The following is a 57,671-nucleotide window of genomic DNA, read 5'->3' on the forward strand; positions in this document are numbered from 1 at the left end:
GTTCAACAAACGGTCGTTTTTGACACCCCTTGCACGCAAAAAAACCCGCCCCCGTGCTACACAGCACAGGGGCGGGTTATCGCTGTTTAGTGTCCGGCAGGTGGTAACCTGCCGGTGGACCTTACCTTACCACTGAATGCGGAGGCCTGCAGAGGCCGAGAAAGTATCGCTGTCAGAACTGTCGAAAGACTGAGCGTAGGAGACTTCACCGTAAAGGGTCTTGCTCTCATCCCAAGCCATGGAGCCACCAACCCCGATCTCACCCCAAGTTTGGCTAGCGTCGGACGTGAGGGTTGCTCCAGCAACATCAACCGAATTGGAGGCGTCGAAGTCATGTATGATGTTGGCGATAGCATACAGCTTCTGGCTGTTGCCACCTGCCGTCAGGCTATCAGCCTCATAGGCCAAACCAAGACGACCAACGAAGCGGTCATTGGATCCGAGATCCACTGCGTTGCCTGCACTGTCGGTGAAGTTTCCAGCATCAACCTGACCCCAAACGAGCTGAGCTTGCGGGATCCATGTTCCAGTCTCGCTCACCTTAAACCTATGGCCGACTTCAGCACTTAGCGCATAAGCTGTGGAGTCTTCATCTGTGGCCAGCGATCCACCGGTCGAGGAGGACAGATCACTGCTGATCCAGTTGACCTGGCCTTGAGCATCAAAATAGGTGCCGTTGTTGCCATACCAAGTCGCGGTTAGGCCTAAGCCGTAGCCTTCGGAGTCGATATCACCAAAGCCAAGTGCGTTCGCCACAGAGGCGTTAGAGCTGCCATATTGACCTGTAACACCCAGAACCCAATGGCCTGCCTCGCCTTCTTCAACATTGAAGTCGATACCGGCTTGCAGACCCCAGGTATCGATAGAGCTGGTTGTGCCTGTATCAGCCTCAAGGTTTGTGCTGTTGCCTTGCAGTCTGACCCATGATCCTGATGGTTGGGCATCTCCAGTGGTTGCATCACCTAAAGCCCACTGACGTTGGCCGACACGCTGTTCCAGTGTCGACATATGGTTAAAGCCACCGAGAATAGCCGGAAGCGCCTCATAGACCGCCCCCGTGCCATTCACACCTTGTGATCGCAAAACAAAGGCACCGGGTTCATATTCAAGGTCATAGTCAAGCGCGCCAACTGCCAGAGGACCGCCCGCCAAGACAAAGTCGCTGGCAGCAGATGTGCCGGCGACAGTGATGATCGGGATGTCGTTCCCTGTCGCCACGCCAGTCGTAACGTCTGAGACACCGAGCTGCGTCGTGCCAGTGGCATTGCCTTCGATAACAAGCTTGTCAAACGTATCGGATGCAAAGTCGGCATCCACCAAAAGTGTACCTGTGCCGGTGTAGTCGCCGGAAACCGTGATCACATCGCCAACCGCGTCGTCTTGCGTTGTGATGATGCCATTGTTCACAACTGATCCACTCACAGAGTAGATACCAGCACCAGCACCAGTGCCATCAAAGGTCCCACCAGCAGATGTTGCGAGATTGCCCGTCAGCGCCAGAGCTGTACCAGCATTAAAAACACCCGCGTTGGTCAGGACAAGACCAGTGCCCGCATCATCGCCAACAGTCAGATCACCATCGGTGATATCCAAGGAGCCGCCGTCAACGGTTATGTTCTCCCAGTTGGTTAAAAATGTACCGGTCTGGCTCAAAGTCTGGCCCTGCAGGGTCAGAGCATCAATGTAGGTATCCGCTACCGCGGTGTCATCACCGCCATCTAGGAGTGTAACACCCGTGATGTCAGCTCCGGTCGCGATAACCAATGTATCAGAGCCGTCGCCAAGAGAAACCGTGCCTGCAACCGATGCGCCTGCATTTACAACCGTGGTGCTGTCCCCAACATTGTTGAGAATACCCAAGCCCGCGGCTGAGCCTACGGCCGCGCCTGCATTGAGCGTAAGGACCGTATTGGCCCCCGCAATCGTGCTGGTGTTGATGCCGTAACCAGTGCCGCCGTTAACCGCTTTGTTGACAGTGATGCTGATATCGCCGCTGCCTGCATTGGTTGCCAGGATACCGTTGTCTCCGCCTGTAATGATGCCATCACGCGCAATGGTGATATCAGCAGTCGCCGCGCCGCCAGTAATATTGGTTTCGATACCATTGCCAATAAGACCGGTCACATTGCCGATCCCGCCAATGCCAATCGAGCCAAGAGCGCTGTTAGCTACAATGCCGGGATCTCCAGTGATTGTTCCGTTGACGTCAATGTTAACCGCGCCTTGCGCCTCTACATCAATGCCGTCGTCACCCACATCGTCGCCGCCGGCGATGTTGCCATTCCCAGTAATAGTTACCAGGCCGCTTGAGGCCGAACGTACATTGATACCGTCGCCGCCTGCCGTGATGTCGTTGCCAATGGTAATCGTGGTCGTGCCGATGTTGTCTACATCTGCATTAAGATTCTCAGTCGTAATGCCGTGTGCTTCCGCACCTGTAGTCAAAATTGTGCCCATCCCAACAGTAGAGACCTCGATGTTACCCAAGCCCGAATGCTTTACAAGGATGGCATGGCTGCCATCCCCTGTGGTCTTGACTTCCCCCGCTGTCAGTACTGCTGTCGCAGTTGCCATCGAGGTCACGTTCTTAATCTCGGAAAACAACCCGTGAGAGCCGGTTCTTGTTGTGATCACGGTGCCGCCGTCCATTTGCACTAAGGCTGCGCCGAGGCCATTGTTAAGCGCATAGAGACCATAGGAACCCTCTCCAGCGGTCACTATCTCGCCAGTCATCAAGGTTGCCCTTGCCACCGCCGTGCTGTCTGCGTTGGATATCAGGGAAAGTAGCCCATGGGAATCTTTGCCACTTGTGGAGATAGAGCCAGCATCCATCCGTGTCGTCACATTACCAAAGCCTATTGTTTCGGCACCCACACCCGAAGAAGTCTGACCTGCCGTAGCAATATCACCGTCGATAAGTGTGGCGGTCGCATCGGCCAAATTTCCTGAATTGGTTATATTAGAATAGAGACCGTCAGAATATAATCCGGTTGTACTAATAATGCCATTAGACATCTCCGAAGTTGCCGAACCAAGGCCCTCGTTGTATGCGTAAATGGCCCCGCTGGCGTAGCCAGTCGTTTCAATTGAACCGCCATTCATTATGGCGGATACATTTCCGTAGTTTGATAAATTTTCGATTTGGGCAAGAATGCCGTAAGCAAAATCTCCAGTAGATTGAAAGCTCCCTGCGGCTTCAGACATACTTGCATACGCATCGCCAGCAGGGCCAAAATTTGAGGCCCAAATCCCCCTGCCACTTTTCCCAGTTGTGGAAATTGAGGAAAATCGTTCCCCTACAACGACAATATCACCGGTATTCTGTCCCGTGGAATAAACTCGGATACCATTCCCAGAAAGCGTGGCATCAGCATCATTTAGAGTTAATGTTAAACTATCTTGATTCTGATAAATAATACCCGTTGGGTAATTTGGATAGGTACCGCTAGCTGCATAGTGTCCGTCGTCAGGGTTTTTGGCACCAAAGGCGGCCTAGACTAAGAGAGAGTTCGGCTCATCTGGTTGGTTGCATTATGCGGCGTGTTGTCTGTGATGCAAGCGTCGCGTTTCGAGCGTCTTACGTTTGATCCTTTCCCGTTGCTGTAGAATGGCTTTGTCGCGTCCGAAGTATACGTCGGCGGGTGTAACGTTGTTCAGGCTCTCGTGGTAACGCTGGTGATTGTAGTGGTCTACGAAGGCTTCGATCTGAGCCTCAAGATCGCCGGGTAGGAAGTAGTTTTCCAGCAGGATGCGGTTCTTCAAGGTCTGATGCCACCGCTCGATCTTGCCCTGCGTTTGAGGATGATAGGGCGCGCCACGGCTGTGCTTCATATCCTTGTCTTTCAACCATTCCGCCAGCTCCCCCGAGACGTAGCTGGAGCCGTTATCACTCAGCAGGCGAGGTTTGTGGACGACATGAACTTGGTCACATCCCGACGCTGCCAAAGCCAAGTCCAATGTGTCCGTCACGTCTTGGGTTCTCATGTTGGTGCAAAGTTTCCACGAGATTATATATCGGCTGTAGTCATCGAGGATCGTGCTGAGATAAAACCAGCCCCATCCGATGATCTTCAGATATGTGAAGTCCGTCTGCCACAACTGATTGATGCCCGTGGTTTTGTCTTTGAACTCGCTCGCCGCCTTTATAACGATAAACGCTGGGCTGGTGATCAGATCGTGCGCCTTCAAAATCCGATACGTCGAAGCCTCTGATACGAAATAGCTTTCTCGATCCGTGAACGTCACGGCCAGTTCACGTGGCGACAACTCGGTTTCTTTCAGCGCCAACTTCACGACCTTGCGCCGCACCTCGTCAGGAATGCGGTTCCAGACGTGTTTGGGCTTCGGCGATTGATCCTGCAGTCCAACTTCGCCACGCCGCAAATATCGATCATACCAACGGTAGAATGTGGTGCGGGGAATGCCCAGCTTTGCCAACGTGAGCCGTGCTGACAGGTGGCTTTCCTCGACCAGCCGGATGATCTCCAGTTTCTCAGATGCAGGATATCTCATTCGTGGTTGCCCCCATCGCCCAGCATGCTTTTTTTAAGCAAACGGAGTTCCAGTGTTTGTTCCGCCACAACTTCCTTGAGATCACGGGCCTCACGGCGCAGATCCTTCACCTCGTCAGTGTTCGCCGCACGTGCCGTATCGCCCGCAAGGCGCCGCTTTCCGGCTTCCATGAAGTCCTTGGACCATTTGTAGTAAATGCCCTGAGAGATACCCTCACGGCGGCACAGCTCTGCAATGCTGTCTTCACCACGCAGACCATCCAGAACGATCCTGATCTTCTCTTCGGATGAGTAATGCTTGCGCGTGGCGCGTTTGATGTCTTTGACGATCTTCTCGCCAGGGCTCGTCGTTGTTTGTCTCATCTTCCACTCCTCAGTGGTGACGATGAGCCAGAAACACTCTCTTATCAAATAACGCTATTTGGTCCCATAGGCGCTGACGTCAGACAGCTGCATAGTTCGCAGGCCCGCAAATAATAGCTGTAGGCCCAGCACCGTTTGGGCCACATTCATTTTCGGCAATAGCGGTACCTACAGATAGGCCGGTGAATACAGTTGCTATGCCCACAACGTTAGCAATTGAAGCAACATTCCCCTTCCATTTTGTTAAACGGCCCCCACGTAACGTACGGATTTTAGTAAACGGACTTACTTTATCGAGAGATTGTTGGTTCATAGCGGGATATTTAACTTTCTATTTCTGATCTAAAACTCATTAATTAATTACTTATCAATATCGACTCGCGCTGACCAGATTCATTCTAAAATTCAGTGTTTTAGGATTGTCGGTCATGCGGCGATCTGACTTGGTTCGGGTGATTCATCACGATATTTCTGAGTAAATACGGTCAGATCTTATGCTGAGGATGTTTCTCGCTGGTGTTGGGGTGTCATGGGATTACACGTGGAAGGATCACAACGACCAAGAGCACCCCGTGCAGGTCAGCCCCTGTTGTGAGAAAAAGGAATGGGAGGAAGAAGCCAGGCGCTTTGTTCAACAAACGCTCGTTTTTGCCTCTTTCGTGACAGCATACATCCATGCATCACGCAATCTGGGCTTACTGTCGACATTAGATCGTTTGCGGCATTTGTGGCTTTGACCTCACATTGAACGGCTGCTTTCTCCAAATCGCCCAAAGGCCCGCGCACTTGCAGCGAAAGACCGCTTCCCGCCCCTTCCACCTTACCGTTCCCAATCCATACCCTTAATTCTCGGATCAAGATCAAAACCATCGCGGCCAAATTCCACCCCTAGACGAGGATAGTCTCTAATAGCTTGCGCCCCGGAAGAATTAATGCGGATACGCCAATTTTGCCGGCTCACAGGGGCGGAATCCCGAAATGCGCCACAGGTCAGCACGGCCAGATTAGCACCTCCTGCAGGATCCCGAACGGATTGAAAACGAATGATTTCAACTCCAACTTCACGTGCAGTGTCAGCCAGATCCTGGCAGGCTACGTAATCTAATGGGTCTGTCCATATCTCGCGACTATCGTCAAGCGCGCCAGCCGTTAAATCCAGCGCGGATGCTGTTCCCACACCGACTGAAAACGCCGTGTAATCAGCTGGGTGGTCCGGGAAAGGCGTGTCCGGACTTTCTGCGTAAAACAGAAAACGATAGAACACCATTTCGGCCACCGCCGTTTCCGGCTGCTCGGCACCGTACCAAACCCCAGGCGTCAGGCCAGGCTTGCGAAAACGAGATCCATAGGGGTACGGGCGATACCGAAAGGGCGTGCTAAGAAGGTAATCAAGGTGCTGGCAGTCCACAGGAACAGGCGGCTTGGTCTCCTCCAGAATATCCTCAAGCAAGGTTTGCTCTTCAAGGTTATCGACGAGACTTAGGGTTGAAACCACGTGCTGTGCTTCAACCAAACGCCATGCAGGTACTTGTAAGTGGCTTAGCTCAGATCGGAGCGCGTCTTGCGTCCAAGTATGTAACGACATCTGCAAGTCCCTGTACTGAAATCATTCTATCTATTGGACGCCCATTCAAGGCGGTATTCTGTGACGTCATCCACAGCTTAATGGCACGCTCGTCTCCACCCACGATCGCATCAAGGGATCGGAACACACGCACTAGCAAAGCGGACAGCTCAAAGGGCTTACTGGCCTCTGATAAAGCGGCCTCACCATTCTTCATGCGTGAAATTTGTGCTGCAGACAGGCCGATCACGTCAGACAACTGCTTTCCCGACATCCCAAGTCGGTCAGCGGCGCGCATCATTGCTTTGGTCAGCACAACGCCTCGGGTCAGCGCAACCTCATTTGATTGTAGGTTTTTCATCTTTCTCTCCATTTCCTGAAGGAATAATACAGGAAAATTATTCCATATGAAAGAAATTTCTGTAAACGAGTCGCGCGATGCGAATACAGGATGCTTTGACGTTGCATGGCTCCCAAGGGCGGCAACCTTACAAAGGTAGATATCTGCGTCGTAAAAGGCTGCTTTTGCCTTTGTGAGAAGATGCCTTCGCGTCTGCAGCGAAGGTCCGCAATCGCCTTTGCTGCTTTTCGCTGCGTTAGCATCCGTGTTCAAGCGGCCGTTGGCTTCGAAGGGGCCTCGGCCCCTTTTTTTATTTTTGTCTTAAACGAGCTACGCGCTCAGAGGCCCGATTGATCTGCGCCGCTCGATGTTCAACACCAGCACGAAGATTTCCATTTAAGTTGGCAGCGGAGACAGCCGACGCGGCGTTTCTTATCCCACCACCAAGAGCGTTCCCTGCGCGACTGGATCGACTTGCACCATCAACGACCTCACGGCCTCTCGCGCCACCCACAAGCCCACTTGTCGCAGCGCCAACTGACCTACCGCTAGATCGTGTAGTCCCACCAAGTTTGCTACTTAGAACGGCTGTAACAGCACCTAAGGCAAAGTCGCCTGTTACCAATGTGACGATGAGTGGACTGAGAACAACAAGGAAACTTGCCAACACAAGAACCGTCAAAATCGGCGCCACTTGACCAATTGTGGTGATGTTGTCCGGGTCAATACTTGAGATTGTTGCATTACCCATACCGAGTATTGTTGCGAATATCCCAATGAGAATGAGTGGAAACATCAACACTTTTATGACTCCAGTTAGCCATGTGTCAAAATACCCCTTCGTTTGGTTAGTCAGTGTCGCCAAGATTGCAAACGGCGCAATGCCGATAAGCACCGCAAGAACGACTCGTGAAGCAACCATCGCCAAGGTGGCAAGCGCGCCAAAAATAGAGATAGCAAGAAACATCAAGGCATTGATCATGCCCCCCAAAATGTTCAATCGACCTGCCGTCACATTTGCGTAGGTGCCGATAGTTTCGGAAAGATTGTCCAGCTCTTGCGGAAAACTTGCTGTCGTTTGGCCATTGCCGATCCCGCCCGCCAGTAAGGCGTGACCAATCGCTTCGAAGCCGGTTTCAACAGCGTTGAAAACAGCGTTGAAATCCGTCCAACTTTTCATAAAGAGAGCGACGAGGGCGAGCTTGAAGATCAACCATATCGAAGTGCCTGCTTCCATAGGGCGAAACTGCAGAGACATGTTGATAAGGACTAAAACGACCATCAGCGCTGACAGGATTTGAGCGGTGCCGCCAAGTTGGGAGGCGACTGCTTCGAACTGGCTTTGGCCCAATGAATCGAGCAATAACATTGTTCTGGTGTAGGTGGCCTCGATGAAACCCATTATCTTACTCCACGTTTTTGCAAAGCCTGGAAACCTCAGTAACCAATGGACTGCTATATTCCGCCAAGTTATTTCGTGCCGTCTCGAATTGGGATCGGGTGCCTGCGTTCCAAACGTACTGAGAGTCACGGCTGACACCGTTCCAGATTTCTTCTAAATCAGCGCGAAACGCGTCCCAATCGGGATACAACATATCGCAGTTGCAGGTCTGCGCGCCCGTGACCATCATCGCCCGTTGTGAGCTGCGAAACTTATTCGCAAGATCTAAACGCCACTCGAAACCGAGTGGCTGTACCATCATCCATGCAGGACGGCCGGGATGATTTAAGCACCGATTGCGGTTGCTAATTTCCGGATCGACATACCCGCTATCGGAAACGGCGGCGACGTTCGCATCCGGTAAGGCGCTCACTGAACTTTGATTGTCCGCAGTTGCTTTTTGAGCGCCAACACTCAATCCGACAACCAAGAATATCTTCGCGGCATGATTAAGCTTCATCGACAATCTCCTGAGGTGCATCATAGCGACTGGGCAAAAACACTTCTAAGACACCACGCTTTCCGTTGCGTTTTTCCACATGAACTATGACGTCGATTGAGCGGATCACATAAGCTATCATGTCTTCGTAGGTCATTTTTCCATCAGCTTCTAATGCGGTTTGAGCCATCCTCTCCACGGCTAATTCTGCCGTCTCTGCATGGATAGTTGTGATCGACCCACCATGACCTGTGTTGATTGCTTTTAGGAATGTGTACGCATCTGATCCTGTGACTTCCGAAAGAATAATCCTGTCTGGACGCATCCGCAGTGAAGATTGAAGCAACGCGTCCGGGCTGCGAATTGGATCAAGGCGATTTGATACCATCATAACCTTGTTTGGCTGGCGTGGCATCAAATCGGGAATGTCCTCGATGGTCAGGATGCGTTCTTTTTGATCGACTTGAGCGACTAACCATCGCGCGATCGACGTCTTGCCTGAACTGGTGCCGCCGCTAACGACGAGATTTAGTTTTTCGGTAACACACATTTTGAGCGCATCTGTCAGGTTGCCTTCTGCCAAACCCCAGACTTTATTGGTCAGCTCGCGCCGCGCGACACTCGCGCTTTCTGGACCATCGCCAAGGTATGCCGGCTCAAACATTTCGGTATCCGCTTGGAAAAACCTCATCGCCAAGGCATCGCCCCCGCGCACGACAGGGTGTTGAACCATCTGAGCGCGAATGAGCCAGTCGCGATAGTTGATCGACACACTGCCAACAGGGTTTTTCTCGGAAAGCCGAATATTGCCTTCCGCAGCGATTTGCATGCCTGCGTCCCGGACGTCTTCAGGGCTAAGTCTTATCTGCGAAAGCTGCATTGATGGATCGCCACGGTTTTCAAACCAAACCTGCCCATCCGGATTTACGCAAATTTCGACAAGATCGTTTTTCAACAGGGCGCGTAGCTGACCAAAAGCTTTATCAACGTAGGTTTCATCCATTAGAAGATTTCCAAATCTCGATCAACGATGATTGTGACCGACGTCCCTTGACGGACATAAATGGTGGGAGGGAGGGTTAGGTACTGACCAATGGCGCTATCAGTAGCTTCGCTGAAATCGTCACCTATGTCCTCGACTGCACGAGCAACCGCCACATTGTCTTGCTGGTTTGCAATAATGGCGGGGGTCGCACCAATAATGGAAATGGCCGCCGCGCCTGCGAACCGCGTTCCAAACCGGGTATCCACAGCTCCACCAGTACCGCTACGACCGAGCCTGTCAGCGCCATAGGAGGCGATGCTGATAGAGCGGTTGCTAGGTGTTAAGATGCGTGTCCAAACGATCAGGATACGTTTCTGCCCAAGCGCGATACCGCTACTATATTCTCCAAACACTTTTGATCCGGCTGGAATCAAGATGGCAGAACCGTCCATACTGTGAACGTCTTCTGACACAACACCGCGGATCGGACCGGGCAGGGTGCTATCCACCGCTGTTTCGAGAGACGCCTGTATGATCGTTCCTTGCGGTACGGTCGCATGGGGTGCACTTATTTGTAATGCGCGCGAAACCGCGACAGGGCCTACACTGCGCTGCACAAAGGATTGGTTGCCGCTGAGGTCCCGACCTTCTGCCGCTCCTGCTTCTGATGCACCAGAGTTGTTGACCGCAATCATGCTCGACTCTGCCCGTGTTCTTTCGTCAGCAGCACGTTCAGCACGTAATTCTTCAAGCCGTTGTCGATCCTCGGCCTCCCGGGCCAACCTTTCTTGTTCTAAACGCATTCGATCTTGCTCCAAAGGATCAACTGCGCGCGCTTCACGAAGTTGAAGCTGGAAATTTTCTGCTTGCGCGAGCAACGCTTGCTGCGACCGGGTTTGCTCTGCCGCAATATCCCTTTGGCTGTCCGACAAATCTATCCGCAGAGCAGATACCGCACCTTGCAACTGTTCCATTGTGTCGCGAGCGCGATCCTGATCATTTTCTGCTGTGCTGCGCAGGGCGGCAATATCGGCTGCAAACTTGTCACGTTCACGTTCGAGTTCTTCTCTTAGCGCACGTTGCTGTTCCGTTTCGTCTTCACGCGCCGCCGCCAGCGACCTCGCCGCTGCAAGGTCCGCTTCCAGATCAGCCAAGCGCGCCAGAGTGGCGCTATCTGTCTGTGTCGTAAAAACGGGTCGATCAACGAACACAGGATCGGGAGGGGAGGGCATCGCAAGACTATCGCTTGCACCTCTGTCTTCCGGATACTCTTGCGTATCACTCGAGGGGATAGCCACGGTCTGCTCCGAAGGCTGCGAAACCGCATCGACAATCGCATACCCGCCAAACCCAATAACGAGGGCCGCAACAGCTGCTCCCGCAACTTTTGCAACAGCACCGCGATTGCCTGACTGAGTGACACGGTTTTCGATTTCTGCCATCCGGGTGGCAAGGTCACTTTCAACATCCGGCTTTTTACCGTTTTCATTCGTCATTCGAACACCTCCGCAATACAAATTTCCTGTTCACCAAGGCGCAACGCCCACTGCTGGGACGTACCACTCACGCGCACAACCCGACCCTGCGTGACTTGCGAGTTGACGCTCCGTTCAAGACCATTTGTGACCTTGAAAACCGCAGGGATCGGGGCGTTTTCACGGAACTGAAAATAGGTGAACGCGCCGTCGTCCCAAATTGAAATAGGCGTGATTTCACTCTGCGCACTTACGCCGTAGTTTGCATTTTGCGCTGTTCGAACTGGCTGCGTTCCCGCGCTCTGAGTGGCGCGCGCAGGATAGCTAAAGCGAACGACATAAAACGGGTTCGAGCTTTCCTGCAATGTGAAGTAGTAGCTTCGCCTGTCCGTGTAGACCGTTACGTTGGTCTGGACACCCCGTGCTGTCGGTTTGATTGCGAAGACACGATCACCTGGAATCGACTGAAACTGAAAAGACGCAGTATCGCCAGCGACGATTGAAACAATCCTTTCGCCTTGCTCAAACTCGATCGTCGTTGCGCGCGTCATTGTGGTATTGATCGCATAAACTTGACCATCAACATGACGTGTCACACGTACGCGGCTATCATGTGATCCACGCGGCGGCGTCGCCTCAGCAAAAGCCGATGTGCCGATACAAAAGAGCAATACAACACTCAAAATTCGCTTACGCATCACTCTCTCCGATCCTGATAAAGCTGATACTCTGTGACAGTAAAACCAAGTGGATTTCTCCAAACCGCTTCCAGCGTTGGTTGCTCTGACGTTTCGAATTGAAACCCGATCACAGCGGTAAAATTACCGAACGTCGCACCATCTGGGTTCGTCAGGCGTTTACGCATCCTGACCTGCACACGGTCTTCATCGAGCAATGTGATACCCGTCACGGCCACATCGACTTGTGTTCTGTCGCCATACCGGGTGGGTAGGTAGTCATCACTGCCCGAGTCCCAAAGAGAGATTAGCCCGCGACGGGCGTTGCCTTCGGTACGGGCCAATGATCGATTGATCCGAATGTCGTTGTCGATCTGATTGTAGTTTTCACGGTCGATAACATATTGGTAGATAAGCGACTGAACGACCGCGGTTCGCTCGCTCAAGGTGACTGATTGGACACTTGCGTTTGGCACGGCCATACCGGTTTCGGGATCAAAAGGGACTACGATTGGCGCGAGGGGCTTATGCCATACCATCACCGCCGCTGAGGCGCACACTGCAACAACCGTTGCAAATGTCATGCCTGCGAAAGCTATCTTCCATAGCTTTTCACGCTGCATGGCACCGTAAATAACTTCCGTTTCGAGAATGGTTTGTGGAATTTGTGACATTATTCAAAATCCGGCTGTGAGAAGTCTGTGAATTTTTCAATGTCCGCCAATGTCGCAGCGTCGAGAACGCCGTTCATCCCTACGTTCATTGTCTGGACGGATTCCAGCTGCCACATCGCAGCCATAGCAATGGCCAGTTCCGCAGTGACACGGGTGTTGTGATCAACGGACGCCTTCAAGGAGTCCAAATTTTGTATTTCACCAACCATAACACCGACACGCTCAACCGATTGTGCCGCTTCGACATAGGCGACTTCGGCAGCAGCCGATGTAGCAGCACCAGTTGCAGTAGCCGTTGCGTTGCGTTCAGCTTCGGGCACGCCGGAATTGGCCATTGCCGTGATCTGGGTTTGCGACGTGCCACCACCTTCAAGAGCCGTCGCAATACGGTCCTTGAACGCACCTGCGCCTTCACCTTGTAAACCACTCCAATCACCCCGCGCGCCCGACATAAGAGTGCCGACCATATCAAGGTCAAACTCACCTTCGAGGATTCCGTCAAGGTCACCACCAAGTGCAAGTTCGAGAACAGCAGTAGGATCGCTAAGAAGGTCTTCTATTTCTTGCAACTGACTCAGTTGCTGTTCCAGCAACCCAATCTGCTCGATCAATTTTGCGATTTGGTCTTCTTGCAAGCCCATATCAACCAAAAGCTGTTGGAAGGTTTGAAGCTGTTGAAGAAGGTTGCGGCTGTCAATAACCGGCACGCCTTGCGCGTAAGTTGACGTAGGCGCTAGAGCGACCACTGCACTCACCGAGACGCTGGTAACTGGCGCCAACGCAAAGATCGAAGCGGTCGCGAGGGATTTTAAGAAATGCGGATTTTTCAAGTCGGTCTCCAATCAAAGGTCCGGTTGTGTGAAATCAAGAAAGGCCAACGGCCCCCTTTGCCGCGCCAGTTGAGCCGCGTTTTGTGCATATTCAGCTTGAGTGCGAGCCGCTTCGGTTTCGATCCGAGCACTGAGGATTAAAATGAGTTCTGCCCTCATCATCGTGTTGAGGTCATAGGCCTCTTTTGGATCGGTCGTATTTCTGATTTGCACGACGAGATTGCGAACGCGGATCAGCGCCATTTGCGCGTTGTTCATCGCGTATTCGGCAAAATGCAGTGATCCGGACGACAAGAGACTCGCGCCAGAAGCAGCATAAAGGGCGGGATCAATCGTACCCTGCGCCTCGACACCCCCGATGGTCAGTAAATAGCTGTTATATTTTGCGGGGATCACCTGCACGTAGTGCTGCGTTTCTGCAAATGGAGGTACGCCGCCATATTCGTGGATGCGACCTGGCCCCGCATTGTAAGCACCCAACGCGAAGATGATATTGCCATCAAACGTGTGGAGCTGGGTTGCCAAATACCGCGCACCACCAACAATTTGTAGATAGGGGTCGTTATAGTATTCTGGGTAGATCCCCAAATCCTGAGCTGTGCCCGGAATGATTTGCGTCAGGCCATAGGCCGCCGCTGGGGAACGTGCGCCGACTTTGAAGCGGCTTTCTTGCCAAATCAAAGCTTGCATTAGACAACGCCATTGAAGCGGTGAGAGGCCAGCCGCCGCTACGCCGGGAAGGCCATAGGTATCTTGCGCCCCACGAATGATCAGGTCTTCGATGTTTTCACGCGCATCACCAAAGACAAAGCGGCCCGCAGGGTTCGCTAACGGTCCATAGACCTCTTGAACGCCGCCCATGTCAGCGTCTCCACCCATGAAAGTAGTCTGGTAGGTGGACACTGAACTAAAGGCCGTGATCATCCGATCCAGACTGGCAATCTGTTGGTTTTCAAACGCGCGGATTTCTGCACGGTTTGTTGCTTTTTCGACCTGTGTATCTTCGTCCGTTTCCAGATGCAGATACCCGTGCAGCCGCTCTGCAAGGGTCTGCCCGTCGATAACCGGCACACCCTGCGCAAAGGCAGTTGATTCCAAAAGACCAACGACCAGCGCCGCGCCAGCTATGCGCTTTGAGACCCTTAATTGATCAGCCACCACACAACTCCTTACGGATTGCGTTCTCTTCCGGCGTGGCGTGGCGAGGGGAAGGGGCCTCAACAGCCATGAAGCTAAACACCGCAGGCTGACCGGGCAAACGTGCAAAATCGCACGAACCACTCGCAGAACCGTCGCTGTTGAAGCACGCGCATTTAGCCTCGCGCTGGTCCATCGTTGTGCAACCCGCGATGCTCAAAAGGCCAACTGTGATAATTGCATATTTGATCATGTCGCTCTTCTCCAAAAATCTGGCGTTTCTCTAAAATCTTGGCCGGCGATTGACAGTCCTGCCGATCCGCCGCCCAAAAGATGAAGATGATCACCAAGGGCGGACATATCGCCGTTCAGCACCACCGAGTTTTCATCGTCACGAAGCAGAAAGTTTCTGCCTGACGCACGAGACGTAACGATATCCAGCTCCGCCGGATTTAGACGCAGAGCGTCGTAGTCTTCGTAAGAAGACTTGCCATCGGGAAAGAGGATTTGAGTTGGAAAAAAGGAGAACACTCTCTCTCCGACCTTAGAGCGCGAGAGCTGAGACGCATTTTGCGTCAGCATCACCACAACTGCATTTTGCTTTCGTAGCGTCGCTAACCAGCCCTCGATAACCTTAGCAAAGTAAGGATTGTCGATGGCCTTCCATGCTTCATCGATTAAGACGATGGTGCGCTTTCGATCACGCATTTTCCGTTCGATCCGGCGGAAAATATAACTCAGAACCGCTGTGCGTTCACGATCGGATTGAGCGTCAAGGATTTGGGTCAGATCAAACCCGACGACATCTCCATCGAGAGAAAATGTGTCCTCTACTGTTTCACCAAAGACCCATCCAAAACGGCCTCCTTTCGCCCATTCGGAGACGCGGGTTTGAACAAGCCCTTCATCATCGGTAGACGCAAATTGCTTCGCAAAGGTGTCCCACCTGCGTAGCGATGGCGCAGCGGAGGCGTTGCGCCGCACATTTTCCAAAATTGAGCGCGTCTGCAATGGCGACAGTTCGTCGTTGGGAGACAAGATATTTGCCAACCAATCTGTCAACCAGGCGGTACCTTCGTCGTCAGTTTCAACCCACAATGGGTTGAGACCCGTCGGCATGCCGCTTTCGATAGTGGAGTATGAGCCGCCCATCGCGCGCGTAGCAATTTCAAGTCCGCGTCGATAATCGAAAACAAAAATGCGAGTGTCCGCACGCCGCGCTTGCGCCAATAGGAACGCAGCCAAAACGCTTTTTCCGGACCCTGTTTCGCCAAGTACAAGCGTGTGACCCGCTGGCGGTTCCCCGTCACCAGTACCGCGCCTATGGAAATTGAAACGGTATGATGATCCATGCGCTGTTGGAAATACCGCGATGGGTGTTTTCCAGGGCACCTCGTCACCCGTTTTACCAAGCGGCGTTCTATGCAAGGACGCATAATCAGCAAAATGGACGTTCGTAATGACGTTCCGCCGTGCCCTATGCGCAATATTGCCGGGAAATTGTGCAAAGTAATGGGCGCGCTTCACAAAGTTATCTTTGATCAGAATTGCGCCAACATTAGTCGCGACGCCTGCGAGTTCAGACATGACATCGCGTACCCGTGTTTCACTGGGGTCAATAATTGAAATCGTCAGTTGGTGTTTGCCAAGCGAAAGCTCTTGAACGAGCACACCCTCTTGCAAAGCGCCCATAGCTTCCCTTGCATTTGCCCGACGGTCCGCAGTGGAAGACATGATCCGTTGTTTTCGCTCGATCAGGTCTGCCGCCTCGTTATTCCCCATTGGAGAAAAACTTTGCGAAATCACATAGTCACAAGGCAGGGCAAAATCATCGAAGATCGTCACCCAAGATTGCGACGGATAGGATTTTAAAGCGAGGATTTGACCATACCGATCACCAAACGGGCCGTCCGACAACTCAAACCCGTCTGTGGTGAACGTAACGCGATCCGATAGCACATCATCGGCCACGACCGTCAAGGCACCGCTGGGATAAATGGGGCGTTCGTTTGCGGTCTGCACTGACCCCAAGAAGCCCAAAAGGTCGCCAGTCGATGCCTTGAGAAGACGTGTTGCGTCGCCGCCAATCGCAGTCCGCATGAAGCGGCAAACTTCTTCGAGAAGGTCCAAATCCCTCGCATCGCCAGACCCTTCGATAAGGTTGCTCGCACGCCGGAATAAGCCAGCGGTTTTTTTGAGACGACCCGTTCGCACAATCGAAATCGTCAATCTCGTATCGCGTAGCTCACCTTCGGCCAAACCTTCCCGCCACCGCTGGTCCACAGCAGCCGCGAAATCGTTATTTTTGAGAGGTTCAAGATTTTCCGTAAGATCGACTTTGCGGCTGATCTTGTGTGTATAGACCGTGAAGTTTTGCCCCATCTGAGCGATGACACCCGCAAAGGCGTTCTTCATGCCGTCCAGATCGCTATCGGACGTCGTGGCGGCGTTCAGGCCATCAACACGGATACACGACATAAACGAGTTGTCACGAAGACGAACTGTGTGATCGTTCACCAGCGTCACATAGGGAACGTGCATAAAACCGTTTTTCAACACGTTCCGCTGAGCAACGATGCTCGCTGCGACGGCTGTAAGATCAAGCGCCATAGCTATCACCCCCAAACATTTTTCGCGTCCGCGTTCCCGGGACGACCCGCGCTCCAGTAAGCAAAACCTCTACGATTTTTTCGTCTTTTTCCGCGGCCCAACGACACAGGCCGTACACAAGCGCACACCAAACAACCGTGAAGACACTCACTGACCAAATGAGCGGAATAACGGTCCCCCCATAAAGGGTAACGCAAAGCCATACGGGAGGCCGAACAGCTTGGAGGATTGCGTTAGCGCAATATAAAAGGGGGTCCGTTCTTGCATTTTAGGTGGTGCCCCAAATTGACTGGATCACTGTTGGGATCACGCCGATGATCACGATGATCATCAGGAGCGTGAAAACACGCGCCCAATCAATGAAGTTGAACGCGCCGCCCAAGAGGACAAACACGGCTACAATTGTCATGACGGTACGACCTGTTACGCCTGTCAAAGCATCCAGGATTGAATCAAGTAATGAGTGACCGCACTCAGGTCGATAGCTTGTGCAAGTGCAGGTTGTGACCACAGTAGGGTCGCGACCGCTGCCATTGCGATGGTTTTTCTGTCCATTGGATGGGTCTCCTAGTTTCCCAAAGTTGCGTTAAAAACAGCCATCACTTTTTGTACGTGACCCTGTGTTTCTCGATACGGTGGGATACCCCCGTGTCGATCGACTGCATCCGGTCCCGCGTTGTACGCGGCAAGTGCGAGTTCGCTGGAACCAAATTGGCGAAGCATCGCTAAGAGGTAGCGTGCTGATCCGTCGAGATTTGCGTGCATGTTGTGGGGATCGACGCCTAGATCACGCGCCGTACCCGGCATGAGTTGACCCAGACCGATTGCGCCCACATGCGAACGCGCGTTCGGGTTGAACGCACTCTCAATTTGAATATTTGAACGAAAAAGCGTGACCCACTGCGTTGCCGTCAATCCGCCATTTGCTACGGCGCGATCACCTGCGTACCGAAAACCGATTGTGTGAATGGCATCAAGGATTTCGGCGCGGGGTGTAATCACGCGGGGCGGGGGCGCGACACTTCTTGTCGCAACCGATGCATTGAGGACTGGGACAACGGGTCGTGGTCCAAAGACCACCAATGCGCTACCCTGATCGTAAGAGGTAAAGGCGCCATCCGATATGATCAACACCTCAGCTTGGACTGGTGCTGCAAGGGATAGAGCAACCACATTTGCGACAAGCGACAGGGCAATTTTTAGCGCTCGTCTTTCTCGCATAAGAACTGTTATTTTAAAAACTTGCTTCATAGGCTTCCCCCCATGAAAAAATTTCGAGCTGGTTTTGATGGGTCACGCGTCCAAACGCCTACGTCTCCGTCGCGCAGTGGAAACACTGGCAGGCGAATATCCAGCGTCAGAGCCAGAGCCGTCAGACCAGTAATCGTTGTGATTTTCTTTGCTTCGAGAGTGCGCCAGACGACGACCCGCGATCTATGAACATCGGTCCCGTTCACCGGCGTCGCCAGACTAAACGTCCACTCGCCGCACATTACTGATCCAGACTTTGAAGCTGCTTTGGAACATTCGACTTCCAACCAGCTCACATCATTCAGCTCTTTGTTTACGGTCGCCAAAACCAGTAATGCAGACTTATTTATCATAATCCGTCCGTTTGTTAATTGAGTGAGCGCAAGAGTCAGCAGAGGGTTGCCGCGAGCGGCAATATTGTTGATAACTCTTTATCGGGGGTAATAATTAGTTTGTATGTTAAAACATACCTTACGCCAACATAAAGCCACTTACAACCCGCAAGCCGCTAAATTCCTACCGCGCCGAAAGGCAACGTAAGTATCTTTAAAATATGGGGATTGTCTTAGATGAGGGGAAAATGGAGCAGCGCGAGTCTCAAATACATGACGCCACGCATCCCTGTTCTGGGAGCTTTTCTCGTCGCAGTTGGCACACTAACCGGGTCAGGGATGAATGCGGAGGGCGAGACGAATACAATGTTCTGCGTTCCACCACTCTTGCCGGTCGTACCCGAAAATACGGCACTCCAAATAGAGTTTCGCGACATTCTATCTGCGGAGTTCAGCAACTACTTTGATGAGTCTGGGCGATACTTGACTTGTCTAAACAACGCAGCGACGGCCACCCGTTCTGAGACAAAAATGGCCATAGAGACATACACACGCTTACTTAATTTGCCGCGTCAATAATGACGAGGACTTGTGTCATAGTGAGGAACGTCGCGCATCTTTGACTCGATGGCCAATTTTTTTTGAATCCTGTCAACGTGCCGCGTCACGCAATACTAACCCAAACGTCAAGCATTTCTGCCCCAGACCAGACCTTCATCGTTCCAAGGATCAAGTCGCGGACAGCCATCTTTTACAGACGTCGCTATTGCTGACGCAGCATTCTCTCGCATGTGCAGCATGTTTATCGCGGCTATGCAGCGCACATCACCGAAGCAGCCATTGAAATTCGAGATCAGGTGCCAAATCCAAACCACCCTTTCGCTGCTCGCTGGTCCAACAATCGCTTGGCTGGACAAAGCAGGCCTTGCTTAGATTTGAACCAAAGACTGCTTTTGAAAATACCGCGCCAAAAATGGTCGCTTTTGATTTAGGTCTAAAATTCAGTCAAGATGCTTTAGACTGACTTAAAAGATCATCTATCATTGGCAATAAGGATTTCTTCTGGTTTACTATTTCTGTGTGATACAATGATCGGGATAACGGTCGGGTATATCTAGATGAATTGCCTGAACTAAAAATTATCTCCGATGAATCGAGTTTAGCAACTACGAACAAAACCGGAGGTTTTAAAATGACAGATATGACACGCCGAAATTTGTTAACAATGATCGGGACTGCTGCTGGTAGCAGCGCCATGTATTTTGCAATGACGTCAATGGGCCATGCGATGCCGTCGAACTATACTGGTCCCATCAAGCTTGAAGGCGACCCGCAGGGCAAAAAGATTCTCATACTTGGCGCAGGTCTCGCAGGCATGACTGCAGCGCTTGAAATGCGTGCAGTTGGCTATGAAGTCGAAGTGCTGGAATTTCGCGAAAAAGCAGGGGGTCGCTGTTGGACGCTACGGTCTGGCGATACCTATACGGAACTTGGCGGCGCCACGCAGAAAGTCGATTTTGCCGAAGGCAACTATATCAACCCCGGACCATGGCGCATCCCGCACAACCACTATGCGCTCATGGATTACTGCCGTCGCCTGGACGTGAAGCTGGAGCCGTTTATCCAGACCAATTATAACGCTTATGTCCATCGTAGCGACGCTTACGACGGCAAACCTATGCGCATGAAAGAAATTCTGACCGACTATCGCGGCCATATTTCCGAACTGCTTGCGAAGGCTGTCAATCAGGACCGGCTGGATGATCTTGTCACCGAAGAAGATAAAGAGGTTTTGCTCGAAAGCCTGAAAGCCTTTGGCGTTCTCGATGACCAGAATGAATATGTAAAAAGCTTGGAGACCAGCAATTACCGCGGTTACGAAAAACAGCCTGGTGGTGGTGAGGGTGCTGCGCCAATCGCGTCCGATTTGCTGGATCCGTCCGAAGTCATCCAATCACGCTTGTGGACGTATCTTGCGACCCACGAGAGCATGAACCACCATGCGCCTATGTTCCAGCCTATCGGCGGCATGGACGGCGTTGCGCAGGGGTTTGAGCGCCAAGTCGGTGATCTAATCACCTACAACGCCAAGGTGACGTCACTTCAGCAAGACGAAAACGGTGTCACCGTTGAATGGGAAGACACCAACGGCGGTGGCACCCAGACAAGTACCGGGGACTATTGCGTCTGCACCATTCCATTTTCTGTCTTAGGACAGATTGATCACAACCTGTCGAGCGATCTATCAGCTATCATTGGCGAAATGCCTTATAATGGCTCCACCAAAGTGGGCTTGGAATTTAAACGTCGATTCTGGGAGCAGGACGAAGATATCTTCGGCGGTATTACCTACACTGATCAAGCGATTTCGCAGATTAGCTATCCATCTACCGGCTATATGTCAGATGGACCGGCTGTGCTTTTGGGTGCCTACACTTGGCGCGGCCCGAACACCTTCAAGTTCAACGCCATGCAACCCGAAGAGCGGATCGAAATAGCGCTACAAATGGGCGAAAAAATTCACCCGCAATATCGTGATGAGTACAAAGCGGGGGTCAGCGTTTCGTGGCACAAAGTGCCTTGGGTGCTTGGATGTTCAGGTATCTGGAAAGATCAGGAACGCGATTACGAAACAGCGATCAAGATCGATAATCGTGTGGTCTGCGCAGGCGAACACCTGTCCTATATGTCCGCCTGGATGGAAGGCGCGATCCTTTCGTCTCTCGACGCAGTTTCGCGTCTTCATGCCAAAATCATCAAAGGGGAATGATATGAAAACCACATTTATCTCAGCCTTGTCTTTCAGCGCGCTTACCGCCATTTCCGCTCATGCCCAAACCTCAACGCCGGCAACCGATGCGTTCACCGCCGGGGCTTACACATCAACTGATGGCGAAGAAATCTACCAGTCATTTTGTGCTGGTTGTCATATGCCGGACGGGGCCGGGGCGACAGGTGCAGGCGTATATCCTGCGCTCGCTGGAAACCCTAACCTCGAATTTTCCTCGTATGCAGCATACCTTATCATAAACGGTCAGGCGGCGATGCCTGAGCTTGGATCGTTCCTGAATGATGAACAAATGGTTGAACTTTTGACTTTTCTCCAAACCAACCTTGGTAATGACTACACACCGGATGCGACAGTAGAGATGGTTGCTGACACGCGACCGGAAGTTGCTCAGGACGAACTTGCTGAACATGAAAATCGTGCGATGGATGCGACTGGTGACTCGATGAGAGGCGGCGTCGTGCGCCATCCTATTGCAGGTTCCGACTTTCCAATCCTGACGGCGGTCGAGGTTCCAAGTGATGCGACACTTGTTTATCTGAGTGGCACGGTGCCGCAGGTGATCGATGACAGTGCGGAACAGGGGTCACTTGAACGTTACGGTAATACCGCTGAGCAAACTTCCAGTACCTTGGCGTCAATTGAAGCTAAGCTGGAGTCGATCGATCTTGTCATGAGTGACATTATCAAGATGCAGGTCTATCTGGTTGCACCTGACGGCAGTGAATCGATGGACTTTAGCGGCTTTATGGAAGGCTATGTTCAGTATTTCGGCACAGACGCACAACCCAATTTGCCCACACGGTCCGTGTTTGAAGTCGCCGGGCTTGCCAACTCCTCCTGGCTCGTTGAAATTGAAGTTGTAGCGGTTCGCCCATAAACTTCTCGGCGCAATCAGAAAATTGATATAGGGCACCTCTGAATTCTAAGGGGTGCCCTACCTAATTTAACAGTGCCCAATAACGGTGGTTTTTGGAAGGCAGTGAATACACTGGACGTTTATTTTGGAGCCCATCCTGCTCAAAGCAGGCCGAGCACGACGCCGCCGGATGCCATCAACACAACGATGATCCACGGCGGCGCCTTCCAGACAGTGAGCAGGATGAAGCCTGACAGGCCGAGCGCGAAATCATAGGGCGTCAGAATGGCACTTGTCCAAACGGGGTCATAGAGTGCGGCTCCAAGAATTCCCACTACGGCGGCGTTTGCGCCGCGCATCGCGGCCTGTGCGATAGGACGCGACCGGAAGGCATCCCAGAAGGGCAGTGTGCCTACCAGAAGTAGAAAGCCTGGAAGGAAAATCGCGACAAGTGCGATGGCTGCCCCTATGAAACCGTTTGGAATAGGTTTCATGACCGCACCGAGATAGGCGGCGAAGGTGAATAGCGGTCCCGGCACGGCCTGCGCTACGCCGTATCCGGACAGGAAAGCGTCATTGTTGACCGCGCCTGACGTCACAACTTCAGCCTGCAAAAGCGGCAGCACTACATGACCGCCACCGAAAACAAGCGACCCTGCTCGGTAGAAGGAGTCAAACAGGGCAAGGCCCTGCGTCACCCCGGCAGTAAAGGGCAAAAGAAGCAGGAGCAGGGCAAAGAGCACCAGCGACATCGACCCCACTCGTTTTGATACGCGAAACGTCAGGTGTCCGACTACGGGACCTGGGGCAGCACGGCATAGCCAGAGACCTGCTATGCCGCCAATGAGGATAGCGGCTACTTGCCCAATAGACCCAGCCACGAAGATCACGATCAGAACGGCTCCGAGAGCGATGCTTGCCCGCTCGCGATCGGGCGCAAGGTTTCGCGCCATCCCCCAGACGGCTTGTGCCACAACGGCAACGGCCACCATTCTGCTTCATAGTCGCGCTGTTGTGAATGGAACACAGTAAATGCTATCAAAGGAGCGGCATCAAACCGCGACAGGTCCATTGATTATTCAAGCCAGAACAAGACGGTTGCTACGGCTAACAGGAAGACCATCGGGCATGTACCATAAACGGTTTCTACCTTGAGAGCTTATCAAAGGCGCCGCAAACGCATTGGGATTGCACGGATATCTTGTGGTTGAGACGGGGCAAGTAACGCTGGATATAAGCGTGCGGGATGCCCCGTCTCTAGAGGTCATGACCGATCCCAATAGTGTTTGAAGTTGTGACTCAACCATTGGCAACTCTGCGAAACTTGGCGATCAAAGAATCGCCCCGCGCGTACCGGCGTGTCTACATTTTCTACGCAGCTTTTTCTTTACGACCGTTGCGCAACCACTGCAGGACTGCTTCGGGCGTTGAGGCTTCGTAGGGATCGCTCGCCGCGTTGTCACAAATGCCAGCCTCTTCAAACCAGCCTTCGACGAGACTGTCTGCAATCACCGCAGCATAACGCCATGAGCGTAGCCCAAATCCCAAATTGTCCTTGCGGACCAGCATGCCAAGACGGCGCGTAAAGTCCCCAGAACCATCAGGGATCATCTTAATGTTTTTAAGTTTTAGGTGATCCGCCCATTGCTTCATCACGAAGGCATCGTTGACGGATACGCAATAGATTGCGTCAATTCCCTGCTCTTTGAAGGTCTCGTCCAGCTCATCAAAAGCGGGCAACTGACGGTTCGAGCATGTTGGCGTAAATGCGCCGGGCAATCCGATTAACAACACGCGCTTTCCCGAGAACAAATCTTGGGACGTCCGGTCACTCCAGCGATAGGGGTTTTCGCCACCAATCGCCTCATCGCGCACGCGTGTTTTGAAGGTTGCGTTTGGAAGAGGTGTGCCCGTTTTCATATCATATTTCCTTAAAGTCTTGTTGCGCTTAGCAGCCTGCTGCTGCAAGCAGATGTGATCGGTTGGGGGGGGACCGGATTAATCCTATCCAATGCCAGCCTCTACTTATTCCAGACCGGTGGGTCAAGGATACGGATCAGTGCCTTTTTCCAACCGCGCAAGACAAAGTTGTCAACCGGACCGTACAAAGGCATGATGCGGCTGTGCATCACCGAGAGGGCGCCATTTGAGTGGCAACATGTCGGGCAAACTGAAGCCACCCGCTCGGATCGTGCGCCACGTTGTCGTGCCCTATTATCGGCCTCCCGAGCAAGCTTTTCTTCATCCATGCTGCTTACAAGTTCTCCCAGATGTCCCAGCAAGCCCAGTTGATCAAACGACCTTAGCGCATTGTAGAGAGCCACGAGCGAAGCTTTTGAGGTAAAAGTTTCAGTTTTTCCATGCAAGCTGGAAGTGTCGATGCGAAGCTCAGTTTCTGCAAGCTGCGTTTCAGCGATGGCGCATCATGTTACCATTGCAAACTATGGGCTAACGGTGTCCTGAACCCGCTGCATAGAGGTACGACGCGTGATGAACTGGCGTCGGATAAAGGCAGCTATAAACAATGCTGTCATAATGAGAATAATCGTTGGCGCAGGCGCACTGTCGAGAAAGAAACTGGCATAAGTTCCCAATAGCATCGACGCCATACACACGATTACGGACACCCATAACATCGTAGAAAATTTGCGCACGACTAAAAACGCAATGGCCCCCGGTGCAATCAGCAAGCCGATTGCAAGGATCAGACCCGCTGCCGACAGCGTCGCCACTATGGTTAAAGAAAGTGCCGCCAGCATCCCGTAATGCAACCAGTTGACCCACAGCCCCGACGCGCGTGCCTGCGCGGGATCAAAGCTATGGAGCAACCAGTCTTTCCATTTGAGTGCCAGCATCAAACCAACTCCAAGCGATATAATCCCTGATGTCCACATCTCAGTAGGCTCAACACCCAGCATATTACCAAAGAGGATGTGATCAAGGTGCATGTTCGTTTCAACAGATACATAAAGCACGATGCCCACGCCGAACATGCCCGAAAATACGACCCCCATCACAGTATCCTGTTTCACACGGCTGTTGCTCGACAAATAGCCGGTCGCTAAGGAGCAGGTCATACCTGCTGCGAACGCCCCAATGATCAAGGGAACACCGATAATATAGGCCAGAACGATCCCTGGCAGAACTGCGTGGCTGACCGCGTCGCCCATCAACGCCCAGCCTTTCATCACCAAAAAGCACGATAGCAATGCAGTTGGCACCGATACAATCATAGAGATCAGAAATGCATTTTGCATGAATGGAAACTGGAACGGTAGCATCAGGTTTTCAATACTCATTATTTGAACTCCGCGGCAAGATCGTCTGAACTTCGATTTAGTGCCTGTTTTGCCTTACGTTTTGCAGCCAAGAGCCCGTATTTCGGGGCAAATACGAAGGCGCTAAGAAAAATGACGGTTTGTAACGTGACGATGATGCCGCCCGTTGCACCATCCAGAAAATAGCTAATGTAGGCACCTAGAAAGCTGGTGATCGACCCGATTGCGACGGATACGATGATCAAACGGGGGAACCTGTCACACAGCAAATAGGCAGTCGCACCGGGGGTCACGACCAAGGCGATTACCAAAAATGCACCGACAGTTTGCATGGCGGCGACAACACATCCCGACAATAGAATGAAGAATATCGCTTTCAACAACCCCGGACGCAACCCGATGGTCCGTGCGTGGTTTTCATCAAAAAATGTAACCATCAGATCTTTCCATTTTGCCGCTAAGATAGCCAGCGAAACGAAACCAATGATCGCCAGTTGCAGTGTGTCTTCAGGTGTGATCGCAAGGATATTGCCCATTGTGATGGTCTGGATCGACACGGACATCGGATTGATCGACACGATAAACAAGCCCAAGCCAAAGAAGGACGTGAAAATCAGGCCGATGATCACGTCGACCTTTAGGCCTGAACGTTCAGAAAGGAACAACATCGCACCAGCGGCCAGCCCGCCCGCGATAAATGCCCCCAAAGCAAACGGCAAACCAAGGATATACGCGCCTGCGACCCCCGGTACGACCGAATGGGACAATGCATCACCAATCAACGACCAACCTTTTAGCATCAAGTAGCACGATAAAAATGCACAAACGCCGCCTACAAGGGCTGACACCCACATGGCGTTGATCATGTAGTTATAGCCAAACGGCTCTATCAGATGTTCCATTACTTACTCCGCTTCGTGCGCTGGGTCTTATCGCCATATTGCACAAGTGGGCGTTCATCATCGGTAAAGATCGTAACTGATCGCACATCTTTATCATCGTGCAACGCCTCGCCACCCAGCGTGAAATGCCGCAGTACGCCGCCAAAAGCATTTTCGAGATTTTCACGGGTAAATGTAGTTTCGGTTGGTCCGTGGGAGAGGACGGTCCCTTTGACCAGTACTGTGCGATCACAAAATTCCGGCACTGAACCAAGATTGTGGGTAGAGACCAGCATCACACGGCCTTCGGCACGCAATTCGCGCAGCAGAACGATAATTTGTTCTTCGGTTTTGACATCGACACCAGTGAATGGCTCGTCCAGGAGGATAACTTGACCGTCTTGTGCCAGTGACCGCGCAAGAAACACGCGTTTACGTTGGCCGCCAGAAAGCTCACCAATCTGACGAGTTCTGAAATCTTGCATGCTGACTCGGCGCAAGGCCTCGTCAACAGCTTCATAGTCAACTTTTTTAGGGCGACGCAAAAAACCCATGTGGCCATAGCGACCCATCATGACGACGTCTTCAACTAAAACGGGGAAAGCCCAGTCGACATCTTCCGATTGCGGAACATACGCGACCAAATTCTTAGCTAACGCGTCTTTCACATCAAGACCAAGAATTTTAATCGCTCCTTTGGCGATAGGCACAAAACCCATGATGGCCTTAAATAATGTAGACTTGCCAGAACCGTTTACGCCCACCAATGCGGTTACAGTGCCGCGTGGGACTTCAAAACTGGCATTCCAAAGGGCAGTATGGCCATTGCGGTAGGTTACCGTGACATCGCACGCCGAAATGCCGACGCTCGTTTTGATATCTTGATGTTCGGATAGAGTGTTTTCGTCACGCATATCGTTTCCTTTGGCGGGTTCTGCCGTTGTCGCTTAACGCAAGCAACCTGCAGCAAGGGCGCCACAGGTCACTTGCAGATATTATTCTATCTTAGTTCATTGCAGACGTCAGACCATCGGCCACTGTACGCGATGTTACACGCAATAAATCAAGGTAAGTAGGCACTTCGCCATCTGGTTCGCTTAGGCTATCGACATAGAGTACACCGCCGTAAGCCACACCAGTTTCGCGTGCTACCTGTTCGGCGGGAGCCGTGTTGACCGTACTTTCGCAAAAGACAACAGGAATGTCATTGTCCCGAACACCATCAATAACGGCGCGCACCTGTTGCGGCGTGCCGACTTGATCTGCGTTCATGGGCCAAAGATACAATTCCTTCATGCCAAAATCACGCGCGAGATAGCTAAATGCACCTTCGCAAGTCACCAACCAACGGCGCTCTTCGGGGATTTCTGCAATGGCAGCACGCAGTGGTTCAATTGTGACGCGAAGCTCCTCTTTATAAGCCTCAGCATTGGCGATATATATTTCGGCATTTTCGGGGTCTTGTGTGACAAAAGCCATGACGATATTATCGATATAAACCAGCGAGTTATCTAATCCCATCCAAGCATGCGGATTGGGCATGCCCTGATAGCTGCCCGAAGAAATAGAAATTGGGTCGATCCCATCTGTTAGCGTGGCGGACGGCACATCTTTCATGTTGGTTAGGAACTGTTCGAACCAGAGCTCCAAATTCATACCATTCCACAAGATCAAGTCGGCATCAGACGCCCGGACGATATCCTGCGGTGTCGGCTCGTAACCGTGAATTTCAGCACCCGGTTTGGTAATGGACACCACGTCTGCGGCATCGCCTGCTACATTCGCAGCCATATCTGCAAGGACTGTGAAGGTCGTGACAACTTTCATACGGTCATCTGCAACAGCATTAGTCGCAGATGTCATTGTGATAGCCGCAACAGATGTCGTTTTAAGAAATAGAGATAGCATTCAGTTCTCCTTTATAAATTTCTCTATATGTAAATGCAAATCATTCGCATCTGTCAACTGCTTTTGCGAATTAATTGCAAAAACACTTTCCGTCAGTTATGAATTATTCAGAAGTTTAGGATCAAAAGATGAATGCTCTGCATGATAAAATAGATGAAATGCTACGCGATGCAGGCATCCGTGTGACGCAACAGAGGCGAACAGTTCTCGCGACATTGGTGCAAAGCCACGACCATCCAAGCGCTCAAAACGTTTATACGCGCTCCAAATTGATAGACAGCAGTGTGTCTTTCGCAACTGTCTACCGCGCGCTATCTACTCTGGCAGATGCCGGTATTGTCCAGCGTGTTGCTGTCGACGATGGTCCGGCACGGTTTGAAATGGCGACGAAAACAGAGCATGATCATCTGGTTGATGTTGACAGTGGTGAGGTCCTCGAGCTGGTATCTAAAGAGCTGTACGCACTCAGATCACGTCTGGCAGCTGAGCTAGGATATGAAATCCTTTGCCAGCATTCGGTTCTTAGGGTGCGTAAGCTAAAAGCACCTTGAGCCTCTCGGAACCTTGCACTTTCACGCATGTTCAAATTCAACAAATTCTGCCTCTCGACCAATCACTATCGGTTTCACCATTTGAACAGAGGTGGTCGCATGATTTCGGGCCAGTAGTTAAGGTGGATCAACTTGTGAAAGTGAAGTGGTCCTGCTTTTTCGGACAGTTTTGGGTGTTGGGCTTTCGACGCTGAACAAATGGGTTCAACAGCATCAACACGATAGCGACGGCCCATTGCTGACCTTCACCCACCCTCGGTTATGCCGCGGTGCGGCCCGTTAGACCAGACTTTCGCTGCAGCCGCGAAATATGATACTTGGTGAACTCACACTTCGCGGACAAAGCGGCCTTATGCACGCGCAGCTATTGCTAACGCAGCATTTGCTTGCTGGTGCAGCACGTCACTTTCTACAGGACTTCGTCCGTCACTGAAGCGGCCATTCCAACCAGCTATATGGGCCAATGCAAACCGCCCTTTCCCTGCAAGAAACACCAACGGGTAATCATGCAAGGTGCGAATAGAAACATCCGGGAATTGGGACGCTAGGCAAAATAATAATGCTAGTACCGCGCACGATTTATCGCAGGGATTTTTGTCAAATTTCGGCAGTATCGATTACCCTTTTTTTATGCCGGAAGAACCACGACGCTGCCTGTTCTGGGGTGACGTTGCACCAACATGTCAACGCCATAGACGTTGAAAATACGCGCCGCCGTCAGCACCTTCTCGGGCGGGCCTGTTGCAACAATACGCCCCCCGTCTACCAAACAAATTCGGTCACAGAACATTGCCGCAAGATTGAGGTCGTGAAGGGCTGCAACGACCGTAAGCCCAAGGTCGCGCACGAAGGTCAGCAAGGACAGTTGATAGCGGATATCAAGGTGGTTTGTCGGCTCGTCCAACACCAATACACCGGGTTGCTGCACCAGCGCACGGGCCAGTAGCGCGCGTTGCCGTTCGCCGCCCGACAGCGTCCGAAAGGCACGGTCTTTCAGAGTGCTGAGGCGTTGTAATTCCAGGGCAGCGTCGATCAGTGCAGCATCGTGGGGGGAGTCGGGTTCAAGCAGGCCCTTGTGCGCCGATCGGCCCATGGCCACCACGTCGCGCACTGTCAGAGGGAAATCGGTGGGCATATCTTGCAACACCGCACCGACGTTTTTCGCCACCCATGCCGCGCTGTGGCGTTGCACGTCCTCGCCGTTTACTAAAACGCGGCCTGCTGAGGGCCGCGTCACACCATAAATCGTGCGCAGAACAGTGGATTTACCCGCGCCATTGGGCCCGAGAATGCCAAGCATCTCTCCCCGCGTCACATCAAAGCTGATGTCCTCAACTATCCGCTTGCCCGACACCTCGACGGTGATGCCCTCCAGGGCCAATGTGCCCGCTGTAAGCGTCATCGCGTGACCCCCAGGCTACGTGCGTCACGTCGCAAAAGCCACATGAAAAACGGCCCCCCCACAAGCGCGGTGATGATGCCTACAGGCAACTCCAGTGGTGCGATAATTGAGCGCGCTACCAGATCCGCCATGATGGTGAAACTCGCCCCCAAAAGCGCCACCGCGGGCAGCGCCCGGCGGTGATCCGCGCCGACCAAATGTCGCACGATGTGGGGCATGATCAGCCCGACAAAACCAATGACACCGGACACGGCCACGGTAATCCCCGTAAGCCCCGCCGTGAGAACAAACATCGTGCGTCGAAACCGTTCGACGTCGAGGCCGAGGGCCACAGCGCTTTCATCGCCCGCCATCAACAGGTTTAGGTGGCGCGCCTGAATCAGCATGAATCCAAGCCCAAGGGCCAGCGCGCTAACCGGGATCGGCAGCAGCTTCCACTGCGCTGTGCCAAAGCCACCGAGCGTCCAGAACAAAACCCGCGCGGCCAATTGCGGGTCCGGCGAGGTCAAAACCAGCAAGCTAGTGAACGCCGATAGTACGGCGCCCACGGCGATGCCTGCCAACACCAGTCGTGTCGGGGTCATATTTCCCCCTGTGCGCGCGATCCAGAACACCAATGACAAAGCCGCGAGGCCTCCGACAAAGGCGGCGATGTGCAAGGTAAATGCACCGAAAATGATTAGGCCAAAGCGCATAACCAGCACCGCCCCCGTAGCAGCGCCAGAGGACACGCCCAGAATGGAAGGCCCCGCCAGCGGGTTGCGCACGATGGCCTGGATCACCATGCCCGCAACGCCAAGGCTGGCCCCCACGACGCCCGCGAGGATAACACGGGGAATGCGGGTTTGGACGATGATGATCTCGTGGGCCGTGCGCCAATTGGGCTCGATCAACCAGCCTCCTGACAGCCAGTGAATCAGTATCCGTGCTGACGTGAGCGGTGGTATCGTAACGGATCCGATCATGAGCCCGAGAAGCCCCGCCGCCGCGATGAGGGCTACCATGCCGGACACAACCGCAAGATAGCTCATGCGTCCGGCGTGCAACGGTGCAGCGGGCACACGACCGCCCCGCACACGCACAGGCGGCGGGGTTTGGCGCAGAACGTCGAGCAAGGCGCGATCTCTTGATGTGCCTTGCTGTTCAAGTTGGTCCGGCGTGGTCAATGACCCGCTGCCGGATTGTCTGACGTCATTGCGTGAACACGTCCGGGTGGAATGCGCGCGCCAGGGTTTCCAGCGCATCGGCCGAGCTTGGTCCCGGTTGGCCGATGCCCGACACAATCAGTACATAGTTGTTCTGTTCGACGGCGGGTACATCCGCGATGATCGGGTTGGCCTCCAGCGTGGCGATGCGGGCACGGCCGATGGCGGTCTCGGGATCTTCCACGATCTGACCGCTTTGTGTGCCAGAGTAGAACACCACGATATGTTCCGGAGCCTGATCAACCAACTGTTCCCACGACGTGCTGCCGTAACGGTTTTCTATGTCGCCCAAGATGTTCACACCTCCCGCCCGTTCGACCACATGGCTCAGCATGGTGTGGCCCAACACGGCGCGTGGCGTGTCTTCGCCGCCGTTGTAGATGAAGACCGACACAGGCTCGACGCCCTCCAACCGCGCTTCCACATCAGACACGATGGCCTGCATATCGGCAATCAGCGCCTCGCCGCGCTCGGACACGCCGAAGATGCCCGCGACAGAGCGGATCTCGGCATACAGTTCGTCAAAGCCATAGCGGCCCAGATTGCACCCTTCGGTGTTGAGCCGCGTGGTCATGCCCAGATCGTGCAACTGTTCACGCGTATGACGGCTCTCGGAAAAGCCGTCGGGGTAGCCTGCGTAGATGAAATCTGCTTCTACATCGATCAATTGCTCGGTTGTGGCCACTAGCGGAGACAGGATCGGAACCGATTGATACGCCTCCTCATATTGCGGGCTGATCGCCATGTCCGCCATGTAGGATGTGCCTGCCATACGGTCCTCCAAACCCAGCGCTAGCATCAGCTCGGTCGCGTTGTTCGATAGGGTCACGGCGCGCTCCGGGGCTGCGTCGTAGGTGAACGTGTGGCCGCAGTTTTCGTCAACGAACGGAAAACCGTCCTGCGCATAGGCAGGCAGAGCGAGAGCCAACAAGCTGGCGGTGACGATTAGTTTGAGATGCCTCATGGGAGGGTTCCTTTAGGTCTGATGTTTGGGAGAGGTGGCGCGGGCAGGTCTGCGCAAATTGGCAAAACCTCGGTTCCGAAAAGTTCCATCGAGGCGGATGCCTTATCGAGTGGAATGGTGCCGTTGGCGGAGAACAGGCAGCGCATATTGCGAATACCCGTGGATCGAGTCAGGTGCTTAATCTGGGCGCGGCATGCCTCGGGCGTCCCGGCAATGGTGTATCCCGCCAGCATATCGGCGGGCGTACGCGGCGCGGGTGGCGGTTTGCCGAAGGTGTTTGCACGGGCGATGCGGGCCTTGTTAAGCGCATCGGTGAACCGATCAAGCGCGGCCTCGGCCTTGGCTTGGGTCGCTTCCACAATCACGTAGCGCGCCAGCGAAGAGGCCGCCAAAGGCTCTGAACTTGCACCTGCGCGCGCGAGTTGGTCACGGAACACGCCAATCTGACGGGTCTCGTTCGGCTCAAGGCTCAGAAGCAGCGGGAAACGGTGCCGCGCGGCGATGGCCAGCGTATCCGGTGACGCGGCCCCGACATGGATCGGCGGGTGCGGTCGCTGGATCGGCGGCGGGCCTACAGTCACGTCGGAGAATGTCCATGTCGGGCCGTCCGACGACACGATCGGTTTCGTCAACGCGGCAAGGATCACGCCAAGCGCCTCGGCAAACCGTGCAGGGGCTTGAGCGGGATCAAGGCCAAGCGCGTGGAATGTCTCGGGCGAGGTACCGCGTCCGACGCCCACATCCAGCCGCCCCCCGCTTTGACGATCCAGTTGCGCGATCTGCTCGGCCAGCAGCAGCGGATGGTACAGCGGCAGCACAAGGATCGAGGTGCCAAAGCGCAATCGTTGCGTCCGCGCAAGGATCGCCGCCCCCAGAAGCAGCGTCGATGGATAGGGTAGCGTGGTGCGGGAGAAGTGGAACTCATTAAACCAGATGCCGCCAAACCCAAGGACATCGGCCCGCTCTGCGACCCGCATCAGCCCGTCGTGGTCGCCGAGACTGCCATCGCGCGCGTAGCCCGTCAGATCGAAGCGTAGTTTTTCCTTCGCGGAGCTCATGACCGTAGCCGTTGCTTGGTCTTTTGAGGGCGATAGGCCAAGTCCTCCACAGGCGTGCCGCCCTGAATATGCTCTGCCAGAATCCGATCGAGCGCTGTTTCGTCCACCCCGCAATAGGTCGTCCCCTCTGGCCAGACCTGCACCACGGGCGCAAGATTGCACGGGCCGAGGCAGCTCGTCTTGCAGCTCATCATCCCCTCGCCATTATCCCGCAGACCCAACCGATCTTGCTCAGCACGCAAGTGTTGCCACAACAGACCAGACGCGGCGTCATTGCACGGCCCGCCCATACACAGCAAAACCCGACGCTTTGGGCCTTGGATCACCGAAGCGTCGGGGATCGGGGTCGCAGATTGTGTCACATCCTCGTGGCCCGCCCGCGCTACGGCGGAGGACAGGATCGCTGGCATATCGCTTGACGCGACTAGTGGGGGAGGCGCGATGGTGATCTTGGGCAGCGGCAAAGACTGTGTTTTCATCCAGCGATTCACTGCCCGGCGGATCCATGCCGGAAACCCCGGCTCCATCGGTAGCATCGCCGGGACAATGATAACCTTGGACACGCCCGACGCGGCAATCTCGCTCAGGCGCTCCCGCAGGCTGGGGCTGCCTTGCTCCGAGAAGGCGTAAGTGGCGTTATGGCCGGGGCTGTGCGCGGCCACCGCTTCGGCCAGCGCAGCCATTTCCGCACGTGGTGCTGCCGCAATTGCGGCCTTGGCCAGAACGAGAATCATGGGCCGCATCAGACAAGCCCTTTGTCTGATGGACAGCGGCACGGCCTGCGATGTCGAAAGTGGGATCTGAACAAAACACGGCCTTTGTCGTGCGAGAGACCACAAGAAGAAGGCCGATTGACTGATCCCCCCGCAAAGCGGTGGAGGCTATTTAGTCATCATTCCCCCTCCAGGACACCCCGCCTGGGTTGAATACACGTTTACGGCAGGTCTCCTGACTTACGGGTCGTCACGTCCCTCGGCCTTCCCGGACGCGAGTCCAGTGGCGTGTTCGAGGTCGCTCGCCGCTTACAGTTGCGGGGGCAGTTCTGGCATTGCCACGGTCATACCGTCGCGCACCAAATTCCCATTTGATCCCTCTCGGGAACCGATAACTATTTCATTAAATACCTAGCCCAGCAGGGCGTCAAGTATCAACGCAGTCCGATAGAAACCACTGAAGGTATCTTCAATGGAATTGTTTTTTGTGCGCCAAGGCTAGCGTCAGGAGTTATAGCCATTAAATCACGGTGACTGCGAGTGCGATGGAATATATAAAACACTTTCGAATAATTTTGTAATCGAAGGGAACGTCGGCGTTCCGCCCTTGCTGTTTTTTCCGGCAGAGAAGCAGCCGTTCGTTTAAAATAGCTCACCCTCGGCTTCGACCCGCAATCTGTGAATTGCTGTCCATATCCTCGCCGCATTAAGATCGAATGGCCGCGATCTCTGTCGCAGCGCAGAGTCTCAGGTCAAGCATCTGCAGCAACTTTCGTGCTCCATGCGCACGCAGCGAGAAATAGCAATGACTGCCTCGGGCTCTTCGGTAGCCTTCGCTGCGATTTAAGTGAAGGTCCGGATTTGGGCCATCAATGGCAGTTGGGGCTAACTCATCTTGATCTATGTTTGTCTATTTTCTGGCGAGACTGGTCAGTTTATTTTGGACCAACGACTTTGTAGGCTATCTAGCGATCCCAATTCAAATGGGTGTTTATGGATGTTGAATTGAATTGACGATTGGGTGTAAATGGGTATTCATATGGGTATGTTGAACACCTCGTCACTCGTTATCACGCCTAAAATCCTCGCCAAGGTTTCTGAAATCGACGAATTTAAGGGGGCTTGGCGCGCCCTTGGGTCGCTTGCGCCGGAGCGATTGTCTTCGCTGAGACGCGTGGCGACCATTGAAAGTATTGGCTCATCAACACGGATTGAAGGAAGCAAGCTTTCAGACCAAGACGTGCAACGGCTTTTGTCCAATCTAGAAATCAAATCCTTTGAAACCCGTGACGAACAAGAGGTTGCTGGCTACGCTGAAGTGATGGAGATGGTCTTTGGGTCGTGGGAAAACATCACGATAACAGAGAACCATATCCAACAACTGCATAGGGACCTGTTAAAGTATAGCAACAAAGACGAACGCCATCGGGGGGCCTATAAGACCTCCAGCAATAGCGTCGCGGCTTTCGACGAGACGGGTGCTCAGATTGGAATCGTCTTCGAGACGGCCTCGCCGTTCGACACGCCACGACTAATGCAAGAGTTGGTGACGTGGTATCAAGGCGCGGTTAAAGATCCCGATATGCACCCATTAATGGCCGTCGGGATATTCGTTGTTGTGTTGTTGGAAATACACCCGTTTCAAGATGGCAACGGCAGACTTAGCCGCGTTCTTACAACACTACTGCTGCTCAGGGCAGGGTATGCTTATGTGACATACAGTTCGCTTGAAAGCGTGATCGAACAGAGTAAGGAAGCCTATTATCTCGCGCTGAGGCAAACCCAGGGCACGATTCAGGAGGCCAAATCCCGAGTGGACTCCGTGGCTAGAATTCTTCCTCAGTGCGTTGCAACGCCAGATGCAAAGGCTCAAGACACGGGTTGAGCGGGAAAAATTGATGATTGGCGCAATGCCTGAACTCGCCGCGAAAATTGTCGAGCTCACACGTGAACAAGGGCGTCTCACAATGGCAGATGCCGTGAAGCTGACAGGTGCCAACCGGAACACCCTCAAGCAACACTTCAAAACATTGGTGAACGATGGTCACCTCGCACTGCACGGTCAAGCGCGGGGGGCTTGGTATTCGATCCGATAATACATGTTATGTTAAAAAATAGCTTCATAGGCTTCCCCCCATGGAACGATTTCGAGCTGGTTTTGATGGGTCACGCGTCCAAACGCCTACGTCTCCGTCGCGCAGTGGAAACACTGGCAGGCGAATATCCAGCGTCAGCGCCAGAGCCGTCAGCCCGGTAATTGTTGTGATTTTTTTTGCTTCGAGAGTGCGCCAGACGACGACCCGCGATCTATGAACATCGTTCCCGTTCATCGGCGTCGCCAGACTAAACGTCCACTCGCCGCACATTACTGATCCAGACTTTGAAGCTGCTTTGGAACATTCGACTTCCAACCAGCTCACATCATCCAGCTCTTTGTTTACGGCCGCCAAAACCAGTAATGCAGACTTATTCTTCATAATCCGTCCGTTTGTGAGTTGAGTGAGCGCAAGAGTCAGCGGAGGGTTGCCGCGAGCGGCAATATTGTTGAAAACCCTTTAGTGGTGGTAATAATTAGTTTGTATGTTAAAAAATACCTTACGCAAACAAAAAGCTACTTACAACCCATTCAGCCGCAAAATTCCTACCGCGCCGATAGGAGACGTAAGTATCTTTAAAGTAGAGGGATTATCCTAAATGAGGGGAAAATGGAGCAGCGCGAGCCTCAAATACGTGATGCCACGCATCCCTGTTCTGGGTGCTTTGCTAGTCGCAGTTGGCACAATAACCGGGTCAGGGATAAAGGCGGAGGGCGAGACGAGTACAATGTTTTGCGTTCCACCACTCTTGCCGGTCGTACCCGAAAACACGGCACTCCAAATAGAGTTTCGCGACATTCTATCTGCGGAGTTCAGCAACTACTTTGATGAGTCCGGGCGATACTTGACCTGTCTAAACAACGCAGCTACGGCCACCCGTTCTGAGACGAAGACGGCCATAGAGACATACACACGCTTACTTAATTTGCCGCGTCAATAACGACGAGGACTTGTGTCATAGTGAGGAACGTCGCGCACCTTTGACTCGATGGCCAATTTTTTTTGAATCCTATCAACGTGCCGCGTCACGCAATACTAACCCAAACGTCAAGCATTTCTGCCCCAGACCAGACCTTCATCGTTGGTTAGGCCAAGGATCAAGTCGCGGACTAAGCGGCCTTGTGCCCGCGCGGATATTGCTCACGCAGCATTTCCTCGCAGTTGCAGCATATTTCGTGCTGCGATGCAGCCCAAGTCGCGGAAACGGCCATTAAATGATACCAACGTCAGTGGATTTCAGACCGACAAACCGCGGTCCAAACAGGGCATCCAACTTGGACTATAATTCTGCACCGCAGCCCATTAAAATTGCCTTTGGTCCCTGTTGTTCTGCTACCGGCCAAAAGACAAAATACAACCATTGGCGAAGCGTTTAAATGAGCATTTAGTGCATCCCAAGCTGGCGGTAGACCCGTTTAACATATTCGCCAAACGCATCAGTCGTTTTAATGTCGAGTGTTCGCGGATGAGGCAGGTCGATCTTGAAATGATCCGCCATACGTGCGGGACCGGCCGAGAGCACTGCGCAATGAGATCCAAGGAAAATCGCTTCTTGAATACCGTGCGTAATGAAGGCGATTGTTTTCTGACTTTCTTGCCAAATCCGCAGCATTTCGAGGTTCATCTTTTCGCGCGTCATAGCATCAAGCGCCCCAAAAGGTTCATCCATTAGGACTAGTTTTGGATCATGGATCAGCGCACGTGCAATTGCGGCGCGTTGCTGCATGCCGCCCGAGAGTTCAAACGGATATTTTTTGCCCGCATGGCCTAACCCGACCATCTGCAACAAATCTTGTGCGCGCTCCCGCGCCGCCTTCATTGGCAGGCCGAGGATTTGAGCTGGCAGCAATACATTTTCGGAAATTGTGCGCCACTTGAGGAGCATGGGTTGTTGAAACACCATGCCGACGTCACGCCCCTCTTCAAAATTGGCCACACTTGAACCAATCTTTACTGTGCCACCATCAGTCTCGTGCAATCCCGCGAGGATTTTAAGCATCGTCGTCTTGCCGCAGCCCGACGGCCCGACTACTGAGAGCAATTCACCATCATTGATATTAAGCGTCACATCGGACACCGCTACATGCTCTGTAGTGCCAGTCCGGTAAACTTTGCGCACGTTTTGCATTTGGACTTGTCACGGTTTAGTTCCGGTCTCTTTCGAGCAATGTTTGCTATGAAGGAGATAGAGAATGGCAAAGAGATACACAGACGAGTTTCGGCGTGATGCGGTGCGCATGGCGATGAGCAGTGGCCTAACGCGGCCTTAACTTTCATCGGATTTAGGGGTTGGGCTTTCGACGCTGAACAAATGGGTTCAGCAACATCAGCATGACGATCTGATGTCAGGACCGCATGAAGACGTCGAAAAGGAGAACACGCGGCTTCGCAAAGAAGTCCGCCTACTGCGTGAGGAGAGGGAAGTGCTAAAAAAGGCGGCAATCTTCTTTGCAGGTCACATCGCGTGGGTTCCGTGCTTGGCGGGTGCGTCCGATGAGCCAGAGCCAGCGGGATGATATGGTATTTCTGGCCCATATCCGCGAACAACATCGGTTAAGCCTAGAAAGCTATGGGCGACCCCGCATGACTGAAGAATTGCAGGAGCTAGGGCTGAAGATCGGACACCGGCGCGTAGGGCGTTTGATGCGTGAGAATGGCATCAAGATCATAAGAACCCAGAAATACAAGGCGACGACGGACAGTAACCACACGTTCAACATCGCACCCAATCTGTTGGATCAAGATTTCTCAGCGACTGGCCCCAACCAAAAATGGGCAGGTGACATCAGTTACATATGGACCAGTGAAGGGTGGCTGTATCTCGCCGTCATCCTTTATCTGTATTCTCGCCGTGTCATCGGTTGGGCTGTCAGCAACCGCATGAAGAAGGATCTAGCGATCCGGGCGTTAGATATGGCCGTTGCTTTGCGACAACCGCCGAAAGACTGCATTCACCATACGGATCGCGGGTCGCAATATTGTTCATCAGCTTCATCTCCTATCGCTCAGAGACAGGTAACTTCTGGGATATTTACACGCTTTTCCTGCTCTACCTTGCCGTCACCGGGGGCATCCTAGCATTCATTGGCGAAACTCTCTGGAAAATCCTTATCAAAAACAGCGACGTTTCACGCCGCAAATTCTATTTTTATGATGAAGAATGATAGGCAGACCTTGTTGGTAGCCAAGCCTTAGCGCGACGCCTCCTCAGCGGGCTATTCGCCTGCATAGCTGTCCTTCTCGGAGAATGCAGCGAAGGCCTCAAGAGAGCACACTTTACCGAATGCTGCATCGCACTCGAATGGCCGCTCTGCGCAGGAATCGGAGATTGCGAAGTCATGAAACTGCCCTCGCCACGCCGCTCTGCCGCGAGGAAACCGATCATTGGCGAGCACTGCGGAAACAACCTCTGACGGTAGCCGTGAACGAGACCGCAGGTATATCGACCGAAGGGTAGGCCCACGCTCTTAGCGCAGGCCTTTACAGTTCTAGAAGGCACTAGAACCCGATTTCGTAGGTCCCGCCCAATGTTACTGAGCCTTTAGTACTCATGGTCGCATCTCCACTAAACGTCCCCAGCCCGATCTGTCGACCGACGCTAGCTGTGAAAGAGCCGAGAGTGTAGTCCTGACCCCATTCACCGTCGATTTCGAACGAATAGGTAAGATTACTGTCTTCGTCGGTGTTCTCGATACCGATGGAGCCACCTATGCCACAAACTCCGTCAAGACTGCCGAGGGACTGATAGCAAGCCAAACGCGGGTTGAACCATAGGTTCGCCCGACCTTGGTCGACAAGATGATCCATGCGCACCTCGGCAAACACGCGTCCGCCAGAGATCGCATCCAATTCAAGGCCACCTACCTCTGACAGGCTACCAAACTCTGCAACCACATCCACATCGGCACCGGGCGTATAGACATAGTCGAAGCCAATGCGCGGTGTGAGAGTGGTGCCACCGACCTCCACTTCGCCCGAAATTGCTGCTCCAGCAAAGCCTGCGATATACTGATAGTTGCCACTTGCATCGATCGTCCCGATGTCTCGCGCGAAGGCCAGATCAAACTCATGACGGCCTGCAGCTGCACCGAGGTAGTAGTCGAGGTATAGCTCGTTATCCAGCCGGTTGGCACCATAGACGCCGGCGTTCAGACCAAAGCCTCTGATTTCACCATTGGCCAGACGTGTCACGTCTGACTGAGACCCATAGAGGCCAACGAAGTATCCAAAGACACTGTCGCTGCCACGATACTGTTCGCGACGATAGGATAGGTTAATCGCGCTTTGCGTCTGTCCCTGCCCAGTATCGCTATAGCTGAGTGACCCTTCAAAGACTTCACGACGGTCTGTGAGACAATCGTGCTGATCTCTCACAAACTGCCCATCAGCAATCATCCCATCGTCGTTCGCGTTTGCATTCAAGCTCCGTTCAAGGCTGAAGCTGTTATCACATGGGCCTTGATAACTATCTGCATCGTCCAATGTCTGAAACTCCACGCGACGGTTCTGGGCTTTACCCTCTTCCGTTGCGTTGCTTGCGATTGGCAGGCTTTCACCGTAGCCGCGTGCAATATAACCTGTCGTATCTACACCGCGCTGTGCAAGGGCTTGGCGAACGGCCACGACGCGGCGCTGACTCAGGTCGACGTTATACTCATCAGAAGCATCACTGTCCGTATGGCCCGCGATCTCAAAAGCACTGCTAGGGCAGCTCATCAGGATTGCCGCGATATCATCAAGCGTCCGGTCGCTTTCCGGCTTGATGATGGCCTTGTCTGTATCAAATAGGATGTTCTCAACAGCGAGGCGCGCGTTTGCGTCAGCACGACACTCATCATGGCTCCGCATGCGAAGACGGTCCAAAGCGTCAGCGGAATAGCCGCTGATCTGGTTGCTCTGCATGGTCAGAGTGTTGGCGAGGTCTTCTTCCAATATGGTCTCGAGTTCGTCCTCAATTCTTAGAATTAGATTAAGCGGATCAACTACTATCGTCACCCTCGCAGTGTCGCAATTGATCGGGTTGAGCATTTCGCAGATCTCATAGGTATAGATATAAGTTCCGGCGGTTGTTCCGGCAGAAACCGCCACAACACCGGTGCTCGTGTCCATTGTTATCCCGCCTAAGGCAGGCGTCACATCGATGCCTAGAACGGTACCGCTATTGGCAATGCCGCTTCCGTTCACGATGACATCGACACCGATCGTTGGGTTTGCTGCACCGTTCAACCTATCATTTGTCACAACGTTTGGAATGGTTCCCCCTGTTGCGCCATCCACAAGTGCCGGTGTGTCATCAACCGCCTCGATCGGGGTGGCACCAACCGTCACTGTCACCGTTGCGGTTTCGCAATTGGCAGGTGTGCCGAGATCGCAGAGTTCGTAATCCATCGTGTAAGCGCCCGGCAGCACAGAGGTGCCGTCGTACTCAACCGCGCCCGTCGTCGTGTTCAGGCTGAAGCCCGTAGGCCAGGTGCCGTCTTCGGAGATCGTCGCATTACCGCCGACAGTCAGATCAGCCGCCGCGCCATTCACCGTGTCCGTCGCCGTCACATTCGCAACCGGCGTCGAGACCGTGCCGGACACAGCTGTCCCGCTGTCATCGTCAGGCACGATGTCCGCACCAACCGTCACTGTCACCGTTGCGGTTTCGCAATTGGCAGGTGTGCCGAGATCGCAGAGTTCGTAATCCATCGTGTAAGCGCCCGGCAGCACAGAGGTGCCGTCGTACTCAACCGCGCCCGTCGTCGTGTTCAGGCTGAAGCCCGTAGGCCAGGTGCCGTCTTCGGAGATCGTCGCATTACCGCCGACAGTCAGATCAACCGCCGCGCCATTCACCGTGTCCGTCGCCGTCACATTCGCAACCGGCGTCGAGACCGTGCCGGACACAGCTGTCCCGCTGTCATCGTCAGGCACGATGTCCGCACCAACCGTCACTGTCACCGTTGCGGTTTCGCAATTGGCAGGTGTGCCGAGATCGCAGAGTTCGTAATCCATCGTGTAAGCGCCCGGCAGCACAGAGGTGCCGTCGTACTCAACCGCGCCCGTCGTCGTGTTCAGGCTGAAGCCCGTAGGCCAGGTGCCGTCTTCGGAGATCGTCGCATTACCGCCGACAGTCAGATCAGCCGCCGCGCCATTCACCGTGTCCGTCGCCGTCACATTCGCAACCGGCGTCGAGACCGTGCCGGACACAGCTGTCCCGCTGTCATCGTCAGGCACGATGTCCGCACCAACCGTCACTGTCACCGTTGCGGTTTCGCAATTGGCAGGTGTGCCGAGATCGCAGAGTTCGTAATCCATCGTGTAAGCGCCCGGCAGCACAGAGGTGCCGTCGTACTCAACCGCGCCCGTCGTCGTGTTCAGGCTGAAGCCCGTAGGCCAGGTGCCGTCTTCGGAGATCGTCGCATTACCGCCGACAGTCAGATCAACCGCCGCGCCATTCACCGTGTCCGTCGCCGTCACATTCGCAACCGGCGTCGAGACCGTGCCGGACACAGCTGTCCCGCTGTCATCGTCAGGCACGATGTCCGCACCAACCGTCACTGTCACCGTTGCGGTTTCGCAATTGGCAGGTGTGCCGAGATCGCAGAGTTCGTAATCCATCGTGTAAGCGCCCGGCAGCACAGAGGTGCCGTCGTACTCAACCGCGCCCGTCGTCGTGTTCAGGCTGAAGCCCGTAGGCCAGGTGCCGTCTTCGGAGATCGTCGCATTACCGCCGACAGTCAGATCAACCGCCGCGCCATTCACCGTGTCCGTCGCCGTCACATTCGCAACCGGCGTCGAGACCGTGCCGGACACAGCTGTCCCGCTGTCATCGTCAGGCACGATGTCCGCACCAACCGTCACTGTCACCGTTGCGGTTTCGCAATTGGCAGGTGTGCCGAGATCGCAGAGTTCGTAATCCATCGTGTAAGCGCCCGGCAGCACAGAGGTGCCGTCGTACTCAACCGCGCCCGTCGTCGTGTTCAGGCTGAAGCCCGTAGGCCAGGTGCCGTCTTCGGAGATCGTCGCATTACCGCCGACAGTCAGATCAACCGCCGCGCCATTCACCGTGTCCGTCGCCGTCACATTCGCAACCGGCGTCGAGACCGTGCCGGACACAGCTGTCCCGCTGTCATCGTCAGGCACGATGTCCGCACCAACCGTCACTGTCACCGTTGCGGTTTCGCAATTGGCAGGTGTGCCGAGATCGCAGAGTTCGTAATCCATCGTGTAAGCGCCCGGCAGCACAGAGGTGCCGTCGTACTCAACCGCGCCCGTCGTCGTGTTCAGGCTGAAGCCCGTAGGCCAGGTGCCGTCTTCGGAGATCGTCGCATTACCGCCGACAGTCAGATCAGCCGCCGCGCCATTCACCGTGTCCGTCGCCGTCACATTCGCAACCGGCGTCGAGACCGTGCCGGACACAGCTGTCCCGCTGTCATCGTCAGGCACGATGTCCGCACCAACCGTCACTGTCACCGTTGCGGTTTCGCAATTGGCAGGTGTGCCGAGATCGCAGAGTTCGTAATCCATCGTGTAAGCGCCCGGCAGCACAGAGGTGCCGTCGTACTCAACCGCGCCCGTCGTCGTGTTCAGGCTGAAGCCCGTAGGCCAGGTGCCGTCTTCGGAGATCGTCGCATTACCGCCGACAGTCAGATCAACCGCCGCGCCATTCACCGTGTCCGTCGCCGTCATATTCGCAACCGGCGTCGAGACCGTGCCGGACACAGCTGTCCCGCTGTCATCGTCAGGCACGATGTCCGCACCAACCGTCACTGTCACCGTTGCGGTTTCGCAATTGGCAGGTGTGCCGAGATCGCAGAGTTCGTAATCCATCGTGTAAGCGCCCGGCAGCACAGAGGTGCCGTCGTACTCAACCGCGCCCGTCGTCGTGTTCAGGCTGAAGCCCGTAGGCCAGGTGCCGTCTTCGGAGATCGTCGCATTACCGCCGACAGTCAGATCAGCCGCCGCGCCATTCACCGTGTCCGTCGCCGTCACATTCGCAACCGGCGTCGAGACCGTGCCGGACACAGCTGTCCCGCTGTCATCGTCAGGCACGATGTCCGCACCAACCGTCACTGTCACCGTTGCGGTTTCGCAATTGGCAGGTGTGCCGAGATCGCAGAGTTCGTAATCCATCGTGTAAGCGCCCGGCAGCACAGAGGTGCCGTCGTACTCAACCGCGCCCGTCGTCGTGTTCAGGCTGAAGCCCGTAGGCCAGGTGCCGTCTTCGGAGATCGTCGCATTACCGCCGACAGTCAGATCAACCGCCACGCCATTCACCGTGTCCGTCGCCGTCACATTCGCAACCGGCGTCGAGACCGTGCCGGACACAGCTGTCCCGCTGTCATCGTCAGGCACGATGTCCGCACCAACCGTCACTGTCACCGTTGCGGTTTCGCAATTGGCAGGTGTGCCGAGATCGCAGAGTTCGTAATCCATCGTGTAAGCGCCCGGCAGCACAGAGGTGCCGTCGTACTCAACCGCGCCCGTCGTCGTGTTCAGGCTGAAGCCCGTAGGCCAGGTGCCGTCTTCGGAGATCGTCGCATTACCGCCGACAGTCAGATCAACCGCCGCGCCATTCACCGTGTCCGTCGCCGTCACATTCGCAACCGGCGTCGAGACCGTGCCGGACACAGCTGTCCCGCTGTCATCGTCAGGCACGATGTCCGCACCAACCGTCACTGTCACCGTTGCGGTTTCGCAATTGGCAGGTGTGCCGAGATCGCAGAGTTCGTAATCCATCGTGTAAGCGCCCGGCAGCACAGAGGTGCCGTCGTACTCAACCGCGCCCGTCGTCGTGTTCAGGCTGAAGCCCGTAGGCCAGGTGCCGTCTTCGGAGATCGTCGCATTACCGCCGACAGTCAGATCAGCCGCCGCGCCATTCACCGTGTCCGTCGCCGTCACATTCGCAACCGGCGTCGAGACCGTGCCGGACACAGCTGTCCCGCTGTCATCGTCAGGCACGATGTCCGCACCAACCGTCACTGTCACCGTTGCGGTTTCGCAATTGGCAGGTGTGCCGAGATCGCAGAGTTCGTAATCCATCGTGTAAGCGCCCGGCAGCACAGAGGTGCCGTCGTACTCAACCGCGCCCGTCGTCGTGTTCAGGCTGAAGCCCGTAGGCCAGGTGCCGTCTTCGGAGATCGTCGCATTACCGCCGACAGTCAGATCAACCGCCGCGCCATTCACCGTGTCCGTCGCCGTCACATTCGCAACCGGCGTCGAGACCGTGCCGGACACAGCTGTCCCGCTGTCATCGTCAGGCACGATGTCCGCACCAACCGTCACTGTCACCGTTGCGGTTTCGCAATTGGCAGGTGTGCCGAGATCGCAGAGTTCGTAATCCATCGTGTAAGCGCCCGGCAGCACAGAGGTGCCGTCGTACTCAACCGCGCCCGTCGTCGTGTTCAGGCTGAAGCCCGTAGGCCAGGTGCCGTCTTCGGAGATCGTCGCATTACCGCCGACAGTCAGATCAACCGCCGCGCCATTCACCGTGTCCGTCGCCGTCACATTCGCAACCGGCGTCGAGACCGTGCCGGACACAGCTGTCCCGCTGTCATCGTCAGGCACGATGTCCGCACCAACCGTCACTGTCACCGTTGCGGTTTCGCAATTGGCAGGTGTGCCGAGATCGCAGAGTTCGTAATCCATCGTGTAAGCGCCCGGCAGCACAGAGGTGCCGTCGTACTCAACCGCGCCCGTCGTCGTGTTCAGGCTGAAGCCCGTAGGCCAGGTGCCGTCTTCGGAGATCGTCGCATTACCGCCGACAGTCAGATCAACCGCCGCGCCATTCACCGTGTCCGTCGCCGTCACATTCGCAACCGGCGTCGAGACCGTGCCGGACACAGCTGTCCCGCTGTCATCGTCAGGCACGATGTCCGCACCAACCGTCACTGTCACCGTTGCGGTTTCGCAATTGGCAGGTGTGCCGAGATCGCAGAGTTCGTAATCCATCGTGTAAGCGCCCGGCAGCACAGAGGTGCCGTCGTACTCAACCGCGCCCGTCGTCGTGTTCAGGCTGAAGCCCGTAGGCCAGGTGCCGTCTTCGGAGATCGTCGCATTACCGCCGACAGTCAGATCAACCGCCGCGCCATTCACCGTGTCCGTCGCCGTCACATTCGCAACCGGCGTCGAGACCGTGCCGGACACAGCTGTCCCGCTGTCATCGTCAGGCACGATGTCCGCACCAACCGTCACTGTCACCGTTGCGGTTTCGCAATTGGCAGGTGTGCCGAGATCGCAGAGTTCGTAATCCATCGTGTAAGCGCCCGGCAGCACAGAGGTGCCGTCGTACTCAACCGCGCCCGTCGTCGTGTTCAGGCTGAAGCCCGTAGGCCAGGTGCCGTCTTCGGAGATCGTCGCATTACCGCCGACAGTCAGATCAACCGCCGCGCCATTCACCGTGTCCGTCGCCGTCACATTCGCAACCGGCGTCGAGACCGTGCCGGACACAGCTGTCCCGCTGTCATCGTCAGGCACGATGTCCGCACCAACCGTCACTGTCACCGTTGCGGTTTCGCAATTGGCAGGTGTGCCGAGATCGCAGAGTTCGTAATCCATCGTGTAAGCGCCCGGCAGCACAGAGGTGCCGTCGTACTCAACCGCGCCCGTCGTCGTGTTCAGGCTGAAGCCCGTAGGCCAGGTGCCGTCTTCGGAGATCGTCGCATTACCGCCGACAGTCAGATCAGCCGCCGCGCCATTCACCGTGTCCGTCGCCGTCACATTCGCAACCGGCGTCGAGACCGTGCCGGACACAGCTGTCCCGCTGTCATCGTCAGGCACGATGTCCGCACCAACCGTCACTGTCACCGTTGCGGTTTCGCAATTGGCAGGTGTGCCGAGATCGCAGAGTTCGTAATCCATCGTGTAAGCGCCCGGCAGCACAGAGGTGCCGTCGTACTCAACCGCGCCCGTCGTCGTGTTCAGGCTGAAGCCCGTAGGCCAGGTGCCGTCTTCGGAGATCGTCGCATTACCGCCGACAGTCAGATCAACCGCCGCGCCATTCACCGTGTCCGTCGCCGTCACATTCGCAACCGGCGTCGAGACCGTGCCGGACACAGCTGTCCCGCTGTCATCGTCAGGCACGATGTCCGCACCAACCGTCACTGTCACCGTTGCGGTTTCGCAATTGGCAGGTGTGCCGAGATCGCAGAGTTCGTAATCCATCGTGTAAGCGCCCGGCAGCACAGAGGTGCCGTCGTACTCAACCGCGCCCGTCGTCGTGTTCAGGCTGAAGCCCGTAGGCCAGGTGCCGTCTTCGGAGATCGTCGCATTACCGCCGACAGTCAGATCAGCCGCCGCGCCATTCACCGTGTCCGTCGCCGTCACATTCGCAACCGGCGTCGAGACCGTGCCGGACACAGCTGTCCCGCTGTCATCGTCAGGCACGATGTCCGCACCAACCGTCACTGTCACCGTTGCGGTTTCGCAATTGGCAGGTGTGCCGAGATCGCAGAGTTCGTAATCCATCGTGTAAGCGCCCGGCAGCACAGAGGTGCCGTCGTACTCAACCGCGCCCGTCGTCGTGTTCAGGCTGAAGCCCGTAGGCCAGGTGCCGTCTTCGGAGATCGTCGCATTACCGCCGACAGTCAGATCAGCCGCCGCGCCATTCACCGTGTCCGTCGCCGTCACATTCGCAACCGGCGTCGAGACCGTGCCGGACACAGCTGTCCCGCTGTCATCGTCAGGCACGATGTCCGCACCAACCGTCACTGTCACCGTTGCGGTTTCGCAATTGGCAGGTGTGCCGAGATCGCAGAGTTCGTAATCCATCGTGTAAGCGCCCGGCAGCACAGAGGTGCCGTCGTACTCAACCGCGCCCGTCGTCGTGTTCAGGCTGAAGCCCGTAGGCCAGGTGCCGTCTTCGGAGATCGTCGCATTACCGCCGACAGTCAGATCAACCGCCGCGCCATTCACCGTGTCCGTCGCCGTCACATTCGCAACCGGCGTCGAGACCGTGCCGGACACAGCTGTCCCGCTGTCATCGTCAGGCACGATGTCCGCACCAACCGTCACTGTCACCGTTGCGGTTTCGCAATTGGCAGGTGTGCCGAGATCGCAGAGTTCGTAATCCATCGTGTAAGCGCCCGGCAGCACAGAGGTGCCGTCGTACTCAACCGCGCCCGTCGTCGTGTTCAGGCTGAAGCCCGTAGGCCAGGTGCCGTCTTCGGAGATCGTCGCATTACCGCCGACAGTCAGATCAACCGCCGCGCCATTCACCGTGTCCGTCGCCGTCACATTCGCAACCGGCGTCGAGACCGTGCCGGACACAGCTGTCCCGCTGTCATCGTCAGGCACGATGTCCGCACCAACCGTCACTGTCACCGTTGCGGTTTCGCAATTGGCAGGTGTGCCGAGATCGCAGAGTTCGTAATCCATCGTGTAAGCGCCCGGCAGCACAGAGGTGCCGTCGTACTCAACCGCGCCCGTCGTCGTGTTCAGGCTGAAGCCCGTAGGCCAGGTGCCGTCTTCGGAGATCGTCGCATTACCGCCGACAGTCAGATCAACCGCCGCGCCATTCACCGTGTCCGTCGCCGTCACATTCGCAACCGGCGTCGAGACCGTGCCGGACACAGCTGTCCCGCTGTCATCGTCAGGCACGATGTCCGCACCAACCGTCACTGTCACCGTTGCGGTTTCGCAATTGGCAGGTGTGCCGAGATCGCAGAGTTCGTAATCCATCGTGTAAGCGCCCGGCAGCACAGAGGTGCCGTCGTACTCAACCGCGCCCGTCGTCGTGTTCAGGCTGAAGCCCGTAGGCCAGGTGCCGTCTTCGGAGATCGTCGCATTACCGCCGACAGTCAGATCAACCGCCGCGCCATTCACCGTGTCCGTCGCCGTCACATTCGCAACCGGCGTCGAGACCGTGCCGGACACAGCTGTCCCGCTGTCATCGTCAGGCACGATGTCCGCACCAACCGTCACTGTCACCGTTGCGGTTTCGCAATTGGCAGGTGTGCCGAGATCGCAGAGTTCGTAATCCATCGTGTAAGCGCCCGGCAGCACAGAGGTGCCGTCGTACTCAACCGCGCCCGTCGTCGTGTTCAGGCTGAAGCCCGTAGGCCAGGTGCCGTCTTCGGAGATCGTCGCATTACCGCCGACAGTCAGATCAGCCGCCGCGCCATTCACCGTGTCCGTCGCCGTCACATTCGCAACCGGCGTCGAGACCGTGCCGGACACAGCTGTCCCGCTGTCATCGTCAGGCACGATGTCCGCACCAACCGTCACTGTCACCGTTGCGGTTTCGCAATTGGCAGGTGTGCCGAGATCGCAGAGTTCGTAATCCATCGTGTAAGCGCCCGGCAGCACAGAGGTGCCGTCGTACTCAACCGCGCCCGTCGTCGTGTTCAGGCTGAAGCCCGTAGGCCAGGTGCCGTCTTCGGAGATCGTCGCATTACCGCCGACAGTCAGATCAGCCGCCGCGCCATTCACCGTGTCCGTCGCCGTCACATTCGCAACCGGCGTCGAGACCGTGCCGGACACAGCTGTCCCGCTGTCATCGTCAGGCACGATGTCCGCACCAACCGTCACTGTCACCGTTGCGGTTTCGCAATTGGCAGGTGTGCCGAGATCGCAGAGTTCGTAATCCATCGTGTAAGCGCCCGGCAGCACAGAGGTGCCGTCGTACTCAACCGCGCCCGTCGTCGTGTTCAGGCTGAAGCCCGTAGGCCAGGTGCCGTCTTCGGAGATCGTCGCATTACCGCCGACAGTCAGATCAACCGCCGCGCCATTCACCGTGTCCGTCGCCGTCACATTCGCAACCGGCGTCGAGACCGTGCCGGACACAGCTGTCCCGCTGTCATCGTCAGGCACGATGTCCGCACCAACCGTCACTGTCACCGTTGCGGTTTCGCAATTGGCAGGTGTGCCGAGATCGCAGAGTTCGTAATCCATCGTGTAAGCGCCCGGCAGCACAGAGGTGCCGTCGTACTCAACCGCGCCCGTCGTCGTGTTCAGGCTGAAGCCCGTAGGCCAGGTGCCGTCTTCGGAGATCGTCGCATTACCGCCGACAGTCAGATCAACCGCCGCGCCATTCACCGTGTCCGTCGCCGTCACATTCGCAACCGGCGTCGAGACCGTGCCGGACACAGCTGTCCCGCTGTCATCGTCAGGCACGATGTCCGCACCAACCGTCACTGTCACCGTTGCGGTTTCGCAATTGGCAGGTGTGCCGAGATCGCAGAGTTCGTAATCCATCGTGTAAGCGCCCGGCAGCACAGAGGTGCCGTCGTACTCAACCGCGCCCGTCGTCGTGTTCAGGCTGAAGCCCGTAGGCCAGGTGCCGTCTTCGGAGATCGTCGCATTACCGCCGACAGTCAGATCAACCGCCGCGCCATTCACCGTGTCCGTCGCCGTCACATTCGCAACCGGCGTCGAGACCGTGCCGGACACAGCTGTCCCGCTGTCATCGTCAGGCACGATGTCCGCACCAACCGTCACTGTCACCGTTGCGGTTTCGCAATTGGCAGGTGTGCCGAGATCGCAGAGTTCGTAATCCATCGTGTAAGCGCCCGGCAGCACAGAGGTGCCGTCGTACTCAACCGCGCCCGTCGTCGTGTTCAGGCTGAAGCCCGTAGGCCAGGTGCCGTCTTCGGAGATCGTCGCATTACCGCCGACAGTCAGATCAGCCGCCGCGCCATTCACCGTGTCCGTCGCCGTCACATTCGCAACCGGCGTCGAGACCGTGCCGGACACAGCTGTCCCGCTGTCATCGTCAGGCACGATGTCCGCACCAACCGTCACTGTCACCGTTGCGGTTTCGCAATTGGCAGGTGTGCCGAGATCGCAGAGTTCGTAATCCATCGTGTAAGCGCCCGGCAGCACAGAGGTGCCGTCGTACTCAACCGCGCCCGTCGTCGTGTTCAGGCTGAAGCCCGTAGGCCAGGTGCCGTCTTCGGAGATCGTCGCATTACCGCCGACAGTCAGATCAGCCGCCGCGCCATTCACCGTGTCCGTCGCCGTCACATTCGCAACCGGCGTCGAGACCGTGCCGGACACAGCTGTCCCGCTGTCATCGTCAGGCACGATGTCCGCACCAACCGTCACTGTCACCGTTGCGGTTTCGCAATTGGCAGGTGTGCCGAGATCGCAGAGTTCGTAATCCATCGTGTAAGCGCCCGGCAGCACAGAGGTGCCGTCGTACTCAACCGCGCCCGTCGTCGTGTTCAGGCTGAAGCCCGTAGGCCAGGTGCCGTCTTCGGAGATCGTCGCATTACCGCCGACAGTCAGATCAACCGCCGCGCCATTCACCGTGTCCGTCGCCGTCACATTCGCAACCGGCGTCGAGACCGTGCCGGACACAGCTGTCCCGCTGTCATCGTCAGGCACGATGTCCGCACCAACCGTCACTGTCACCGTTGCGGTTTCGCAATTGGCAGGTGTGCCGAGATCGCAGAGTTCGTAATCCATCGTGTAAGCGCCCGGCAGCACAGAGGTGCCGTCGTACTCAACCGCGCCCGTCGTCGTGTTCAGGCTGAAGCCCGTAGGCCAGGTGCCGTCTTCGGAGATCGTCGCATTACCGCCGACAGTCAGATCAGCCGCCGCGCCATTCACCGTGTCCGTCGCCGTCACATTCGCAACCGGCGTCGAGACCGTGCCGGACACAGCTGTCCCGCTGTCATCGTCAGGCACGATGTCCGCACCAACCGTCACTGTCACCGTTGCGGTTTCGCAATTGGCAGGTGTGCCGAGATCGCAGAGTTCGTAATCCATCGTGTAAGCGCCCGGCAGCACAGAGGTGCCGTCGTACTCAACCGCGCCCGTCGTCGTGTTCAGGCTGAAGCCCGTAGGCCAGGTGCCGTCTTCGGAGATCGTCGCATTACCGCCGACAGTCAGATCAGCCGCCGCGCCATTCACCGTGTCCGTCGCCGTCACATTCGCAACCGGCGTCGAGACCGTGCCGGACACAGCTGTCCCGCTGTCATCGTCAGGCACGATGTCCGCACCAACCGTCACTGTCACCGTTGCGGTTTCGCAATTGGCAGGTGTGCCGAGATCGCAGAGTTCGTAATCCATCGTGTAAGCGCCCGGCAGCACAGAGGTGCCGTCGTACTCAACCGCGCCCGTCGTCGTGTTCAGGCTGAAGCCCGTAGGCCAGGTGCCGTCTTCGGAGATCGTCGCATTACCGCCGACAGTCAGATCAACCGCCGCGCCATTCACCGTGTCCGTCGCCGTCACATTCGCAACCGGCGTCGAGACCGTGCCGGACACAGCTGTCCCGCTGTCATCGTCAGGCACGATGTCCGCACCAACCGTCACTGTCACCGTTGCGGTTTCGCAATTGGCAGGTGTGCCGAGATCGCAGAGTTCGTAATCCATCGTGTAAGCGCCCGGCAGCACAGAGGTGCCGTCGTACTCAACCGCGCCCGTCGTCGTGTTCAGGCTGAAGCCCGTAGGCCAGGTGCCGTCTTCGGAGATCGTCGCATTACCGCCGACAGTCAGATCAGCCGCCGCGCCATTCACCGTGTCCGTCGCCGTCACATTCGCAACCGGCGTCGAGACCGTGCCGGACACAGCTGTCCCGCTGTCATCGTCAGGCACAAGAACGTTGTCTACAACAACGCTTTCAGTCAAGTCATCGCCAGTGGTCGACGGGTCGTCAACGTCGGAGGTTGCAGCAGTCGTCGTGTTAGTAATCGTTGCGCCACCTTGATCTGCGTTAACGGTGCCTTCGATGGTTAACGTCGCGCTCGCGCCATTTATAAGCGACGGGATGGTCCAAATCCCGGTACCAGGCACATAGGTGCCAGCCGTGACATTGCCATTGTTGCCAGTAACAGAAAGCCCCGATGGAATGCTATCAGTCAGGGTAACATTGGTTGCGTCATCCGGACCATCATTCGTCACAGTTATCGAGAACGTAACAGTGTCTCCAGCCGCGGGGGTCGCGTCGGCTGAGGCCAGTGTCTTTTCAGTCCTCAGGTCCGCCTCAACAACTTCAACCAATTCTAACCCATCAACAAAAGCCCATGTCAAATCGCATCCGGTGTTCGTTACACCAAGATAAACGCTGTAGTTTCCTGGCGCCGTAATCCCGTGATCAGATGGCTTGAAAGCCCCAGTCGTACCCAAGACCCAAGAACCTTCGCCAGACGCCCCTACGGATGGGATAGTGTGGACTCGTTCTCCGCTGTTAAAGCTTGTTGAATTAATTCTAAATTCTACGTTAGGCGTACACCGTGCCAAGGTAGGAACCGTGTACTCGGTGTACTGATAGAGCCACTCAAGTTCCAGCGTCGGATCCGAGATATTGACCGTCTGATAAATCCCCTCTGCCGAGGATGTATTCAGACTCCTGAAGCCTTGAAAGCACCCACCGTTCGGCGACTGGTCAAAGGTATTGCCCAATACGCTAAGTAAAGTCGACCGATCCTGGTAGAAAGTGTGGAACGCAATCCATTCCGCTGTAGAGAAATCCGGAGTGCCTCTCTGTTGCCAAGGAGACGGCGCGAAGACAGCTTGAGCATTGTTTAAAAGTGGATCAGCGTTACATGAAATCGAGTGACCGGTTTCGAAAAAGCCGTTTGTCAGCCCTTGAGCAAAAGCAACCTGAGGCGCCAAAAACTGGAAGGCCGAGAACATGTAAACGGCAAGCCCTAGCAAATTTACACGTCTTAGCGCATTTCCAAATTTACTGCGGATCACTGTTACGATGGAGCAAAATCCAAAAAATAACGTCGAAACAGTCCCCAAAACCATCAACCTCAACAGAAAAATTACATTCTTGAAAGATTGGCTCACGTCTATGGCTAACTCAAGCTAAGATTGTGTTCATTCTTTGAAATGGCCCCACTTAAACTTAATTGTTGCAATTATGTATGCAGCCACCTGCAACCTCAAACAGCCATCAGTTGCACGAATATGACGCAATTGTATGTAATCCAGCATGGTTCCGCTGTCATAAGCACACTCCCAAGTAGGTACCTCTGGGTTTTCTTATAAAGTGAAAGTGGTGCCGGGTAATCCTCCCCAAAACTAAGGGGATGCGGAAGTAGAATTTTCTCGGCAAGAATGCATGAGGAGATTTTGATGAAGATGACGAGATATAGCGAACCCCAAATCCTTGCGATCCTGCGCCAAGCCGAAGGCGGTGTGCCTGTCTCTGAGCTGTGCCGCGAGCACGGCATGAGCAACGCGTCATTCTACAAATGGAGGTCGAAGTATGGCGGGATGGACGCATCGATGATTAGCCAGATGAAGGCCCTTGAAGACGAGAACCGGCGTCTCAAGAAGATGTATGCCGAGATGAGCATGCAAGCTGAGTTACTGAAGGAAGCCCTTGGAAAAAAGTGATCCGGCCAGCCCTGCGTCGGGGTCTGGCCGAGAAAGCTGTGGCGCGACACGGTGTCAGCATTGCGCTGGCCTGCCGCACCTTTGGCGTGAGTGAGACCTGCTATCGTTACAGCCCGCTCTTGAGCGACGAGAACGAAGAGGTCGCCGATCTGCTGGTTGGGCTAACGACCGCCCGGAAGACGTGGGGGTTTGGGCTATGTTTCCTGCATCTACGCAATGTGCAGGGCCATCCGTGGAACCACAAACGCGTTTACCGCATCTACTGCGAACTGGAACTGAACTTGCGGATCAAACCTCGGAAACGGTTAAAGCGGGACAAACCCGATGCGCTGGCAGTGCCGGACGCACCAAACGTGACCTGGTCGATGGACTTCATGGCGGATCGCCTCGGGGATGGCCGGGCGTTTCGGCTTTTGAACGTGCTGGATGATTTTAACCGCGAGGGTTTGGGCATCGAGGTTGATTTTTCTTTGCCAGCCGAACGGGTTATTCGCAGCCTCAACCGGATCATCGAATGGCGCGGCAAACCAGAAACTATTCGGGTTGATAATGGCCCAGAATATATCAGTGGCAAGCTGTTAGAATGGGCTGAAAAACAAGGTATTAGCATCCAGCATATCCAACCCGGAAAGCCGCAGCAGAACGCTTACATCGAGCGCTACAATCGCACGGTCAGGCATGAATGGTTGGACCAACACATCATTGAAAACATCGAGGAGGCGCAAGACTTCGCCACACAATGGCTTGTCTTATAATGAACTTGGCTCCTGCTTTATAATGGGGCCACTGCCCGCCACGTCATTTGTGACAGGCAGTGGCGGCGGTTGGATCGTAAATGGCTGGGTCATGATGGACCGCTCCAGAGTTTGATCAACCGCCGTCTTCCCCAAAGGCCTGAACGGATACGCGTGCAACAAGTCACGTATGACAAGCATAGGATATGGAGAATATGACAGATCATAACATTGGCGTGGACATTTCTAAATCCCATCTGGACGTGTTTCGATTGGAAGACGACATGGCTAAACGCTTCGATAATTCAATCACAGGCTTCCGTGCTCTTATCAGATGGTTGGGCAAGGCGACCCGTGTAGCGAGGGTCGTTTACGAGCCGACAGGATCGTATCACAAAGCCTTTGAAGCGACACTTGGGAAGGTGTTACCATTGGTCAAGGTAAATCCTTTGCAGGCGCGCCGTTTTGCGCAGGCCCATGGTACGAGAGCTAAGACTGATGCAGTCGATGCTCGAATGTTGGCGCTTATGGGCGCGGCATTTAATCTTGAACCACAAGTGCCTCTCCCGAAAGAAGCAATTGACCTCAAAGACTTGCATGTTGCGCGGGCTGGGTTGGTCAAGGATCGCACCAGATTGCGCAACCGTGCTCAAATTCAGGGGTTATCTCTCCTGAAACGCCAAACCAAAGCGCGTCTCACGCTAGTGGAACGCCAGATCGTTGAGTTGGACGCCGAGATAGCAGCGCTGATCCAGGCGCGGGAGAGCACCGCACGTACGCATGATATTTTGCGTTCCATGCCCGGTGTCGGCGCTGTTTCTGCTGCCGCAATATTGACCCTGATGCCCGAACTCGGCACGCTAGATCGCAAACAAGTGGCCAGCCTGGCTGGTCTCGCCCCCATCACACGCCAGTCTGGATTATGGCAGGGCAAAGCGTCCATCGGAAGCGGGCGCAAGCCCTTGCGCGATGCCCTTTACATGCCCGCATTAGTCGCCATGCGCTGGAACCCAGACCTCAAAGCAAAATACGAACACCTACGAGACGTGGGAAAACCCGCCAAGGTCGCAATTGTCGCTATAATGCGGAAGCTAATCGAAATCGCAAATGCACTTGTCAAAGCTAATCGCAAATGGACACCAAAAACCGCTTGATCAAGACGGATACTCTCGACTTACAACAATGACCGCCCGAATATGGGCATCGGCGGCATAACACCCGCACAGAAACTAAAAATGGCCGCGTAAGTTCTACAGCCGCACCCCGTTAAAAATGGGGGGATTACCGTATGGAACGGGCTAACCATGCAGCCGACACAGACCATCCTGTGCGTCATGAAAACCTTTATTGTCTCTGGCCATAAGGTCATTAACTTGTCTAACGTCAAATCGGGGTCTTAAATACTAGCTTTGCTCATAGCGAAGGTTTCTCCTTTAAAGATAGGCTCTATCAACTTTCCGTCGCCTTGAGGTTGTGCTACCGTAAACTTTACGTCTTTTCATTTTGGGGCGCGACCAGTGCCTCGACACAAAAATATTCCAAATACCTTTTATTAGAGCAAATATTAAACGCCCGCCAAGTTTTACAGATCACGGCGTGCTCGAGAAAATGTGGATTTCAAATACGCAGGATCCCGTTTCTTCAAGGGCTTATTCGCACATTGTGTCGCGCTTCCGCCACATGCGGTAACGAAGAAAATTAGAATAAACGAAGCCGAAACACTCAGTCGTTCAGAACGACAGATTGGCGTTGGCCTCTCCGTTGGATTGGCGATTCTTGGTTATCTGATAGCGGCAAGTGCGCATCATGGTGTGATAGCTGATGAAGCCGCGTATTTAGTGGACAGACACGCTGTTGGAAGTTCTCTGAAGCTAGTGCAGGTATCTTGGCGGCAGAAGGATATAACGCGGTTTGGGCAAATGCTCTTTGGTCTTCTTTGAGTACACCCGCTTTATTGTTTTTAATAACTTTTTCCCTTGTCTGCCGATCCGGTGCGTCTGTGTGGCTTGTTGCATGGTTGTTCTTGTCAGAAGCAGTACCTGTACTTTTACAAGCATTGAAAACGCGGCTGGCGGTGTCCTGATTTTTCTTCTTTCGACAGTGTTTATTGTGGTACTCATTGTCACGAGCGCCTTAGCTTTTTTGATTAGGTCTGGCGAAATTCGCAAGCCATAGTCAGACGTGCATTTAAAGCAGGCGCGATATTGCCTGAGAAGTAGTCTGGGTTCTCTGTGGCCATTCGATCGGTTGCAGCATGTTCGCATCAGGGCGCACCAACACTGGCAAGGACGGCCCTTTGCTGCCTTTCGCCCACCCTCGGTCTGAAGGGCCAAAT

38 protein-coding genes, 3 pseudogenes and 1 riboswitch are annotated in these 57,671 nt (G+C 54.9%); of the genes and pseudogenes, 8 read left to right on the forward strand and 33 right to left on the reverse strand.

Annotated features, from left to right (window positions below):
* Nucleotides 1-126 precede the first annotated feature (126 nt).
* The 18 genes from ACXLHR_RS16370 to ACXLHR_RS16455 all read right to left on the reverse strand — a co-directional run bounded on the left by ACXLHR_RS16370 (nucleotide 127) and on the right by ACXLHR_RS16455 (nucleotide 18,650).
* Nucleotides 127-3,204, reverse strand: a complete 3,078-nt coding sequence (locus tag ACXLHR_RS16370; protein WP_458789520.1) for an autotransporter family protein — start codon at nucleotides 3,202-3,204, stop codon at nucleotides 127-129.
* A gap of 327 nt (nucleotides 3,205-3,531) precedes the next feature.
* Nucleotides 3,532-4,874, reverse strand: a protein-coding gene (locus ACXLHR_RS16375) for an IS3 family transposase (RefSeq protein ID WP_458790740.1) whose coding sequence is annotated in 2 segments (ribosomal slippage) — nucleotides 3,532-4,547 and nucleotides 4,547-4,874 — 1,344 coding nt in all. Because the reading frame shifts where the segments join, the coding sequence is not laid out codon by codon here.
* Between the two features lie 820 nt (nucleotides 4,875-5,694).
* Nucleotides 5,695-6,459, reverse strand: coding sequence for an RES family NAD+ phosphorylase (locus tag ACXLHR_RS16380; protein WP_458792574.1), 765 nt, complete (start codon nucleotides 6,457-6,459; stop codon nucleotides 5,695-5,697).
* Nucleotides 6,419-7,051 (reverse strand): antitoxin Xre/MbcA/ParS toxin-binding domain-containing protein, encoded by a 633-nt coding sequence (locus ACXLHR_RS16385; RefSeq protein ID WP_458792575.1) that lies wholly within the window; start codon nucleotides 7,049-7,051, stop codon nucleotides 6,419-6,421. Before ACXLHR_RS16385 ends, ACXLHR_RS16380 begins: the two co-directional genes overlap by 41 nt.
* A gap of 37 nt (nucleotides 7,052-7,088) precedes the next feature.
* Nucleotides 7,089-8,180, reverse strand: a complete 1,092-nt coding sequence (locus ACXLHR_RS16390) for a TrbL/VirB6 family protein (protein ID WP_458792694.1) — start codon at nucleotides 8,178-8,180, stop codon at nucleotides 7,089-7,091.
* 4 nt (nucleotides 8,181-8,184) lie between these two features.
* Complete coding sequence (locus ACXLHR_RS16395; RefSeq protein ID WP_458792576.1) at nucleotides 8,185-8,679, reverse strand: hypothetical protein; 495 nt, start codon at nucleotides 8,677-8,679, stop codon at nucleotides 8,185-8,187.
* Complete coding sequence (locus ACXLHR_RS16400; RefSeq protein WP_458792577.1) at nucleotides 8,669-9,661, reverse strand: ATPase, T2SS/T4P/T4SS family; 993 nt, start codon at nucleotides 9,659-9,661, stop codon at nucleotides 8,669-8,671. Before ACXLHR_RS16400 ends, ACXLHR_RS16395 begins: the two co-directional genes overlap by 11 nt.
* On the reverse strand, nucleotides 9,661-11,139 hold the full coding sequence (locus tag ACXLHR_RS16405) for a TraB/TrbI/VirB10 family type IV secretion system protein (protein ID WP_458792578.1): 1,479 nt from the start codon (nucleotides 11,137-11,139) through the stop codon (nucleotides 9,661-9,663). The genes ACXLHR_RS16400 and ACXLHR_RS16405 overlap by 1 nt, the downstream gene beginning before the upstream one ends.
* A complete protein-coding gene (locus ACXLHR_RS16410; protein WP_458792579.1) occupies nucleotides 11,136-11,816 on the reverse strand; it encodes a TrbG/VirB9 family P-type conjugative transfer protein in 681 nt (226 codons plus the stop codon). Before ACXLHR_RS16410 ends, ACXLHR_RS16405 begins: the two co-directional genes overlap by 4 nt.
* Nucleotides 11,816-12,469 (reverse strand): VirB8/TrbF family protein, encoded by a 654-nt coding sequence (locus ACXLHR_RS16415; protein WP_458792580.1) that lies wholly within the window; start codon nucleotides 12,467-12,469, stop codon nucleotides 11,816-11,818. The genes ACXLHR_RS16410 and ACXLHR_RS16415 overlap by 1 nt, the downstream gene beginning before the upstream one ends.
* Nucleotides 12,469-13,299, reverse strand: coding sequence for a type IV secretion system protein (locus ACXLHR_RS16420; RefSeq protein WP_458792581.1), 831 nt, complete (start codon nucleotides 13,297-13,299; stop codon nucleotides 12,469-12,471). The genes ACXLHR_RS16415 and ACXLHR_RS16420 overlap by 1 nt, the downstream gene beginning before the upstream one ends.
* Nucleotides 13,300-13,311: 12 nt before the next feature.
* Nucleotides 13,312-14,457, reverse strand: a complete 1,146-nt coding sequence (locus tag ACXLHR_RS16425; RefSeq protein WP_458792582.1) for a lytic transglycosylase domain-containing protein — start codon at nucleotides 14,455-14,457, stop codon at nucleotides 13,312-13,314.
* Nucleotides 14,450-14,689 carry a hypothetical protein gene (locus ACXLHR_RS16430; RefSeq protein ID WP_458792583.1) on the reverse strand — a complete coding sequence of 80 codons (240 nt, stop codon included), beginning with the start codon at nucleotides 14,687-14,689 and terminating at the stop codon, nucleotides 14,450-14,452. The genes ACXLHR_RS16425 and ACXLHR_RS16430 overlap by 8 nt, the downstream gene beginning before the upstream one ends.
* A complete protein-coding gene (locus tag ACXLHR_RS16435; RefSeq protein ID WP_458792584.1) occupies nucleotides 14,686-17,046 on the reverse strand; it encodes a VirB4 family type IV secretion/conjugal transfer ATPase in 2,361 nt (786 codons plus the stop codon). The genes ACXLHR_RS16430 and ACXLHR_RS16435 overlap by 4 nt, the downstream gene beginning before the upstream one ends.
* The gene (locus ACXLHR_RS16440; RefSeq protein WP_458792695.1) at nucleotides 17,036-17,275 is read right to left on the reverse strand and encodes a VirB3 family type IV secretion system protein; all 240 of its coding nucleotides are present in this window, start codon (nucleotides 17,273-17,275) and stop codon (nucleotides 17,036-17,038) included. The genes ACXLHR_RS16435 and ACXLHR_RS16440 overlap by 11 nt, the downstream gene beginning before the upstream one ends.
* A 39-nt stretch (nucleotides 17,276-17,314) precedes the next feature.
* On the reverse strand, nucleotides 17,315-17,455 hold the full coding sequence (locus ACXLHR_RS16445; protein WP_458792585.1) for a hypothetical protein: 141 nt from the start codon (nucleotides 17,453-17,455) through the stop codon (nucleotides 17,315-17,317).
* Nucleotides 17,456-17,613: 158 nt separating this feature from the next.
* Nucleotides 17,614-18,267: a lytic transglycosylase domain-containing protein gene (locus tag ACXLHR_RS16450; protein WP_458792586.1), complete on the reverse strand. Its 654-nt coding sequence runs from the start codon at nucleotides 18,265-18,267 to the stop codon at nucleotides 17,614-17,616.
* 26 nt (nucleotides 18,268-18,293) lie between these two features.
* Complete coding sequence (locus tag ACXLHR_RS16455) at nucleotides 18,294-18,650, reverse strand: hypothetical protein (protein WP_458792587.1); 357 nt, start codon at nucleotides 18,648-18,650, stop codon at nucleotides 18,294-18,296.
* Nucleotides 18,651-19,821: 1,171 nt separating this feature from the next.
* Between ACXLHR_RS16455 and ACXLHR_RS16460 the strand changes: the two genes are divergently transcribed.
* Together ACXLHR_RS16460 and ACXLHR_RS16465 are read left to right on the forward strand one after the other, a co-directional pair.
* Nucleotides 19,822-21,399, forward strand: coding sequence for a flavin monoamine oxidase family protein (locus ACXLHR_RS16460; RefSeq protein ID WP_458792588.1), 1,578 nt, complete (start codon nucleotides 19,822-19,824; stop codon nucleotides 21,397-21,399).
* 1 nt (nucleotide 21,400) lies between these two features.
* Nucleotides 21,401-22,297 carry a Rid family hydrolase gene (locus tag ACXLHR_RS16465; RefSeq protein ID WP_458792589.1) on the forward strand — a complete coding sequence of 299 codons (897 nt, stop codon included), beginning with the start codon at nucleotides 21,401-21,403 and terminating at the stop codon, nucleotides 22,295-22,297.
* Nucleotides 22,298-22,437: 140 nt separating this feature from the next.
* Here ACXLHR_RS16465 and chrA read toward each other — a convergent pair whose 3' ends face one another.
* The 6 genes from chrA to ACXLHR_RS16495 all read right to left on the reverse strand — a co-directional run bounded on the left by chrA (nucleotide 22,438) and on the right by ACXLHR_RS16495 (nucleotide 28,343).
* The gene (chrA, locus tag ACXLHR_RS16470; protein WP_458792590.1) at nucleotides 22,438-23,268 is read right to left on the reverse strand and encodes a chromate efflux transporter; all 831 of its coding nucleotides are present in this window, start codon (nucleotides 23,266-23,268) and stop codon (nucleotides 22,438-22,440) included.
* 379 nt (nucleotides 23,269-23,647) lie between these two features.
* Nucleotides 23,648-24,196 carry a redoxin family protein gene (locus ACXLHR_RS16475; RefSeq protein ID WP_458792591.1) on the reverse strand — a complete coding sequence of 183 codons (549 nt, stop codon included), beginning with the start codon at nucleotides 24,194-24,196 and terminating at the stop codon, nucleotides 23,648-23,650.
* A 521-nt stretch (nucleotides 24,197-24,717) separates the two neighbouring features.
* The gene (locus tag ACXLHR_RS16480) at nucleotides 24,718-25,575 is read right to left on the reverse strand and encodes a metal ABC transporter permease (RefSeq protein ID WP_458792592.1); all 858 of its coding nucleotides are present in this window, start codon (nucleotides 25,573-25,575) and stop codon (nucleotides 24,718-24,720) included.
* Nucleotides 25,575-26,456 carry a metal ABC transporter permease gene (locus tag ACXLHR_RS16485; RefSeq protein WP_458792593.1) on the reverse strand — a complete coding sequence of 294 codons (882 nt, stop codon included), beginning with the start codon at nucleotides 26,454-26,456 and terminating at the stop codon, nucleotides 25,575-25,577. The genes ACXLHR_RS16480 and ACXLHR_RS16485 overlap by 1 nt, the downstream gene beginning before the upstream one ends.
* Entirely contained in the window at nucleotides 26,456-27,349 is an 894-nt protein-coding gene (locus ACXLHR_RS16490) for a manganese/iron ABC transporter ATP-binding protein (protein ID WP_458792594.1), read from the reverse strand. Before ACXLHR_RS16490 ends, ACXLHR_RS16485 begins: the two co-directional genes overlap by 1 nt.
* A 91-nt stretch (nucleotides 27,350-27,440) precedes the next feature.
* Complete coding sequence (locus ACXLHR_RS16495) at nucleotides 27,441-28,343, reverse strand: metal ABC transporter substrate-binding protein (protein ID WP_458792595.1); 903 nt, start codon at nucleotides 28,341-28,343, stop codon at nucleotides 27,441-27,443.
* A gap of 128 nt (nucleotides 28,344-28,471) precedes the next feature.
* On the opposite strand from ACXLHR_RS16495, the gene ACXLHR_RS16500 reads away from it, so the two are divergent.
* On the forward strand, nucleotides 28,472-28,894 hold the full coding sequence (locus tag ACXLHR_RS16500; RefSeq protein ID WP_458792596.1) for a Fur family transcriptional regulator: 423 nt from the start codon (nucleotides 28,472-28,474) through the stop codon (nucleotides 28,892-28,894).
* A 628-nt stretch (nucleotides 28,895-29,522) separates the two neighbouring features.
* Here the strand turns inward: ACXLHR_RS16500 and ACXLHR_RS16505 are convergent.
* The 5 genes from ACXLHR_RS16505 to ACXLHR_RS16525 are packed head-to-tail and all read right to left on the reverse strand — an operon-like array spanning nucleotide 29,523 to nucleotide 34,266.
* The gene (locus tag ACXLHR_RS16505; protein ID WP_458792597.1) at nucleotides 29,523-30,296 is read right to left on the reverse strand and encodes an ABC transporter ATP-binding protein; all 774 of its coding nucleotides are present in this window, start codon (nucleotides 30,294-30,296) and stop codon (nucleotides 29,523-29,525) included.
* Nucleotides 30,293-31,462: a FecCD family ABC transporter permease gene (locus ACXLHR_RS16510; protein ID WP_458792598.1), complete on the reverse strand. Its 1,170-nt coding sequence runs from the start codon at nucleotides 31,460-31,462 to the stop codon at nucleotides 30,293-30,295. Before ACXLHR_RS16510 ends, ACXLHR_RS16505 begins: the two co-directional genes overlap by 4 nt.
* 25 nt (nucleotides 31,463-31,487) lie before the next feature.
* Complete coding sequence (locus ACXLHR_RS16515; RefSeq protein ID WP_458792599.1) at nucleotides 31,488-32,465, reverse strand: ABC transporter substrate-binding protein; 978 nt, start codon at nucleotides 32,463-32,465, stop codon at nucleotides 31,488-31,490.
* The gene (locus tag ACXLHR_RS16520) at nucleotides 32,462-33,523 is read right to left on the reverse strand and encodes an LLM class flavin-dependent oxidoreductase (RefSeq protein ID WP_458792600.1); all 1,062 of its coding nucleotides are present in this window, start codon (nucleotides 33,521-33,523) and stop codon (nucleotides 32,462-32,464) included. Before ACXLHR_RS16520 ends, ACXLHR_RS16515 begins: the two co-directional genes overlap by 4 nt.
* Nucleotides 33,520-34,266 carry a (2Fe-2S) ferredoxin domain-containing protein gene (locus ACXLHR_RS16525; RefSeq protein ID WP_458792601.1) on the reverse strand — a complete coding sequence of 249 codons (747 nt, stop codon included), beginning with the start codon at nucleotides 34,264-34,266 and terminating at the stop codon, nucleotides 33,520-33,522. Before ACXLHR_RS16525 ends, ACXLHR_RS16520 begins: the two co-directional genes overlap by 4 nt.
* Before the next feature lie 178 nt (nucleotides 34,267-34,444).
* A riboswitch (cobalamin riboswitch) is annotated at nucleotides 34,445-34,644 on the reverse strand.
* A gap of 619 nt (nucleotides 34,645-35,263) precedes the next feature.
* Here ACXLHR_RS16525 and ACXLHR_RS16530 point away from each other — a divergent pair.
* Together ACXLHR_RS16530 and ACXLHR_RS16535 are read left to right on the forward strand one after the other, a co-directional pair.
* Nucleotides 35,264-36,121, forward strand: a complete 858-nt coding sequence (locus tag ACXLHR_RS16530) for a Fic family protein (RefSeq protein WP_458792602.1) — start codon at nucleotides 35,264-35,266, stop codon at nucleotides 36,119-36,121.
* 13 nt (nucleotides 36,122-36,134) lie between these two features.
* Nucleotides 36,135-36,332 carry a DUF977 family protein gene (locus ACXLHR_RS16535; RefSeq protein ID WP_458792603.1) on the forward strand — a complete coding sequence of 66 codons (198 nt, stop codon included), beginning with the start codon at nucleotides 36,135-36,137 and terminating at the stop codon, nucleotides 36,330-36,332.
* 24 nt (nucleotides 36,333-36,356) lie between these two features.
* On the opposite strand, the gene ACXLHR_RS16540 is transcribed toward ACXLHR_RS16535, so the two are convergent.
* Together ACXLHR_RS16540 and ACXLHR_RS16545 are read right to left on the reverse strand one after the other, a co-directional pair.
* Nucleotides 36,357-36,713 (reverse strand): hypothetical protein, encoded by a 357-nt coding sequence (locus tag ACXLHR_RS16540; protein WP_458792604.1) that lies wholly within the window; start codon nucleotides 36,711-36,713, stop codon nucleotides 36,357-36,359.
* A 1,003-nt stretch (nucleotides 36,714-37,716) separates the two neighbouring features.
* Entirely contained in the window at nucleotides 37,717-38,460 is a 744-nt protein-coding gene (locus tag ACXLHR_RS16545; RefSeq protein ID WP_458792605.1) for an ABC transporter ATP-binding protein, read from the reverse strand.
* Between the two features lie 64 nt (nucleotides 38,461-38,524).
* Here ACXLHR_RS16545 and ACXLHR_RS16550 point away from each other — a divergent pair.
* Nucleotides 38,525-39,317: pseudogene (locus ACXLHR_RS16550) on the forward strand (IS3 family transposase); the annotation flags it as partial.
* A gap of 513 nt (nucleotides 39,318-39,830) precedes the next feature.
* Here the strand turns inward: ACXLHR_RS16550 and ACXLHR_RS16555 are convergent.
* Complete coding sequence (locus tag ACXLHR_RS16555; protein ID WP_458792606.1) at nucleotides 39,831-53,285, reverse strand: OmpA family protein; 13,455 nt, start codon at nucleotides 53,283-53,285, stop codon at nucleotides 39,831-39,833.
* Nucleotides 53,286-54,338: 1,053 nt separating this feature from the next.
* On the opposite strand from ACXLHR_RS16555, the pseudogene ACXLHR_RS16560 reads away from it, so the two are divergent.
* Nucleotides 54,339-55,348: pseudogene (locus ACXLHR_RS16560) on the forward strand (IS3 family transposase); the annotation flags it as partial.
* A 203-nt stretch (nucleotides 55,349-55,551) separates the two neighbouring features.
* Nucleotides 55,552-56,490: an IS110 family RNA-guided transposase gene (locus ACXLHR_RS16565; RefSeq protein ID WP_458789636.1), complete on the forward strand. Its 939-nt coding sequence runs from the start codon at nucleotides 55,552-55,554 to the stop codon at nucleotides 56,488-56,490.
* 140 nt (nucleotides 56,491-56,630) lie between these two features.
* Here the strand turns inward: ACXLHR_RS16565 and ACXLHR_RS16570 are convergent.
* Nucleotides 56,631-56,723 (reverse strand): annotated as a pseudogene (locus ACXLHR_RS16570) (hypothetical protein); the annotation flags it as partial.
* Nucleotides 56,724-57,671: the final 948 nt, after the last annotated feature.

The organism is Yoonia sp. MH D7 (assembly GCF_054439475.1).

Coding starts and splice junctions, on each gene's coding strand:
- ACXLHR_RS16370 (WP_458789520.1), bottom strand. CDS start 3,204: ATGTCTGAAGCCGCAGGGAGCTTTCAATCTACTGGAGATTTTGCTTAC.
- ACXLHR_RS16380 (WP_458792574.1), bottom strand. CDS start 6,459: ATGTCGTTACATACTTGGACGCAAGACGCGCTCCGATCTGAGCTAAGC.
- ACXLHR_RS16390 (WP_458792694.1), bottom strand. CDS start 8,180: ATGGGTTTCATCGAGGCCACCTACACCAGAACAATGTTATTGCTCGAT.
- ACXLHR_RS16395 (WP_458792576.1), bottom strand. CDS start 8,679: ATGAAGCTTAATCATGCCGCGAAGATATTCTTGGTTGTCGGATTGAGT.
- ACXLHR_RS16400 (WP_458792577.1), bottom strand. CDS start 9,661: ATGGATGAAACCTACGTTGATAAAGCTTTTGGTCAGCTACGCGCCCTG.
- ACXLHR_RS16405 (WP_458792578.1), bottom strand. CDS start 11,139: ATGACGAATGAAAACGGTAAAAAGCCGGATGTTGAAAGTGACCTTGCC.
- ACXLHR_RS16410 (WP_458792579.1), bottom strand. CDS start 11,816: ATGCGTAAGCGAATTTTGAGTGTTGTATTGCTCTTTTGTATCGGCACA.
- ACXLHR_RS16415 (WP_458792580.1), bottom strand. CDS start 12,469: ATGTCACAAATTCCACAAACCATTCTCGAAACGGAAGTTATTTACGGT.
- ACXLHR_RS16430 (WP_458792583.1), bottom strand. CDS start 14,689: ATGATCAAATATGCAATTATCACAGTTGGCCTTTTGAGCATCGCGGGT.
- ACXLHR_RS16435 (WP_458792584.1), bottom strand. CDS start 17,046: ATGGCGCTTGATCTTACAGCCGTCGCAGCGAGCATCGTTGCTCAGCGG.
- ACXLHR_RS16445 (WP_458792585.1), bottom strand. CDS start 17,455: ATGACAATTGTAGCCGTGTTTGTCCTCTTGGGCGGCGCGTTCAACTTC.
- ACXLHR_RS16450 (WP_458792586.1), bottom strand. CDS start 18,267: ATGCGAGAAAGACGAGCGCTAAAAATTGCCCTGTCGCTTGTCGCAAAT.
- ACXLHR_RS16455 (WP_458792587.1), bottom strand. CDS start 18,650: ATGATAAATAAGTCTGCATTACTGGTTTTGGCGACCGTAAACAAAGAG.
- ACXLHR_RS16460 (WP_458792588.1), top strand. CDS start 19,822: ATGACAGATATGACACGCCGAAATTTGTTAACAATGATCGGGACTGCT.
- ACXLHR_RS16465 (WP_458792589.1), top strand. CDS start 21,401: ATGAAAACCACATTTATCTCAGCCTTGTCTTTCAGCGCGCTTACCGCC.
- chrA (WP_458792590.1), bottom strand. CDS start 23,268: ATGGTGGCCGTTGCCGTTGTGGCACAAGCCGTCTGGGGGATGGCGCGA.
- ACXLHR_RS16475 (WP_458792591.1), bottom strand. CDS start 24,196: ATGAAAACGGGCACACCTCTTCCAAACGCAACCTTCAAAACACGCGTG.
- ACXLHR_RS16480 (WP_458792592.1), bottom strand. CDS start 25,575: ATGAGTATTGAAAACCTGATGCTACCGTTCCAGTTTCCATTCATGCAA.
- ACXLHR_RS16485 (WP_458792593.1), bottom strand. CDS start 26,456: ATGGAACATCTGATAGAGCCGTTTGGCTATAACTACATGATCAACGCC.
- ACXLHR_RS16490 (WP_458792594.1), bottom strand. CDS start 27,349: ATGCGTGACGAAAACACTCTATCCGAACATCAAGATATCAAAACGAGC.
- ACXLHR_RS16495 (WP_458792595.1), bottom strand. CDS start 28,343: ATGCTATCTCTATTTCTTAAAACGACATCTGTTGCGGCTATCACAATG.
- ACXLHR_RS16500 (WP_458792596.1), top strand. CDS start 28,472: ATGAATGCTCTGCATGATAAAATAGATGAAATGCTACGCGATGCAGGC.
- ACXLHR_RS16505 (WP_458792597.1), bottom strand. CDS start 30,296: ATGACGCTTACAGCGGGCACATTGGCCCTGGAGGGCATCACCGTCGAG.
- ACXLHR_RS16515 (WP_458792599.1), bottom strand. CDS start 32,465: ATGAGGCATCTCAAACTAATCGTCACCGCCAGCTTGTTGGCTCTCGCT.
- ACXLHR_RS16520 (WP_458792600.1), bottom strand. CDS start 33,523: ATGAGCTCCGCGAAGGAAAAACTACGCTTCGATCTGACGGGCTACGCG.
- ACXLHR_RS16525 (WP_458792601.1), bottom strand. CDS start 34,266: ATGCGGCCCATGATTCTCGTTCTGGCCAAGGCCGCAATTGCGGCAGCA.
- ACXLHR_RS16530 (WP_458792602.1), top strand. CDS start 35,264: ATGGGTATTCATATGGGTATGTTGAACACCTCGTCACTCGTTATCACG.
- ACXLHR_RS16535 (WP_458792603.1), top strand. CDS start 36,135: ATGATTGGCGCAATGCCTGAACTCGCCGCGAAAATTGTCGAGCTCACA.
- ACXLHR_RS16540 (WP_458792604.1), bottom strand. CDS start 36,713: ATGAAGAATAAGTCTGCATTACTGGTTTTGGCGGCCGTAAACAAAGAG.
- ACXLHR_RS16545 (WP_458792605.1), bottom strand. CDS start 38,460: ATGCAAAACGTGCGCAAAGTTTACCGGACTGGCACTACAGAGCATGTA.
- ACXLHR_RS16565 (WP_458789636.1), top strand. CDS start 55,552: ATGACAGATCATAACATTGGCGTGGACATTTCTAAATCCCATCTGGAC.